Raw genomic sequence first — 49,557 nt, forward strand, 5'->3', positions numbered from 1 at the left:
AGCTTGCCTCGCGATCTTTTGATCGTTTAAAGATCGCGAGGCAAGCTCGCTCCTACAGATCAGTCAGTTACCTAACCAAGGATCCTGCATGCAAGCCGCCAACCCGCGTCGCGGGTACATTCTGGGCCTCAGCGCCTATGTCATCTGGGGCCTGTTCCCACTCTATTTCAAACTGCTGGAAAGCGTGCCCGCCGCCGAGATTATCGTCAGCCGCGTGCTCTGGTCAGCGCTGTTTGGCTCGCTGTTGTTGCTGGTATGGAAGCACCCCGGCTGGTGGCAAGAGCTGCGCGACAACCCCAGACGCCTCGCCGTGCTCAGCGGCAGCGGCCTGTTGATCGCCACTAACTGGCTGACCTATGTGTGGGCGGTGAACAACGACCGCATGCTCGAAGCCAGCCTGGGTTACTACATCAACCCGCTGGTCAACGTGCTGCTCGGGATGTTGCTGCTGGGTGAGCGCCTGCGCCGCCTGCAATGGATTGCCGTGGGCCTGGCCGCCATCGGTGTGGCCGAGCAAGTGTGGCAAGCCGGCAGCCTGCCGTGGGTGTCACTGGTGTTGGCGCTGACCTTTGGCTTTTACGGGCTGATCCGCAAGCAGGCGCCAGTCAAAGCCTTGCCGGGGCTGGTGGTCGAAACCTGGATTCTGGTGCCCATCGCCATCGGCTGGCTGCTGATGCACCCCGAGGCCAACAGTGCCCACGCCGATTTCTGGGCCACCTCACAAGCCTGGCTGCTGGTGGCCGCAGGCCCGGCCACATTAGTCCCCCTGGTGTGCTTCAACGCGGCCACGCGCCACCTGCCCTACACCACCATCGGCTTTATGCAGTACATCGCGCCCACCCTGGTGCTGATTCTTGCCGTGTGGGTGTTTGGCGAACACTTGTCCGAAAGCACCCTTATCGCCTTTATGTTCATTTGGGCGGGCCTTGTGGTGTACAGCATTGACGCCTGGCTGAGCCTGCGCAAAAAAGCCTGACCTGAACCCCGTGGGAGCACGCCCGCTCCCACGGGGTTTTTATGGGCCTGCTTATAAAATTGTGTACTGTTTTTAGAATTATCTGGAACAACCTGCACTTTTCTTGAGAACATCCTGTTCTTCTACGTGACCGATAGCTTAATAAAAGTCGCAGAACGACGTAGTTAGTCTGATTTTCACATCGGCAAATGATCATGTAGTATGCCTCGGCGACCACTACATAATTGGCAACAAGGTCGGTCAATGCGTCTGCTTTACCCCGTATGACCCCGCTGCGGCGGTGTTTTGAGAAGCGCTCCAGGCTTTAAATAACAATGAGTGAGGCAAGCAATGACTGAACACGTTCACGTCGGTGGCCTGCAGGTCGCCAAAGTCCTGTTCGACTTCGTCAACAACGAAGCCATCCCCGGTACCGGCCTCAACGCCGACCAGTTCTGGGCCGGTGCCGATAAGGTCATTCATGACCTGGCCCCCAAGAACAAAGCACTGCTCGCCAAACGCGATGATTTGCAGGCGCGCATCGACGCCTGGCACCAGGCGCAGACCGGTAAGGCCCATGACGCCGTGGCTTACAAAGCCTTCCTACAAGACATTGGGTATCTGCAGCCAGAAGCCGCAGATTTCCAGGCAACGACGCAAAACGTCGATGACGAAATCGCCCGCATGGCTGGCCCACAGTTGGTGGTGCCGGTGATGAATGCGCGCTTTGCCCTCAACGCCTCGAACGCCCGCTGGGGTTCGCTGTACGACGCGTTGTACGGCACCGATGCCATCAGCGAAGCCGATGGCGCCGAAAAGGGCAAAGGCTACAACAAGGTCCGTGGCGACAAGGTGATTGCCTTCGCCCGCGCCTTTCTTGACGAAGCCGCGCCGCTGGCCAACGGTTCGCACGTTGACTCCACGGCTTACGCCATCGTTGACGGCGCCTTGCAGGTCACCCTCAAAGGCGGCGCCAGCAGCGGCCTGCGCGACACCGCGCAACTGATCGGCTACCACGGCTCGGCCACGGCACCGACCGCTGTGCTGCTCAAACACAACGGCCTGCACTTCGAGATCCAGATCGACGCCACCAGCCCGGTCGGCAAAACCGATGCGGCAGGCGTCAAAGACGTGCTGATGGAAGCCGCGCTGACCACCATCATGGACTGCGAAGACTCGGTTGCTGCGGTCGACGCCGATGACAAAGTGGTGATCTACCGCAACTGGCTCGGCCTGATGAAGGGCAACCTGAGCGAGCAAGTGACCAAGGGCGGCGAAACCTTCACCCGCACCATGAACCCGGACCGCGAGTACACCGCGCCCAACGGCGGCACCGTCAGCCTGCATGGCCGTTCGCTGTTGTTCGTGCGTAACGTGGGCCACCTGATGACCATCGACGCGATCCTCGACAAGGACGGCAACGAAGTCCCTGAAGGCATCCTCGACGGCCTGCTGACTAGCCTGGCGGCCATCCATAGTCTCAACGGCAAGGCCTCGCGCAAAAACAGCCGCACCGGTTCGGTGTACATCGTCAAACCGAAAATGCACGGGCCTGACGAAGCCGCCTTCACCAACGAGCTGTTCGGGCGCATCGAAGACGTGCTCAAGCTGCCGCGCAACACGCTCAAAGTCGGGATCATGGACGAAGAGCGCCGCACCACCGTCAACCTCAAGGCGTGCATCAAGGCCGCCAGCGAACGCGTAGTGTTCATCAACACCGGCTTCCTGGACCGTACCGGCGACGAGATCCACACCTCCATGGAAGCCGGGCCGATGGTGCGCAAGGCCGACATGAAAGCCGAGAAGTGGATTTCGGCCTACGAGAACAACAACGTCGACGTGGGTTTGAACACCGGCCTGCAAGGCCGTGCGCAAATCGGCAAAGGCATGTGGGCAATGCCCGACCTGATGGCGGCGATGCTGGAACAGAAAATCGCTCACCCGCTGGCCGGTGCCAACACCGCCTGGGTGCCATCGCCGACCGCCGCGGCCTTGCACGCGCTGCATTACCACAAGGTCGACGTGTTCGCGCGTCAGGCCGAACTGGCCAAGCGCGCCCCGGCCTCGGTGGACGACATCCTGACCATCCCGCTGGCCGTGAACCCGCAGTGGACGCCTGAGCAGATCCAGAACGAACTGGACAACAACTCACAAGGCATTCTGGGTTACGTGGTGCGCTGGATCGATCAGGGCGTGGGCTGTTCGAAAGTGCCGGACATTCACGACGTCGGCTTGATGGAAGACCGTGCAACGCTGCGTATTTCCAGCCAGCACATCGCCAACTGGCTGCGTCACGGCATCGTCAGCGAGACCCAAGTGCTTGAAAGCCTCAAGCGCATGGCCCCGGTGGTTGACCGCCAGAACGCCAACGACGCGCTGTACCGTCCATTGGCACCGAACTTCGACAGCAACATCGCCTTCCAGGCGGCGGTCGAATTGGTGATCGAAGGCACTAAACAGCCAAACGGCTACACCGAGCCGGTGTTGCACCGTCGTCGTCGTGAGTTCAAGGCTAAAAACGGCCTGTAAATGAAACACTGTAGCCGCTGCCGCAGGCTGCGATAAGGGCCGCAGGACCTTCAAGATGTTGGGGTCGCTGCGCAACCCATCGCAGCCTGCGGCAGCGGCTACAGATTCAGTTCTTTTTTGATCAGGTCCAGCAGCTTGGGCGGATCAATGGGCTTGAGCAGAAAGTCCAGCACGTTCAAGTGCATCGCTTCAATCGCGTCCCGTACCTCTGCATCCCCCGACATGATGATGATCGGCAGCTCAGCGCGTTCTGATTCGCGCACCTGGCGGATCAGGTGCAAACCGTCGTGGGGCTCCATGCGCAAATCGGTGAGCATCAGGCCAATCGGCAAGGCTGAATCCAGCAACGCCAGCGCGTGGGTGCCATTGCTGGCGGTTGCGCAGTCAATCCCGTGCAGCGACAGCAGCTCTGCCAACAACTCACGGGCCAGCGGGTCATCTTCGACGATCAACACGCATTGCTCCGCCGGAGCTGGGGCTTGCATCACCTCGCTCAAGAGTTCACGTTCGGCGTCGGTCAGAATGTCGTGTTCGCTCATACCCGTCTCAAAAACTGCCCCCGGTTAAAAACCAAGCGGTTCAGTCAGTTATCCCCCACTGCGATCAATGTGCACCTAGCTAAGCCTATTTCCAAGTAGAGCCGGTCTGAAAAATGTAAAAAGCCCGCACGTTGTCGAAAAACACAGCCGCCAGACAGGTTTCCTAGACTTACGTCCAATGGGCACCCGCGTGCAGACAACCGAGCATGAAGGCCAGCAGGGGCCCGCCCCGTGATAACAACAACGGCTAATCATGCGGTATCGGTAATGAGCAAATCGGATGCGTTTCTCCAGGCAGGTCGAACGGCGGTGTTGCAAAACATCCACGGCACCATGCAGTTCTTGCAGCGGTTCCCGCCCTTTAACCAAATGGAAAACACTCACCTGGCCTTCCTGGTTGAACAGTGCCAACTGCGCTTCTATGGCCCCGGTGACAGCATCATTCGGCCCGAAGACGGCCCGGTCGAGCATTTCTATATCGTCAAACAAGGTCGCGTCATCGGCGAACGCACACACCAGGGCGCCAGCGTGGTCGAAACCACCTTTGAAATCACCGCTGGCGAGTGCTTCCCCCTCGCCGCCCTGCTGGGGGAGCGGGCCACCCGCACAGAACACTTGGCCGCTGAAGACACCTTCTGCCTGCAACTGAACAAAGCCGCGTTTATCAAAGTGTTTGCCCTGTCCGAAGAGTTCCGCGATTTCGCCTTGCGCGGGGTCAGCAGCCTGCTCGACAAGGTCAACCGGCAAGTGCAGCAAAAAGCCGTCGAAACCCTCGGCACCCAATACTCGCTCAACACCCGCTTGGGCGAATTGGCCATGCGCCACCCGGTTACCTGCAGCCCGCAGACCGCCCTGCGCGAAGCCGTGCGCCTGATGCATGAGCAACAAGTGGGCAGCATCGTGATCGTTAACGAACACAAAGCGCCGCTCGGAATCTTCACCCTGCGCGATTTGCGTCAGGTGGTGGCCAATGGCATTGAAGAGTTTGATCAGGCCATCGACGCGCACATGACCGCCGGGCCGTTTTACCTGTCACCCGACCACAGCGCCTTCGACGCTGCCATTGCCATGACCGAACGGCACATCGCCCACGTGTGTCTGGTCAAGGAACAGCGCCTGTGCGGCGTGGTCTCCGAGCGCGACTTGTTCTCGCTGCAACGGGTCGACCTGGTGCACCTGGCCCGCACCATTCGCCATGCGCCCAGGCTGGACACCCTGATCAACCTGCGCGGTGAAATCAGCCAGTTGGTAGAACGCATGCTGGCCCACGGCGCCTCTTCGACCCAGATCACCCACATCATCACCCTGCTCAACGACCACACCGTGTGCCGCGTGATCGAGTTGGTGCTGGCCGAGCGTGGCGACCCCGGCGTGCCGTTCACCTGGCTGTGTTTCGGCAGCGAAGGCCGACGCGAACAAACCCTGCACACCGACCAGGACAACGGCATCTTGTTCGAGGCCAAAGACGCCGCCGAAGCCGCCGAGATTCGCCAGCGTTTGTTGCCCATTGCACAGCAGATCAACCACCACCTGGCGGCCTGCGGCTTCACCCTGTGCAAAGGCAACATCATGGCCGGCAACCCCGAGCTGTGTTTGTCCCGCGCCGAATGGGCCCGACGCTTCAGCGCGTTTATTCGCGAGGCCACGCCGCAAAACCTGTTGGCCTCCAGCATCTACTTCGACCTGCGCGCCGTGTGGGGCGACGAACAAGGTTGCCAGCACCTGCGCCGCACCATCCTCACCCAAGTCGCCGATAACCGTTTGTTCCAACGCATGATGGCCGACAACGCCCTGCGTCATCGCCCGCCCGTGGGGCGCTTTCGCGAGTTTGTGCTGGAGCGCAAAGGCGGCGACAAAGCCACCCTCGACCTCAAGGTGCAGGGCCTCGGCCCGTTCGTTGACGGCGCCCGCCTGTTGGCGCTGGCCCATGGCGTCGAGGCCATCAACACCCTGGAACGCCTGCGCCAGCTCACCACCCTGGGCGTGATCGAGCCGCTGGACGGCGCGGCCTACGAAGAGGCGTATCACTTTATTCAGCAGACCCGCATGCAACAGCATCAACTGCAGACCCGGCAAAATCGCCCGTACTCCAACCGCGTCGACCCCGACCAGTTGAACCAGCTGGACCGCCGTATCCTGCGTGAAGCGCTGCGCCAGGCGCAGCGCCTGCAAAGCAGCCTGGCCCTGCGGTATCAGCTATGAAGCTGTTTTCCTGGCTGCTGCCGCGTAAAGCCCCGACCTTAAGCCTTGCCCAGCAGCAACGTCTGTTGCGCCTGCCCGAGTCTGCCGGGCTGGGCGACCACGCGCTGCGCGCCCAGCGCTGGGTGGTGGTTGACTTGGAAACCAGCGGCCTGAACCTCAATCGCGACCAAGTGTTATCGATTGGCGCGATGGTCATTGAAGACGGCGCCATCGACTTCAGCCAAACCTTTGAGCGGACCTTGTTGCGCACCGACAACCCGCTGAGCCCAAGCGTCTTGCTGCATGGCTTGGGGCCCAGTGCGATTGCCGCCGGCAGCGACCCGGCCGACGCCCTGCTGGACTTTATGGCGTTTGTCGGTGACAGCCCGCTGCTGGCATTCCACGCCCCGTTCGACCAGCACATGCTCACCCGCGCGCTCAAAGACAGCCTGGGTTACCGCTTGCAACATGCCTTTATGGACGTGGCAGCCCTGGCGCCCATGCTCTGCACGCAGCATCAGGGCCGGGATGCCGGGCTGGATCACTGGATCAAGCACTTCAACCTGTATGTCGAAGACCGCCACAACGCCAGCGCCGACGCCCTGGCCACCGCGGAGCTGGCGCTCATCCTGTTCAGCCGCGCCCGCGCCCAAGGCATTGACAGCCCCCAGGCCCTGCAACAGCGCCTCAACCAGTGGCAACGGCGCAAGATCATTCACAACTTTTAAAAGCGCCCTCACCCTAGCCCTCTCCCTCCGGGAGAGGAGACTGACCGCACGCGGACTCAAGATCACCACACATCGGCTCCCTCTCCCTCCGGGAGAGGGTTGGGGTGAGGGCGAGGGCTGCCCGCGATCAAAACCCATCCGATGAGCGTCAATTGCGCCGCCCGTTCCCCTCTGACACAATCGCGAATAATTATCGTTAGTTAAAACTTGCCCTCGGTGCAGCCGTTGTCCTCACTCCAAACCCCTCAGCACGAACTGGTTGGCTCGCTTTACCGCGACCATCGCGTTTGGCTGCTGGCGTGGTTGCGGCGCAATGTGGCGTGCCCGCAGCGCGCCGAGGACTTGAGCCAGGACACCTTCGTGCGCCTGCTGGGCCGCAGCGATCTCAGCGCCCCGCGTGAGCCCCGGGCGTTTCTCGCGGCCATCGCCAAGGGCCTGCTGTTTGACTACTTTCGCCGCGCCGCCCTGGAGCAGGCGTACCTCAACGAACTGACGTTGCTGCCCGAGGCCGAGCAGCCCTCGCCCGAAGAACAACACCTGATCCTCGAAGACCTGAAAGCCATCGACCGCCTGCTCGGCAAGCTGTCGAGCAAGGCCCGTGCGGCGTTCCTGCACAGCCGCCTCGATGGCCTGCCCCATGCCGACATCGCGCAACGCCTGGGCGTGTCGGTGCCGCGTGTGCGTCAGTACCTGGCGCAAGGCATGCGCCAGTGCTACATCGCGCTGTATGGCGAACCCACGTGAGCGCGATCAGTTCCAAACCGGTGTCGGCCCGCGTGCTCGACGCGGCCATTGCCTGGCAACTGTGCCTGGACTGCGGCAATGGCAGCCCGGTGCAACAGGCCGAATTCGACAAGTGGTACGCCGCCAGCGAAGAACACGCCCGCGCCTGGCAACAACTGGGCATGCTCGACCACCGCTTCAGCAGCACCAGCCTGGCGGCACGCAATGCCTTGCGTAACGCCCGCAGCGGGGTGCATCAGCGGGTGCGCAAACTCGGCAGCGGCCTGGCGAGCATTGCGCTGGTGTGCGGGCTGGCCCTGTTCGCGGGCAAAAATTACCTGCCGCTGGACTACTGGATGGCCTACCAACGCACCGCCACCGGCGAGCAGCGCCAGTTGCAACTGGCCGATGGCACGGTGATCAACCTCAACACCCACAGCGCGGTAGATGTGCGCTTTGATGGCGACACCCGGCGCATCATCCTGCAAGCCGGCGAGATCATGGTGCAGACCGGCCACGGCGACCCACGACCCTTTGTCGTGCAAACCCGCGACGGCACCCTGCGGGCCTTGGGCACGCGGTTTATGGTCAAGCGCGAAGACGACGGCACGCGCCTGAGCGTGCTGCAATCACGCGTGGCGGCGCACCCCGAAAACAGCCTTGAGGACGTCATCTTCAGCGCAGGCCAGCAAGTGCTCATGCACCGCGACTCTCTAGGCCAGATGCTCACCGTCACCGCCGGGGCCGATGCCTGGACACGCGGCATGCTGGTGCTCGACAACGTGCGCCTGGCCGACATGGTTGGCGAACTCAATCGCTACCACCGTGGGCACCTGGGCGTTGATCCGCGCGTGGCCGACCTGCGCATCACCGGCAGCTTCCCGCTGGACAACCTCGAGCTGGCGCTCAATGCCCTGCCGCCGATCCTGCCGGTCAAGGTCAAACAGCTCACCCCGTGGTGGATCACCGTCGCCCCGGCGCCAGAAAAATAAATGCAGATTATTTTCAATTAGCCCTATCACTTTTCGCTGCTCGTTCGGCTCCTAGTCATTGAGAACCATTTCCATTCAGGAATCCGCCGAATGTCCCGCACCTTCGATACGTTTTTGCGCCCCAGCCTGTTGACCCTGGCCATTGCCCTCGGCACACCGCTGGCCAGCACCGCGTTAATAGCCGCCGAACAAAACACCACCTCGCGCAGCTACAACCTGCCCGCCGGGCCGTTGGCCGCCACGCTCAACCAGATCGCCAGCCAGGCCAGCCTGACCCTGGCCATCGACCCTGCGCTGCTGGCCGGCAAAACCTCGGCACCCGTGCAGGGCACGTTCGAACCCACCACGGCGCTGCGTGAAGCGTTGCGGGGGACGGGGTTGCAGTTGGTGCCGGGCAGCGCAGGCAGCTACACCCTGATCGCAATCACACAGGGCGCCGTGGCCCTGGAAGCCACCACGATTTCCGCTCAGGGCGGGTACGAAAGTGCTTGGGGGCCAGTCACTGGCTACCTGGCGCAGCGCTCAGCGGCGGGTACTAAAACTGACACCGCGCTGGCAGAAGCCCCACGCTCAATCTCGGTCGCCACGCGTAGCCAGATGCAAGATCGCGCGGCGCAAAACCTCGACGATGCCGTGCGTTACATGCCCGGCGTGACCGCCAGCAGCTATGGCAGCGATAGCCGTTCGGAATGGCTGAAAGTGCGCGGCTTTGAACCCACTCAATTCCTCGACGGCCTGCCGCTGCCCAAAGGTTCCTACACCATGCCCAAGCTTGAAACTTGGGACCTGGAGCGTGTCGCCTTGCTGCGCGGTCCGGCTTCATCGGTGTACGGGCAAACCCCGGCAGGCGGCTTGCTGGACATGGTCAGCCGTCGCCCCGAAGACACCGCCAGCCACGAGGTACAGCTGCAAATCGGCAGCTACCAGCGCAAGCAAATCAGCTTTGACAGCACGGGGCCGATAGATGACGAAGGGCGTTTTCTGTATCGCGTGAGCGGCGTGGTGCGTGACAGCAACACCACCATCGAGCACACCGATGACAAGCGCTACAACATCGCCCCGAGCCTGACGTGGAACATCGACCCGGACACCACGCTGACCTTCCTCAGCCAGTTCAACCGCGATGACACCGGCACCACCAGCCAGTTCTTGCCGATTCAGGGCACGCTGGTGTCCACCCCGGCAGGCAAGGTCAAGCCCCACAAGAACCTGGGTGATCCGGACTGGGAGTTCTACGACAAAACTTACTACGCACTCGGCTATGCCTTTGAACATCGCCTGAACGATGTATGGCAGTTCCGCCAAAACCTGCGTTACACCAAAAGTGACTTGTCCTTTCAGAGCATCACCGCCGGCGGTTACTTTGGTTCGGTGGCCGATGACGGCACCGTCCAGCGCGGGGCCAACATCGTGGACGAAGACATCAGCCAGTTTGCCGTGGACAACAACCTGCAAGCCGACTTCACCACCGGCGCACTCAAGCACACGCTGCTGATCGGCCTTGATCATCAGCGCGTTGATACCAGCTACAAATGGCAATACGGCGTTGCACCGACCAGCAACATCATCAACCCGATCTACGGGCAAGACTTCAGCCACATCAACTACACCGCCTACAACGATTACAACCAGAAAACCCGCGACACCGGCCTGTACCTGCAAGACCAAATGGCGCTGGATAACTGGCGTCTGACCCTGGGCGGGCGTCAAGACTGGCTGCACACCGACACCACCTTCTACAACCAGAACGATGCCCGCGACAAACGCGACAACAGCGCCTTTACCGGCAATGCGGCGCTGAGCTACGTGTTCGACTCGGGGTTCACCCCTTACGTGTCCTATGCCGAGTCGTTCCAGGCCGAACCGGGGGGCTTTGGCGGCAAAGCGTTCAAGCCCGGTACAGGCAAGCAATACGAATTGGGCCTTAAATACCAGCCACCGGGCAGCGAGATGCTCTTCACTGCCGCCGTGTATGACCTGACCCGCAAAAACATCGTACTCAGCGACACCCTTGGCGTGAGCCGCCCCTTGGGTGAAGCCAACGTGCGTGGTCTGGAACTGGAGGCCGTGGGCAACGTCAACGACAACCTGAAACTGACCGCCGCCTACACCTACGCCAACACCAAAATGACCAAAGTATCAGACCCGCTGGACAAAAATCGCCCGCTGCCGCTGACACCCGAACATCAGGCTTCGATCTGGGCTGACTACACCTGGCACAAAGGCGCACTGGAAGGCTTCGGCATTGGTTTCGGGGCGCGTTACATCGGCGAAACCGACAACATCGCCATTGGCAGCAAGGGCTACGTGGCAGACGCCGCTTACGGTCACACAGACGCCTACACCGTGTATGACGCGGCCGTGCATTACGACCTCGGCAAGGTCAGCAAAGCCCTTAAAGGCACCACCGTGTCGGTCAATGCCAATAACGTTTTCGACAAGCAGTACCTGTCAACGTGCGACGGTTTCTACTGCTACTACGGTGACCGCCGCAACATCATGGCCAGTGTTGACTACAAGTGGTAACCCGCTGAACCGGCTTCTGTAGGCGCGGGCTTTCAAAAGATCAAAAGATCGCGAGGCTCGCTCCTACAGGGACAAGGGTGTTTTTACATTTGGGACCTTCATGAAAAGCAAAACCATTCGCCGCTGGTCCTTTATCCACACCTGGACCAGCCTGATTTGCACCGCCTTTTTGCTGATGCTGGCACTCACCGGTTTGCCGTTGATTTTCAGCCATGAAATCGATCACCTGCTGGGCAATGCGCCGCAAGTCCAGACGCTGCCCGAAGGCACGCCACAGCTCGATTTGCAGCAATTGGTGCAGGCCGCCGAGGCGCATCGGCCCGGGGAGGTCATGCAGTATTTCGGCTGGGAAGAAGACGAGCCCAACGCGGTCTACGCCATCATGGCCGCCACCGCAGGCACCGAGCCCAACTCGTCCCACACCTTTATGCTCGACACCCGCACCGGTCAGCCCATTGCCGTACCGTCGGCCAATGGCGGCTTCATGATGGTCATGCTGCGCCTGCACGTGGACATGTTCGCGGGCCTGCCCGGCAAGCTGCTGTTGGCCTTTATGGGCACCCTGTTTGTGCTGGCGATCATCTCTGGCACCGTGCTGTACCTGCCGTTTATGCGGCGCAATGAATTTGCCAGCGTGCGCACCGACAAATCCCGCCGCCTGCGCTGGCTCGACCTGCACAACCTGATCGGCGTGGTGACCCTGACCTGGGCCTTGGTGGTGGGCGTGACCGGGGTGATCAGCGCGTGCGCCGACCTGATCATCGACGCCTGGCGCAACGACAGCCTCAGCGCCATGGTTGAACCCTACCGCAATGCCCCGCCCCTCACCCGGCACGCCCCGGCCACTCACCTGCTGGAGATCGCCAACCAGGCCGCGCCCGGCATGCAACCGGACTTTATCGCCTTCCCCGGCACGCGCTTCTCCAGCGAACACCACTACGCCGTCTTCATGAAAGGCAGCACCCACCTCACCTCACACCTGCTGACACCGGTGTTGATCGACGCCAGTACTCTGGACGTCACCGCCGTCGGCGACCGCCCCTGGTACATGAACGCCATGGGCATGTCCCAGCCCCTGCACTTTGGTGACTACGGCGGCATGCCAATGAAAATACTCTGGGCGGCCCTCGATCTGCTGACCATTATTGTGCTCGGCAGCGGCCTGTACTTGTGGTGGGTACGGCGCAAGGCCAGCAAGGAGAGCGCCCGATGAAGCCGCGCCAATCCAACTTCTGGAAAGTCTTTAGCGTGCCACTGGCGATTGGCCTGGTCAGCGCCACAGGCTTGTTCGCGGCCCTGCTGGGCGAAGGCGCATGGGACGCCCTGAGCTGGATCGGCCTGGGCATCCCGGTGTGGATCAGCGTGCGCGGGCTGCTCAAGCGCTGACCCGTGCGCTACCCAATGGCTTGGCGACCAACGGCACACAAACCTAGCCGTTCTGTCAGTACCGCTCATGGCGTTAACACGCTATCCCTGTCCGCTTATTGAGCAAGCGATACGGTAAAAGCCATGTCAGCGCAAAAGCCCCTGCAACTGCACCAGTACGCCTACGACCCGCTGGACCGTCATGTGAAAACCGGCGCTGAAGACCAAGCCACACACCTGTTTTATTGTCGTCAACGGGTGGCGACTGAAATCACAGGCTATACCCGTGCACAAGTCTTTGAGTCTCAAGAGGCGGTACTGGCTTACCGAACCCATCAGGGCGAGGGACTCACGACGGCTTTGGTCGCCGGGGACGCTAAACGTTCAACGCTGTCGGTTCTGAACCACAGACAGCCTGCATCAGTGGCTTTTACACCTTATGGGCACCAGCCCTTCACGCCAGGCGCACACAGGGTGCCCGGCTTTAATGGCGAACGTGCAGACCCGCTGACCGGGCATTACTTGCTGGGCAATGGCTATCGGGCGTTTAACCCGATACTGATGCGCTTTAACAGCCCAGACCGCTGGAGCCCGTTTGGCAAAGGCGGGTTTAATGCGTATGCGTATTGCGCGGGGGAGCCTGTGAATCGCACGGACCCGACAGGCCATGCATGGGCATTTATCAAGCGAATCAGACGTTTTTTGGGGGTAAAGAAACCACCTCGCTTATCGGTTGAAAGCCCCGTCAATACCGCCGATAAAGCCGTGGATTTGAATAGGGCTTTAAAGCAGGAATTAAAAGACGTGGAAGAGGCGCTCGTCCACTCAAAAAACAATGAGCGCTTCATGGCAATGAAAATGCAAGGCGAACTAAGCAACGCTCAAGATCAGATAGTGGAACTGAAGGCCATTAACTCGGCTTTACTCGAGAAAAACCAGAAGCTCACCCATCAACTTGCCCAGAAAACCGCGCGCGCCAAAATACCTCCACCCCCACCCACAAGGCCCATTGCCACGCTGACGCATCAATCAAACCTCATCCCTGTGACAACCCATCAACTCGACTATCTGGACTTGGCCACCTTAAAAACTGCGGTGCGCAGACTCTGACAGCCTCACCAGGGTACTCAACACCCCGGCTGATCCGCCGTATAGCGGCGCGCCGGGTTCACCGCCGCGCCGAACTCACGCAGCGCTTTGGCCCCGATCAACAGCGGGTAGTTGAAGTTGCTGCGGTCGGTGAGGTTGACCTCTACGGTGCGTTTGACATTGCCCAGGCACATCTCCAGATCCACCACCGGGCGCTTGGCCACGTTGACTTCATCTTTGTCTTCGTCTTCATCAGCGCGGTTTTTGATTGTGCTGATGCGTGACACTTTGTGTTCATACACCTTGCTGCCCGCGTCCGGGGTGGCCAACTGGAAACGTACCCACTCTTCACCGTCCCGGGTAAAAGTCTGAATGTTTTTGGCCGACAGCGACGCCGTCAAGGCGCCAGTGTCCATCTTGGCCTTCAGCGTCTCACCGATTTCCGGCAGCTTGATGTACTCATAACGCCCGTACAGGGTCGGTTCGGCGGCCATCACCGGCAACGCCAATACAGACAACAAGGCTAAAACAGACTTCATGGCGGTCATTTCCTTTTAGGGGTGCGGGTTAGACCCTTTATTTACCATTGGTTCATGTGGGAGCGGGCTTGCTCGCGATTCAGGCAACCCGGTCCGCCTGAAGCAACGTGATGATGCTATCGCGAGCAAGCCCGCTCCCACAGAGGAAAATAGCCTATAGCGCTCGAAACATTTGTTAGCACTCTGATTTGGCGTTCTGCAACACGCTGCTTATCATGGCGGGTCCTTAAATGTTCAAGAGTTACTTATGCGCCGCCTGCTCACCGGCTGTTTGGTCACACTGCTGTTGCTGTGCAACACCCTCATTCTGTTCGGCCCGCTCATGCTGTTCGCGCTGCTCAAGCTGATATCACCGGGTCGGCTGCGCGATTACAACTCGTGGGCCGTGATGTGGATTGCCGAAACCTGGTCCGAGATCGACAAACGCATTTTCGCCCTGTGCCTGCCCACCCGCTGGGACATTCGCGGTGCAGAGAACCTCAGCCGCACCACCTCGTACCTGGTGATCAGCAACCACCAATCGTGGGTTGATATCCCGGCCTTGATGCAAGGCTTGAACCGCCGCACGCCGTTCTTCAAGTTCTTCCTTAAAAAAGAACTGATCTGGGTGCCGTTTCTGGGCCTGGCCTGGTGGGCGCTCGACTACCCCTTCATGAAGCGCTATTCCAAGGCCTTTTTGGCCAAACACCCTGAGCTAAAGGGCCAGGACCTCAAGATCACCCAAGCCGCCTGCGAGCTGTTCAAGCGCCAGCCGGTAACGGTCGTCAATTACCTGGAAGGCACCCGCTTTACCCCGGCCAAACGCGCCCAACAACAATCGCCCTACACCTACCTGCTCAAACCCAAGGCGGGTGGCGTGGCTTTTGTACTGGCGGCAATGGGCCCACAGCTGGACGCCGTGCTCGACGTCACCGTGGTGTATCCACAGGCAAAGATTCCGGGGTTTTGGGCGTTGATCAGTGGGCAAGTGCCCAAAGTGATTGTTGATATCCAGACCCGCGAACTGGATCCGGCCCTGTGCCAGGGTGATTACGAGAACGATCCGGTGTTTCGCGAGCAGATCCAGAGCTGGGTCAACCAGCTCTGGATCAAGAAAGACCAACGCATCAGCACATTGCGGGCTGAGCGCGGCTAATCCTTAGATGCCCCACAGCGTACCCAGGGTGGTCAGCAACGGGCTGGCAACCCCTTGCTGGCCCAGGTACTGAGTGATCACAGGGGCGAATTCCTGGACCATGCTGCTTTTCATGCCCAGCGCCTGGAACGCGCTGTTCAATTGCGATTGGTTGGTCACGTTGCTGACCGCCACTTTGGCATCATTGCTGACCGGGTTGATCTGGCCCACCAGGGCCTGAAGCTGCGGGTTTTTCGCGCTGAACTGGCTCAGTTGAGTCAGGGCACCGGCGCCGGTGACCTTGTTAATACCCGGCACTTGCTGGGTCAAGGCTGCGTAATCATTGGCCGTCAGCTGGTTTTTTGCCAGGCTCAACATCGCCCCCACGCCACCTGCTGCTTGCTCAGGCTTGACGCCCATCTGCTGGGCTTTGGTCAGCAGTTGCAAGGCCTGCACCGACTTGTCAGAGCTGGCGCTGTTGCCACCTTGTACCTGGCCCAAGAGCTGGGTTGCCGCGCCCAGGTCAAACCCTGCTGCAAACACCGGGGTGACCGCTACGCTCATCAATGTTGCCAGTGCTACTGCGCTCAACTTTTTCATCGCATCGACCTCTTCAACCAAAAAGCTGCCCGCCAAGGAGCAGCAAAACTAATACTCAGACTCAACACCGCTGCGGATGTTCCCTACAGCCAGCATTCAGCAAACAGGGCGCAATCTTAATTGAAAACAGGAACGGCGCGGGCATCGCTCTACAGCGAGCCCGCACTTATCAAGACAGGATGATAAAACCGCCAAAAATCAAGTCGGCACATCAGAAAAAAATGATCGGCCACTGCATGGAACAGCCACGAATTTTGGACTAATCTCTCCACGTAAATGGCACATTGCCATCCCCTGATAAATGGGAGAACGGTCATCTTAATCTCCGACGCCGAGTACCTCAAAAAGCTGTTGGCCCAATGTGCATTGGGCAACCGCCGAGCCTTTGAAACGCTGTATCGTAGCGTCGCCCCCCGTCTGCAAAACGTGGCCTTGCAGTGCATCAGCCAGCGTGATCTGGCCGAACACGTGGTGCAAGAAAGCTTCGTGCGCATCTGGCAAAACGCCGCGCAATACGACCCCCATTTGTCAGCCCCTGTGGCCTGGATGATCGCCATCACCCACGACCAGGCGATCGAGCAATTGCGCAGACACCGCGAGCTGCCCGAGGGCGCCCTGCAACAGCCGTCTTGCCTTGAGCAACTGGATGGCATGCAGCGTCAAACCATCACCACCGCTTATTTTCAGGGCCGCAACGCCAAAGAATTAGCCGAGCAATTGGCTGCGCCACTGGGTTCGGTCAAAGTCTGGCTGCGCCGGGGCATGGAACGGCTGCGTGGAGGCCTTGAAGCATGAATTATCAAACCCCCACCCTGCGCCGTGCCCTGGCAGGCGATTACGCCATCGGGCTGATGCCGCCTGCCGCCAGCAAACGCTTTGAACAACTGCTGGTCGATGACGCCGGGTTGCGCGAAGAACTTGCCGCCTGGCAAACCAGCCTCGCCCGCCTGACCGACTCCGCGGGCCAGGACCCGGTGCCCGACCGTGTGTGGCAAGCGATTGTGGCGCGCATTGAACCTCAAGTGGCGGCCAAGCGACCGTTGTTGAGCCGGCTGAACCTTGTTGCCATCGCCTGCGTGGTGGCGGCGGCAGTGGTTGTGCTGGTTGTCTTTTAACCCTCAAAAGATCGCGAGCAAGCTCGCTCCTACAAGGTTTTAGGTTTGCACGGGTTGGAGTCAGGGGCTTATAGTCCGCCGGTCGTCCCAATGGCGACCGGGTTTGGCGACCCGATCAATGAGTGCGGAACGTCTGTTTTTTGCAGGATGATCCGTACCCGCAGAGTTGCTCTATGGCAGCTGTGCGCGGGAGACCTTCGGGTCTGCCGGGTGTCTCGTTGCCGGTTCGCCAACCCGCGTGCAGCTGCCACCTATTTGTTTGGCGACAAGTAGGCGGCAGTCTCATTTACTTCAACGAGACTAAGCCATGAACCAATACATCCCGCTGACCGCAATAGACTGCCTGATCCCCAGCTTGCTGATTGACCGCCAAAGCCCGCCTGACGTACTGCATGCCAATGCGGCGGCGCGCATTCTGGCCGTGACCCAACTGTTCGAAAGCCTCAACCGTTTAGATCTGAGCGCCGCCGACGGCGTAGACCTCAAACACATCACCCAGCCTTGCGCCATTTTGCTGCGCGACGGCTGTGACCTGCTCGACGTACTGGGCCAGCGCTTGCAGGTCTAAACCCTCGCTACCTAGCAGTTCTGCTAGCTATACAGCGTGAAACTCCAGGGGGAAGCTAAACCTTCGTCCGCGCTTTTCCCGGGAGTTCAGCATGAGCAAACAGCGCAAAACCGTCGCCAGCACCTACCTGTACGATCCATTGGACCGGCTGGCAACCAGCAACAGCATTCAACGTTTTTACAACGACACCCGCATCGCCACTGAGGTTGAGGGCGAACGTAAAAGCCGTTTTTTTGAGACCGACTCACAACCCCTCGCATTGCAGCAGCATGGCAGCCTGCCCGGCACCACCTTATTGGCGACCGATCAGCAAACCTCTGTGCTCAATGGCGTTAGCCCTGAGGGCGCCCTGCACGCGCAGGCTTACTCGCCCTTTGGCCATCACCCCATTGGCACCTCACTCAATGGAGCCGGGTTTAACGGCGAACGACCAGAACCGCTGACTGGGCATTATTTGTTGGGCCAGGGGTATCGGGCGTTTAATCCGGTATTGATGCGCTTTAACAGCCCGGACAGTTGGAGCCCGTTTGGGGAGGGGGGGATTAATGCGTATGCGTATTGTGATAATGACCCGGCGAACAAAGTTGACCCAACAGGTCACATACCAGCATTTATAAAATCTCTTTTAAGACCACTAAATTTAATCAGAAGCTCTAAAAAAACAACTGCGCATATAAAAAACCTACAGAACGAAATCAACACAAAAATAGCGCGTCGCGGCATTGACACTCGCGAGGTCGTCCTCCTTCCAAAAAATACAGACGAACTGTCAAGATCACAACTTTTCACGAAAGCCCTAGCTGCCGAAAAAACTGCCGATAAGGCAGCAAAAACGGCAGACCGTCTATATTCTAAAATAGGCTACACCAAAACACACAGAAACGTATTTGATCAAAACACACTATTCAGAGCGAGAGGAACTGAAAAAAACCCAATACCAAATTACAATTCAAACAACCAAAAAAACATGAATTCAAACCTAACAAAAGCAGTAAACGATCTCGATGAAACAGCGATAAATAATTATTTAAGTGCAAAGCAGTATATCGACAAAGCAGTTAACCTAAGTCCCAAAATCACAACAATAAGAACCACTTAAATAATTTTAAAAACACTACTCACACTTAAACCAACACACTCCAAACATCAACATCTAGGGCTACGATTGCAGCCCTAGATTTTTGTATTTCACACGCCACTAAACAAGCGATGCGGATCAATCACAAACTTCTTCGGCACACCCGCATCAAACTCGCCATACCCACGCCGGGCGTCATTAAAGCTGATCACCTCAACACCCAGCTGAGCTGACTCACAACCTAGCTGTTCTGCTAGCTATACAGTGTGCTGCTACCGGGGGAAGCTAAACGTTCGTCCACATTTTTTCCGGGAGTATCGTATGAGTAAAACAAGCAAAAAAGTGGCCAACACCTATCACTACGACCCGTTGAACCGCCTGTCAGCCACCAACAGCATTCAGCGTTTTTACAACAGAAATCGTATCGACACTGAAATTGAAGGCGAACGTAAAAACCGTTTTTTTGAAGTCAACTCACAACCCTTGGCGTTACAACAATCCGGCCACGTCACCACGTTATTGGTAACCGATCAGCAAACATCTGTCGTCAATGGCATTAGCCCCGACGGAAGCTCGACACCACTGGCTTTTACACCCTTTGGTCATCACCCCGTCCACGGCATGTTCGGTCTGTGGGGGTTTAATGGTCAAAGGCCTGAGGCGGTAACCGGGCATTATTTATTGGGCCAAGGTTATCGGGCGTTCAATCCGGTATTAATGCGTTTTAATAGCCCCGACAGTTGGAGTCCGTTTGGCCGAGGTGGCATCAATGCTTATGCGTATTGTCCAGACCCCATCATGATGCAAGACCCCTCAGGGCATTGGTTCAAGTTTGTAAGGAGTCTATGGAAAGGAATAAAACGGTTAAACCCCATGAGAACACCCAAGTCCAAGTTCAAGCCGAGTGCAACGCCCTCTTCTCCATCTAAAGCCAAGGAAGCTTACACGCCCTCGGCGCCGAGCCTGAGTGAAATAAAAGCTAACGCTCCTACCCTAAACACCCCGATAGCGAGTGCTCCTGTAACGCGTGATACCCTCGTGAATGATCTCGCCATCAACACACAAGCGTTGAATAAAATGAGCCATTGGCATGATCGCGGAGTGAAAGCTTTAGCGAGTGTTACACCCTCGACGTCAAAGCAAACAGTGGCGGAAGTTGCTTTTCTTACCGATGGTTTTAAAGCGGCTAAAGACAAATTAACCCAACAACAATATGCCATTCAAGACCGTCTAGGCTTAGCGCCAGCATACGGCCGGGACGATGCACTCCCCACCTTCTCAGACTCAACAGGCTTGTCATCAAAATTTAAAGAGGGCCTGGATACACTGACAATAAACAGAGATGCTATTCGTCTCTGAAATAATTAACTGACGGCTTGCTATATAACCAAACAATCTGCCTTGACCACTTAGGTATTACAACCGTGAGCGGTAGCTGATAAAGCAGCTACCGCTAACACGTCGCTACGCACTAAACAACGTATGCGGATCAATCACAAACTTCTTCGGCACACCCGCATCAAACTCGCCATACCCGCGCGGGGCGTCATTCAAGCTGATCACCTCTACGCCCACAATGTCGGCAATTTTGATGCGATCCCACATGATCGCTTGCATCAGTTGGCGGTTGTATTTCATGACCGGGGTTTGCCCGGTGTGGAAGGTGTGGGATTTGGCCCAGCCCAAACCAAAGCGGATACTCAGGCTGCCCATTTTGGCGGCGGCATCGACAGCGCCCGGGTCTTCGGTGACGTACAGGCCCGGAATACCGATTTTGCCCGCCACCCGCACCACGCCCATCAGTGAGTTGAGCACCGTGGCCGGGGCTTCGTGCTTGACGCCGTCATGGCCGTGGCCACGGGCTTCGAAGCCCACAGCATCGACCGCGCAGTCGACTTCTGGCTCGCCCAGCAACTCGGCGATTTGCTCATGCAGCGGGGTGTCTTTGGACAGGTCAGCAATTTCAAAGCCCTGCGCCTTGGCGTGCGCCAGACGGATCGGGTTAACGTCACCGACAATCACCACCGCCGCACCCAGCAAGCGCGCCGACGCCGCCGCGGCCAGGCCCACCGGGCCAGCACCGGCGATGTACACCGTGCTGCCGGGGCCAACGCCGGCCGTGACCGCGCCGTGGTAGCCGGTGGGCAGGATGTCGGAGAGGCAGGTCAGGTCGCGGATTTTCTCCATGGCGGCGTCGCGGTTCGGCAGTTTGAGCAGGTTGAAATCGGCATACGGCACCAGCACATATTCCGCCTGGCCGCCTACCCAATCGCCCATGTCCACATAGCCATACGCACCGCCGGGACGGGCCGGGTTGACGGTCAGGCACACGCCGGTGTTTTGCTCTTTGCAACTGCGGCAACGCCCGCAGGCCACGTTGAACGGCACCGACACCAGGTCGCCGACTTTCAAATGTTCAACATCACGCCCGGCTTCGATCACCTCGCCGGTGATCTCGTGGCCCAGCACCAGCCCTACTTGCGCCGTGGTGCGACCGCGCACCATGTGCTGGTCAGACCCACAAATATTGGTCGACACCACCCGCAGGATCACCCCGTGATGGATCGGCTTGCCTTGAGGGTTTTGCATCTTGGGAAAAGGAATGTTCTGCACTTCAACCTGGCCATTGCCCAGGTACACCACACCGCGATTGTCAGCCATCGTATTCACCCTTGTTGTTGTTGGAGGTGAAGCAGTTTTAACGTGTCGCTTGCAGCTTAGAGCTTGCCGCTGCCGTCATAACACCACCGTACGACCTCCATTTAGGAAAACGCGCCGTTCAATGTGATAACCCACACCCCGCGCCAAGGTCTGGGCTTCGATGTCGCGGCCTTTGGCGATCAGGTCTTCAGGGTAGTGGCTGTGGTCGACCACCTCCACGCCCTGGGCGATGATCGGGCCTTCGTCCAGGTCGTTATTGATGTAGTGCGCGGTGGCGCCCACCAGTTTCACGCCTTTCTCGTAGGCCTGGTGATACGGCTTGGCGCCTTTAAAACCGGGGAGCAAGGAGTGGTGAATGTTGATGGCCTTGCCGTCGAGTTTGCGGCACAGCTCGGGCGACAGCACTTGCATGTAGCGGGCAAGAATCACCAGTTCGGCGCCGGTGTCTTCGATCACTTGCCACACCCGGGCCTCTTGCGCGGGCTTGTTGGCCGGGGCGAGTGCGAAATGGTGATACGGGATGCCATGCCATTGCGCCAGCGGCTCAAGGTCAGGGTGGTTGGACACCACCGCCACCACGTCCATCGACAGTTGGCCGATGCGTTGGCGATACAGCAAGTCGTTGAGGCAGTGATCCGCCTTAGAAACCATGATCAGCACTTTGGGCCGGTAGTGCGGCGGGGTCAGTTCAAAGGTCATGCCGAAGGCTTTGCCCCGTTCAGCCAGCCCTGCGCGAAAGGCGTTCTCGTCAAAACCGTCGGGCTGACGGAATTCAACGCGAATAAAAAACCGCCCCGAACGCTGATCATCAAAGGAATGGTGCTCGGTGACGTAGCAGCGGTGTTCAAACAGATAGCGGGTCACGGCGTCGACCGTGCCCAGCAGGCTGGGGCAATCGGCCGTGAGGATCCAGGTGTCAGGGGCGCGGCTCATGGTGCAATTCCTTGTTATATGAGAGTTAACACCCCCCTGTGGGAGCGGGCTTGCTCGCGATTCAAGCGACGCGGTGTATTTGATTCACCGCGCTGATGCCATCGCGAGCAAGCCCGCTCCCACAGGAGACTTGCAGTGGACATCAGGCCTCAACATTCAGCCCATATTCCGCCGCCGCATCTTGCAGCCACAGCCACCAGTAATCCGAGAAACTGCGGCGGATCAACAGCTCCCAAGTGTCTTCAGCCGTGTGCCGGATCACCAACTGCGATTTGGCAAACACGGTGCCCACCGCCTTGCCCACCGGGAAGTTGTCGGGGTGCACGTCGTAGCTCGTCGACTTCATCAGCACGTTGCGCACGTTCGGCCCGCTCAGCTCCAGCAGTTGCTGCCCGCCACTGACGTTGACCACCGAAATATGCAGCCCCGCCAACGCGGCGCGCAGGGCTTGTTCCACGGCGTATTCCTGACCGCCGGGGACGATGAGCAGCCATTCATCCGGGCCCATCCATTGCAGCGAGCTGTCGCCCTTGGCCACCAGGCTCAAGGCCACCGGCAACTCCAGGCCCAGCGCCTTGTGCACGCCTTCGGCAAAGGCCGGGTCTTTGGCATCGCCGCGCAGGGTCAGGTGGCCCAGCAGTTTTTTCTCGCGCACGGTCACGCCGGGGTTTTTACGGCCCTTGCCGATCAATTTGGCCAAGTGGGCGTGATGCAGCGATGACTCGGCTTTGGCGCCCGAGTCCGGACGTTGTTGGTATACGTTTGCGGTCGTCATGAGATCACCCACTCAAATATTCTGCCGGTCGCCTTTCGGGTCGAAGAACACCGAAGACACAATTTCAGCCTCGATCACGCTGCCATCCGCCTGGGGTGAGAACACCCGCTCGCCGAGGCGCTTAAGGCCACCCTTGACCACGCCCATGGCAAACGAATACCCCAGCGAGTTGTGCGCATAGCTGGAAGTCACATGGCCAACCATGGTCATCGGGATGGTCTGTTTAGGGTCGAACACCAGTTGCGCGCCTTCCGGCAGCCATTTATTCGGATCGACCGGCTTGAGGCCCACCAGTTGTTTGCGCTGGTCACGCACACAGTCTTCGCGATTCATGCCGCGCCAGCCGATCCAGGAGAACGGTTTGGTGCGGCCCACACACCAGCCCATGTTGAGGTCGTCCGGGGTCATGGAGCCGTCGGTGTCCTGGCCGACGATGATGAAACCCTTCTCGGCGCGCAGCACGTGCATGGTCTCGGTGCCGTACGGGGTCAGGTTGTATTGCTTGCCCGCCTCGGCGATTTTTTCCAGCACGCCCATGGCGTAGTCAGCCTGGATGTTGACCTCGTACGACAGTTCGCCGGTAAACGAAATACGGAACACCCGCGCCGGCACGCCCGCCACCAGGCCTTCTTTCCAGGTCATGAACGGGAACGCATCGCGGTCCAGATCAATGTCGGTCACTTCGCTCAGCAGCTTGCGGCTGTTGGGGCCGCTCAAGGTCAGCGTTGCGTAATGGTCGGTGACCGAGGTGAAGTACACCTTGAGTTCCGGCCATTCAGTCTGTTGATAGATTTCCAGCCATTGCAGCACGCGGGCCGCACCGCCGGTGGTGGTGGTCATGACGAAATGGTTATCGGCCAGGCACGCCGTCACACCGTCGTCGAAGACCATGCCGTCTTCTTTGCACATCAGCCCGTAACGCGCCTTGCCCACATCCAGCTTGGTCCAGGCGTTGGTGTAAATGCGGTTTAAAAACTCCCGCGCATCAGGGCCTTGAATGTCGATTTTGCCCAGGGTCGAGGCGTCCAGAATGCCGACGCTGTCACGCACCGCCTGGCACTCGCGTTTAACCGCAGCGTGCAGGTCTTCGCCATGACGTGGGAAGTACCACGGGCGTTTCCACTGGCCGACGTCTTCAAACTCGGCACCCTGTTTCACGTGCCAGGCCTGCAACGCGGTGTAACGCACCGGCTCAAAAATGTGCCCGCAATGGCGACCCGCTACCGCGCCGAACGTCACCGGCGTGTAGTTGGGGCGGAACATGGTGGTGCCCATCTGCGCGATGGTCACGTTCAACGAACGCGCAGCAATCGCCAGACCGTTAACGTTGCCCAGCTTGCCCTGGTCAGTACCAAAGCCCAGCGCGGTGTAGCGTTTGACGTGCTCGACCGACTCAAAGCCTTCGCGGGTGGCCAGCTCAATCGCGGCCGCCGTCACGTCGTTTTGCAGGTCGACAAATTGTTTAGGGGCCCGCGCCGTGGCTTTTTCGTGAGGCACCTGAAACAGCGCCACGGTGGCTTCCTGCACCTGGTTCAAGGCTTTGGGCAACACGCCCTCGACCGCTTTAAACCCGGCTTCACTGGCAGCGCGCACGCCGCCTTCAAAGCCATCGGCCAGGCTGTCACCCAGCCCGTACACGCCATTGATGCCGCCGACGCACACGCGCTTTTGCGGTGCTTCGCCCGGTACAAACCCCAGAATGTCTTCGCGCCAGATCGGCTTGCCGCCCAAGTGCGAGGCCAAGTGCACCACCGGGCTGTAACCGCCCGACGTCGCCACCAGGTCACACACCAGCCATTCGCCGGGGCTGGTGACGCTGTGGGTTTTAAGGTCAATGGCCGCCACACGGGCGCCGGTCACGCGTTTGCTGCCACGGGCTTCGATCACCGCACTGCCGGTCAAGATCCGAATGCCTTTGGCCCGCGCTTCTTCAACCAGCGCGCCCCGCGGATTGCTCCGTGCATCGGCCACCGCGACCACCTGTTGGCCGGCATCGAGCCAGTCCAGCGCGACGCGGTAGGCGTAATCGTTGTTGGTGCTCAGCAGCAATTTTTTACCCGGCGCCACGCCGTAGCGGCGCACGTAGGTCGACACCGCGCCGGCCAGCATGTTGCCCGGCACGTCGTTGTTGCCGTACACCAGCGGGCGTTCGCAGGCGCCCGTGGCCAGCACCACGCGCTTGGCCCGGACCCGGTGCAGACGTTGGCGCACCTGGCCAATCGGCGCACGGTCGCCCAGGTGGTCGGTGAGGCGCTCGTGAATGGTCAAAAAGTTGTGGTCGTGATAACCGTTGACCGTCGCCCGCGGCAGCAACAGCACGTCCGGCAGGCTCTTGAGTTCAGCGATCACCTTCGCCACCCATTCCATGGCCGGTTTGCCGTCCAGGCTTTCGCGGCTGTCCAGCAGGCTGCCGCCAAACTCTTCCTGCTCATCGGCGACAATCACCCGTGCACCGCTGCGTGCAGCCGCCAGGGCAGCCGCCAAACCGGCGGGCCCCGCGCCGACAATCAGCACGTCGCAGTGGTGGTTCAGGTTGTCGTAGGTATCGGGGTCATTCTGCGTAGGCGAACGGCCCAAGCCTGCCGCCTTGCGGATGTACTTCTCGTAGGTCATCCAGAACGACTGCGGGTACATAAAGGTTTTGTAGTAAAAACCCGGCGGCATCAGCTTGCCGCCGACCTTGCCCAAAATGCCCATCATGTCGGTGTTGACGTTGGGCCAGCCGTTGGTGCTGGTGGCCACCAACCCTTGATACAGCGCCTGTTGCGTGGCGCGCACGTTGGGGATTTGCGTGGCTTCGGTGGCGCCGATTTGCAGCACCGCGTTGGGCTCTTCGGCGCCAGCGGCATAAATGCCCCGAGGCCGGGAGTACTTGAAACTGCGACCGATGATGTCGACACCATTGGCCAGCAATGCGGCCGCCAGGCTGTCGCCTTCATAGCCTTTGTACTGTTGGCCGTTGAAGGTAAAGGTCAGCACTTTGCTGCGATCAACACGGCCGCCGTTAGGCAAGCGATGGGTCTGGCTCATACCTTTTCTCCCAGCTCGCGGGTGGCTGCAGGCGCAACCGGCGCGGCCTGTTCGGTGAACTGCGGTTTGCTACCAATCAGGTAGGTTTCCAGAATTTCGTAGGTCACGGTGTTGCGCGTGGCGTTGAAGAACTGGCGGCAACCGGCGACGTGGTTCCACAGTTCGTGGTGCAGGCCGCGCGGGTTATCGCGAAAGAACATATAGTCGCCCCACTCCTTGTCGGTGCAGGCGTTGGGGTCGAGCGGGCGCGGAATGTGCGCCTGGCCGCTGGCGTGAAATTCTTCTTCGGAGCGCAACTCGCCGCAATGAGGACAGAAGATATGCAACATGGGTGTTTCTCCTGTTAGTGGGCGACAGCGGCAGCGCCGTGTTCGTCGATCAGGGCGCCGTTATAGAAACGGTCAATGGAAAACGGCGCCGCCAGCGGGTGCATTTCGCCTTTGGCCAAACTGGCGGCAAACACGTTACCCGAGCCCGGCGTGGCTTTGAAACCACCCGTGCCCCAGCCGCAGTTGAAGAACAGATTCGGGACCGGGGTTTTCGAAATGATCGGGCAGGCGTCCGGCGTGGTGTCGACGATGCCGCCCCATTGGCGGTTCATGCGCACGCGGGACAGCACCGGGAACATCTCCACAATCGCTTGAATGGTGTGCTCGATCACCGGGTACGAGCCGCGCTGGCCGTAGCCGACCCAGCCGTCGATACCGGCGCCGATCACCAGGTCGCCCTTGTCGGACTGGCTGATGTAGCCGTGTACGGCGTTGGACATGATCACGCTGTCGATAATCGGCTTGATCGGCTCCGACACCAGCGCTTGCAGCGGGTGCGATTCGATCGGCAAACGGAACCCGGCCTGGCGCGCCATGTGCCCGGAGTTACCGGCCGTGACCACGCCCACGCGCTTGGCGCCGATAAAACCCTTGCTGGTTTCAACACCGATGCACACGCCGTTCTCTTTGCGAAAGCCGAGCACTTCGGTCTGCTGGATCAAGTCCACGCCCAGGGCGTCGGCGGCCCGGGCAAAGCCCCAGGCCACGGCGTCATGCCGGGCCACGCCGCCGCGCCGTTGCACGGTGGCGCCGATGATCGGGTAGCGGGTGTTTTTTGAGCAATCGAGGTACGGAATCTCGTCCGCCACTTGCTTGCCGTTAAGCAGTTCGCCGTCCACGCCATTGAGGCGGTTGGCGCTGACCCGGCGTTCCGAGTCGCGCATGTCTTGCAGGGTGTGGCACAGGTTGTAAACGCCGCGCTGCGAGAACATGACGTTGTAGTTGAGGTCCTGGGACAAGCCTTCCCACAACTTCATGGCGTGTTCGTACAGGTGCGCCGACTCGTCCCACAAATAGTTGGAACGCACGATGGTGGTGTTGCGCGCCGTGTTGCCGCCGCCCAACCAGCCTTTTTCGACCACGGCCACGTTGGTGATGCCATGTTCTTTGGCCAGGTAATACGCGGTGGCCAGACCATGCCCGCCGCCGCCGACGATGACCACGTCATAGACCTTTTTGGGGGTCGGCGTGCGCCACATTTTTTGCCAGTTTTCGTGGTGGCTGAACGAGTGCTTAAGAAGGCCGAAACCTGAGTACCGTTGCATAGGGCTTACTCCAAAAACGCGCTCAGCGATAAACCGGGAAGTCTTTGCACAGCGATGTCACCTGACGCGCCACATCGGCCTCGATATCGGGGTCACCGAGGTGATCGAGGATGTCGCAAATCCAGCCCGCCAACTCCGTGCACTGCGCCACCTTGAAACCACGGGATGTCACCGCCGGGGTGCCGATGCGCAGGCCCGAGGTCACGAACGGCGATTGCGGATCGTTCGGCACGGCGTTTTTATTGACGGTGATGTGCGCTCGGCCCAAGGCGGCATCGGCGTCTTTGCCGGTCAGGCCCTGACGGATCAGGCTGACCAAAAACAGGTGGTTGTCGGTGCCGCCCGAGACCACGTCGTAGCCGCGTTTGATAAACACCTCGGCCATGGCCTGGGCGTTGTCGATCACCTGTTGCTGATAGGTTTTGAAGCCCGGCTCCAGTGCTTCTTTAAAGCACACAGCCTTGGCGGCAATCACATGCATCAACGGGCCGCCCTGACCGCCAGGGAACACCGCCGAGTTGAATTTCTTTTCCAGCGCTTCGTTGCTCTTGGCCAAAATCAGCCCGCCACGTGGCCCGCGCAGGGTTTTGTGGGTGGTGGTGGTCACCACGTCGGCGTACGGCAGCGGGTTCGGGTACAGGCCCGCTGCAACCAGCCCGGCCACGTGGGCCATGTCGACAAAAAAATACGCGCCGACTTTGTCAGCGATCTCACGAAAGCGTGCGAAATCTAGCGTTTTGGAGTAGGCCGAGAACCCTGCAATGATCATCTTTGGCTGATGTTCGACCGCTAAACGTTCCACTTCGTCGTAGTCAATCAGCCCGGTGGCCGTGTCGATGCCGTACTGCACGGCGTTGTACAACTTGCCCGAAAAGCTCACGCTGGCGCCGTGGGTCAAATGGCCGCCATGGGCCAGGCTCATGCCCAGCACGGTGTCACCGGCATTGAGCAACGCCAGGTACACCGCAGCGTTGGCCTGGCTGCCCGAGTGCGGCTGCACGTTGGCGTAATCGGCGCCGAACAGTTGCTTGGCGCGGTCGATGGCCAGTTGCTCGACTTTATCCACATGTTCGCAACCGCCGTAATAGCGCTTGCCGGGGTAGCCTTCGGCGTACTTGTTGGTCAGGCCGCTGCCCTGCGCTTGCATGACCCGCTGGCTGGTGTAGTTCTCGGAGGCAATCAGCTCGATGTGATCTTCCTGACGCTGCTCCTCAGCGTTGATCGCCGCCATCAAGGCATCGTCGTAACCCTGAATCTGATCCTGTTTGCTGAACATTGCGTTCTCCCAGCGCCAGCGCGCCATTCGTCTCGGTGAGGCTTATGCCCTTTGAGCCAGATGGTAGAGCCGGTACAGGCCGATCAAATGCCTGCGCGCGCCACGCAATGGCGCGTTTACGACATCACGCAAAACCAAATCCCTATAGCCGCTGCCGCAGGCTGCGATGGGCAGCGCAGCGGCCCCGGTTTTAAAGGCGAAGCCCCTTCGGGCCTTATCGCAGCCTGCGGCAGCGGCTACAGGTAGATAGGTCGTGTCTGTGCACCTGCCGCGTTCTTGGATAAAGTGCAGCACACCCTTCGACCACGGAACCGGGAAATGACTGATAAGAGCCAACAATTCGCCAGCGACAACTACTCCGGTATCTGCCCCGAAGTCTGGTCTGCCATGGAAAAAGCCAACCACGGCCATCAACGCTCTTACGGCGATGACGAGTGGACCCTGCGTGCGGCCAACGACTTCCGTACCTTGTTTGAAACCGACTGCGAAGTGTTCTTTGCCTTCAACGGCACGGCGGCCAACTCGCTGGCGTTGTCGTCGTTGTGCCAGAGCTTTCACAGCGTGATTTGCTCCGAAACCGCCCACGTCGAAACCGACGAATGCGGCGCCCCGGAGTTCTTTTCCAACGGCTCCAAGCTGCTGCTGGCCCGCACGGAAAACGGCAAGATCACCCCCGAGTCGATCCGCGAGATCGCCCTCAAGCGTAAAGATATTCACTACCCCAAACCCCGCGTGGTGACCATCACCCAGGCCACTGAAGTGGGCACGGTGTACACCCCTGAAGAAGTCCGCGCCATCAGCGCCACCTGCAAAGAGCTGGGCCTGCTGCTGCACATGGACGGCGCGCGTTTCTCCAACGCCTGTGCGTTTTTGGGCTGCTCGCCGGCCGACCTGAGCTGGAAAGCCGGGGTAGACGTGCTGTGCTTTGGCGGGACGAAAAACGGCATGGCGGTGGGCGAAGCGATTTTGTTCTTCAACCACGACCTGGCGGTGGACTTTGACTACCGCTGCAAACAGGCCGGGCAACTGGCCTCGAAAATGCGCTTTTTGTCAGCGCCGTGGGTGGGCTTGCTGGAAAACCAGGCCTGGCTCAAACACTCATGCCACGCCAACCATTGCGCGCAACTGCTCAGCCAACTGGTCAGCGACATTCCAGGCGTGGAACTGATGTTCCCGGTACAGGCCAACGGCGTGTTCTTGCAACTGTCGGAGCCCGCGGTGGCCGCCTTGACCGCCAAGGGCTGGCGCTTCTACACCTTCATTGGCAAAGGCGGCGCTCGCTTCATGTGCTCGTGGGACACCGAGGAAGCACGGGTACGGGAATTGGCAGCGGATATTCGAGAAGTGATGATGGCTCACTAAACATCACGCGACGTCCAGTTTTAAACCACTAAGGGAGCTACTTATGCTCCCTTTTTTTTCTGTCAATTATTTCAATTAATCTAACTTGCACCCACAAAACCTACATCTTCAACGCCTGAACAATAGTAAAACAAGTCAGTATTCTTACCTCTACAAACGACTTCCACTTATGGCTAATACACTCAAATAGCGTTTGACTAAGGCCATGCACCCCCCTGCTTGAGGGTCACCACATAACTGACTGATAAAAGGTTAACACCATGAAACAAATGACACCCGGCATTGAATTTATAAACCGCGAGCGTATTAATAAAACCGCCATTAATGAACCCCCACCCTTCTTCGAAGCACTCAACAGTCCGGAGGCGCGATTATTCTTAACAGCCGAAGACATGAAGCTCATTAAAGAGTATGTTCGCACCGCTAAAAAACTGCCTAAAACCCTGCCAGACATACATGAACAACTTGGCAAACTTGAAACAGCCGAATTTAGCACTCTTGAGCTGTTAACCATTCATGAGAGCATTCACCGTCACGCGCTGCTCTGGCCCGATATAGAGACAGGGCTGTTTACCTCGGGTGAGCGCCTGAAAGTGTTCTCACATAACCTGACCACCTTCATGACCCGCCTGTCTGACACCATTTCCCAAATGCCTATTGTTGAAAAGATTGAAAAGTTTGAGAGCACCTCAATCGAACATTTGCCGCCCATTACCTTTGACCCCGTAGACGAAAAAATCCATAAGACACTCGGCAGTACATTTGACGACCTTAAAACAAGCATCGCAAAGGCATCCAGCGAGACCGACAATCTGCACAAAGAGATCACCTCTTTTAATAATAAACTTGAGCAACACTTGATTCCTCTTGTCGCACGCAGCATCAATACATTGAGTAAAGTGTCCCACGCCGAACACGTCGATCGGTTAATGTTGCGTTTGAACGACGCACGGGAAACACACAAACAAAAAAATAACGAAAAGACCAAACTCTTGGTGTTCGACATTAGCAAAATCGGACTGTCCGCTGCCAACCCAATTAGCCTCTTCATAAACTTTTTTAATGGCCCTGCTTCGTTAAGCCCTGAGCTGATAGACGTCATACACCACGTGGGGAAACTGAACCGGGAGATCACCCAACTCGAAAGCGAGATCCTCGCCACCGAAGGTATTCCAAAGCTGGTTAGGGACCACAGCCATTCTCTACGTACGTTGCAGACCGTCATGGGTGGCGCGGCAGAAGCCACCGAAAAGCTAAAAACAGTATGGGCAACCATCATTGCCCATATCGAAACCTCAGCGACTGACTTCAAGCTGATTAAAACCGGTCAGGCATTAATTTCTTTTCAGGCCAATATCGATCGCACCATCGCGCCCTGGACAGAAGTCAACCTGACCGTTAAAGCATTGCTGGATGTTTTATACACCGCCAATCAATCAACCCCTTAAGCAAGGATGTTTACTGTGACTGACTTCCCCTTAATCAATATTGCGCTTATCAAGAACAATAAAAAAACATCAATGCCTTGGCAGGCCGTCTGGAACTTTCATTTAACAGCGCCCTGTACTCAAAGGTCCAGCGCCTGGATAAAGCAATTAATGCAGCCCACGAGACACTGCTCACTCACACAGTAAAAATAGCCGTACGGTTAACCGACAAAAATTACATCCGCTTACGGCCAATGATCCTGGAGATAGAAAACAGCCCGTCATTGGGCGACGAACAAAAAAAACAATCGATCGCAGCACTGGAATACGATTACCTGACCAGCCAAAAAGAATCGCACCGTGTCATCGCCCAATTGCTCCTGGCCATGGAGACCACACAAAATGACCTCGATGATATCAAATTGTCTGAGCTGGACTTGCGCGTACCGCACTCGATGACCGAGGACATTAACACCGAGCTTGAAAATAACAAGGTACGCCAACAACAGCTGACCGTTGACTTGCAAACCCTGAGCACTGCCATTCATTTAATTGACGATAAAAATATTGCCGATTACCTGATGGACTGGATCCCCAGCGAAGAAACCATTAACGCTGTCAGTTTTTCAGCGTCAAAAGTCGAAATCCTCAAACAAGCACTCCTTCTGCTGAAAAAGTACGTGAGCTATATTTCCGAGCATTTGAACTATCTAAAAATGATCGAAGCCCGAAACGTATTAAGGCTTGAGATCCAGAAATGCCGAGACCGTGAATCCGTACTGGTCGGGTTACAAAAAAATCACACCGCCGTCACCGAGGCGCTGAATGAGGCCGAATCCTTAAACGCTTTAAAAAACGATTACCACACGCAAGCGACAAACGTTACCCGTCGGATCGAGCACTATATGGGCAAGGTTAACTTTGACGGCCCGTTATCCTCCGACAACGTCGACGCTATTAAAGATGAAATGCAGCAACTCGAAGCGTTCTTGAAACCGCTCACGTCGATCAGGCTACCCAAATAAGCAAGGCCTGCGTCAGGTTAATAGCGGACAAGGCAGCGTGTGCTGGTGCTACTTGCCTTGCCCGCCTCTGTGATGCGCGCCGACTCAGCTTTGCCCGAGGGTTCGCTCAATCACATCGACCGTGGCGCTGACTTGCTCTTGATAACGGTCGAGTTCCTGTTTGTGGCTCAGTTGCAATTCAATCTGTTGTGAGCACAGATTCAACGCGGCCAACACCAGCAATTTGTCCCCGATCAAGCTCGGGTACTTTCTTTTCGTTTCGGCCAGGGCAGCTTTCAACATGACCGTGGCGGCCAGCAGCGTTTGTTTCTCGCCTTCCGGTGCCTTGATCGTGTAGTCGTTCCCCAAAATCGAGACGACATTTACACCGTCTCTGTCCGCGCTCATGCGTTGACAGGGCTCACGCTCGCGCGCTCAACCAGGGCTTGAATGCGTGCAGCGGTAGCGCCTTGCTTCTCTTCAGCTTCCATCAGCGACAGTTGCAGGCTTTCGTTTTCATCTTTGGCCTGGGCCAGTTCAGTGTTCAGCTGAGTGTTGGCGTCCAGCAGTTCTTGCTTTTGCTGAACCAGGTCACTGACCAGTTGTTCCAGTTTGCTAAGGGATGACTCAATCATGGTGGTGTTCTCAAGCAGTTTTCAGAGGGCGCGTACGATAAAGAAAAGTCAGCCGCTAAGCTAGCGAAGACCTGCCTTTACGCGCCCTAAAGACTGCGGTTTGCAACCTTTGTTCCCGCAACCCTGCTAAACCTGTAGGAGCGAGCTTGCTCGCGAGCTTTTAAAAGATCAAAAGATCGCGAGCAAGCTCGCTCCTACAGGGTTCAGAATTCGATGCGCACATCGCCCTTGGGCACGCTGCAGCACGACAAGATGTAGCCTTCTGCCACGTCATCGTCGGTGATGCCGCCGTTGTGTTCCATCTCGACTTCGCCGCCCAATTTGAGCACTTTGCAGGTGCCGCAAATGCCCATGCCGCAGGCTTTGGGGATCATCAGGCCAAGCTTGGCTGCCGCTGCGTGCACGGTTTCGGCCGGGCCCACGCGGATGCTCTTGCCCGACGCGGTGAATTCCACCTGGTTGAGGTCAGCCACGTCCAGCTCCGGCGCATCGGCCGCTTGCTCGGCTTGTTCGATGGCGTCTGCCCGCACTTCGGGTGGCGTCGCACCAAACGACTCTTCGTGGTAACGGCTCATGTCAAAACCGTTGCTTTCCAGCAGGCGTTTCACCGCATTCATATACGGCGTAGGCCCGCAGCAAAACACTTCGCGCTCCATAAAGTCGGGCGCCATCAGGTCGAGCATTTTGTGGTTCAAGTAACCGCGATACCCCGCCCACGGTTCACCCAAACCATGTTTCTCGCAGATCAGGTGCAGGCTGAAGTTGTCGATGCGCGAGGCCATGTGTTCCAGCTCGCGGTGGTAAATGATGTCTTTGGGCGAACGGGCGCTGTGGATAAACACCATGTCGACATTGGCGTTGGTGTCGTAAAACCAGCGCGCCATCGACATCACCGGGGTGATGCCCACGCCGCCGCTCAGGTACAGGACCTTCGGGCTGGGCGCGTCGATGGCGTTAAACAGCCCGACCGGGCCATGCACCGCCAGCTCCTGGCCTTCTTGCAGGGTGTCGTGCAGCCAGTTGGACACACGCCCGCCCGGCACGCGCTTGATCGTCACCGAAAAACTGTACGGCACCGACGGTGAGCTAGAGATGGTGTACGAGCGCATCACCGGATCGCCATCGATCTCCAGTTCCAGGGTCACGAACTGCCCCGGCTTGAAAAAGAACAAAATCGGCTGATCCGCCATAAAGCAGAACGTGCGCACATCCCAGGTTTCCTGAATCACTTTGACGCAGCGCACGATATGCCGGCCATTGGCCCAGGTTTGAGTGGTAACCGGATTCAGAAAGCTGTTGGACATACGCTTCTCCACGGCCGACTGTCGGCCTCTTGCTGGCGATTTTGCGCATGCCCTTGGGCGGCCATTTACCTATTCGCGACATTCACATACTTATCGCGACCAGCCGCTGAAAACAGCCCTTGCAGCGTCGGGAACAGATTGGGCCATGTCGCCCGCAGATATGGCGATCAGGCACTTCGAACGCACACTCAGCGCCACTGACAACAGTTATTGCTTTGCCTTGTGTCGCACCCCTGATCAGCCACTTTTAGGCCACGTCGAATGGCCATGAGGACTACAACGATGGACGTCACCGCAACCCTGAGCCTGGGCGATCCACTAGAACCTGCACGCAAGGCCACCGCCGAGATGTTGCAAAATCGCGAGCGGACGTTTTCGCTGCCGCAGCCGTTTTATAACGACGAGCGCCTGTTCGAAATCGACATGCAAGAGATCTTTCAAAAGGAATGGCTGATTGCGGGCATGACCTGCGAGATCCCGGCCAAGGGCAACTTCTTGACCCTGCAAGTGGGCAAGAACCCGATCATCGTGATTCGTGGCGCTGAAGGCCAGGTACATGCCTTCCATAACGTGTGTCGCCACCGCGGCTCGCGGCTGTGTACCAGCGAGAAAGGCAAAGTCGCCAAGCTGGTGTGCCACTACCACCAATGGACCTACGAGCTGGACGGGCGCCTGCTGTTTGCCGGCACCGAGATGGGCGCCGATTTCGACATGAAGCAGTACGGCCTCAAGCCGGTCAACGTGAAAACCGCAGGCGGCTACATCTTTATCAGCATGGCCGAGAACCCACCGGCGATTGACGAGTTCCTGGCCACGCTGAACCACTACATGGAACCCTACGACATGGAAAACACCAAGGTGGCGATCCAGACCACCCTGGTCGAAAAAGCCAACTGGAAGCTGGTGATTGAAAACAACCGCGAGTGCTACCACTGCGGCGGCTCGCACCCGGAGCTGTTGAAAACCCTGCTGGAATGGGACGACGTGACCGACCCACGCGCCGACCAGGCCTTCAAGGACCACGTGGCCGCCTCCGCCGCTGCCTGGGACGCCGAAAAAATCCCCTATGCCCACGCCAGCTTCGGCTTGCGTAACCGCATCGTGCGCATGCCGCTGCTCAAAGGCACCGTGTCGATGACCCTGGACGGCAAACAAGGCTGTGCAAAACTCATGGGCCGGATCAAAAACCCGGACCTGGGCTCGATGCGCATCCTGCACCTGCCGCACTCCTGGAACCACTGCATGAGCGACCACATTCTGGTGTTCACCGTGTGGCCGATCGGTCCGCAAGAAACCGTCGTCACCACCAAATGGCTGGTGCACAAAGATGCGGTAGAAGGCGTGGACTACGACGTCGAGCGCATGCGCAAAGTCTGGGACGAAACCAACAATCAGGACCGTCGCCTGGCCGAAGAAAACCAGCGTGGCATCAACTCCACGGCGTACCAGCCGGGGCCGTACTCCAAGACCTACGAGTTTGGTGTGGTCAACTTTATCGACTGGTACAGCGACCGCCTGCTGAACAACCTGGGCGCAGCGCCAGCGGCGTACCTCAAAGGCGTCGTCACCCAGTAATCACACAAAACGTTGTAGGAGCGAGCTTGCTCGCGATCTTTTGATTTTTAAAAGCTCGCGAGCAAGCTCGCTCCTACAGGGGCTTACGCTCCAAAAACATCAAATACGCCTCGCCCGTCACCCCGATCATCGGGTGCGGGACGACGGTGCAGGTTTTAACAATCGTGAATCCATGGCGCTCATAAAACCGGCGGGCGCCGGTGTTGGCGGCGTAGTCGATCAGGCTCAAGCCCTTGAGCCCCAACTCATCACAACGCTGGTGCGCGTACTTAAGAAACTCTTGGCCCAGGCCCAGGCCGCGCCACCCTTCATGCAACGCCAGGCTGGAGATATACAGCGTGTCCGGGACCTCCATGTCGGCATACGGCGCCAGCACCGGGTCGGTCACAGGCTCAGGGTTCGGGTCTTCGCGCATCACATAACTGTGCATCATGCCAATCACGCGGCCTTCGGCCTCGGCAATCAGGCAGTTCTCATACGAGAAATTTACCCCCTCGCGGGCATAGCGACGCTCGCCCACGTCCAGCAGCGCCTCGCCCGGTTGTGCGATGAGGCTCCAGATGTAATCAGCGCCCCCCTCCGATGAAATTTGAAACAGGCGCGCGATATCGCGGGCATCCGTTTGCAACGCTGGACGAAACATAATTGGCATAGGCGTCACTCCACAGGCTTGAGGCGCTCTTTTTAACGCAGCCCACGGCGCGTGCGCCGGGGGGTTTTATGACCAGTTGTTACTGTGCACAGCTCATTTTTTGATCAACACGCCCCAGACCACGCTTTCAGAGGCATGCAGCCCTTCACCAACATCTTATCCACAGCCACACCCACAGCAATTGTGGGGAAGTGGGGAAGTTATCCTTAAAAAGGCGATTGGCTATTTTTTGATCAAAACTGTGTAAGCCACGTTTTATATGGGCTGTAGCTAACCGCGAACACGTTATCCACATAACCGCCAACAGAGAATGTGCGCAACTTATGCACCGCCCTGCCCGACTGTGGAAAACCCCTTAAAGGCGCCATTGTTCAAGGGTTTAACGGCTGCGCGGTGGATAACAACGCTTATTGGTTGTTTTTTGATCAGATGTTTGAAAGCCTTGATCTGTATGGCGCTTAGCCGATAGCAAACAACTTATCCACATAAGCGCTAACAGACTTTGTGGGCAACTCAGCGCACCACGCCTTCTTCGATGAGTAACTTCAAAATCGCCTGCGCGCCCTCTTCGGCACTCACGCCTTTGAGCACTTGCCCCGAACCTCCGGCCGCCTTGGCTGTGGCGGCTTTCATGCGGTCAGCGCCGCTTTTGGCCTTGATCACCTTCAAACGCTTGGGGCGCGGCTTGGCGGTCTGGAAAAGCCCGCGTGTGGATAACTCATCCTCCACCACCTCGACCTCCTGGGCGCCGATTTGCCCCCGTGTGGCCGGGCCATAGGCGCTCTGCCGGGCTTTAGGCGCGGCGTTATCCACAGTGGCCATAAACGGCAGGCGCACCTTGAGCCGACGTCGCTGGCCACGGGGCAGCGCTTGCAGCACCGTCGCCACACCGTTGTGGATAGATTCGATCTGCGCCACGCCCACCAGCAGCGGCCAGCCCAGTTGTTCGGCCAGCAGGTACGGGAGCATCCCCGAGCCTTCGCCTGTTTCGGCCTGGCTGCCGGTCAGCACCAACTGAACCCCGGACTCACGCAAGTAATCGCGCAGCACCGGCACCGCGTCGGCATGCTCGGGTTGTTCTAGAACATGCAGTTCGTCCAGGCCCATGCCCAGATAAGCGCGCAGCGCAGGCTCGTGGGGGTTACCGGCGTGCAGCACATGCAGGTTATCCCCAGCCAGTTGCAGGCCCAGCTCAACAGCGCGGGCATCGTGCTCGGCACGCCGGGCCCGCCCGGAAGCGGGGTGAGCGCCGATTGAAACCAGTGCGACAGTGTCGATGCTCATACACAACTCTCCAATCTGAACTCAATCCTGTGGGAGCGGGCTTGCTCGCGATGAATATGCAACGGTTGGTCAGGCAGACCGTGGCGCCTGAATCGCGAGCAAGCCCGCTCCCACAGAAGCAGTACCACGCCACTGTTCAACCGCCGCGATCAGCGCTTGCAGCACCGCCGTGCCGTCGCCGATCACCGACAAGTCAGCGCGCTTGATCATGTCGCAGCCGGGGTCGAGGTTGATCGCCACCACTTTGTCGCACGCGCCAATACCTTGCAGGTGCTGGATCGCGCCGCTGATGCCGACCGCCACATACACCCGCGCCGTGACCCACGTACCGCTGGCGCCCACTTGGCGCTCGCGGCCCATAAAGCCGTCGTCTACAGCCACCCGCGATGCGCCTTCGGTGGCGCCCAGGGCCGAAGCCGTGTTGTGGAAAAGTGTCCAGTCCTTCACGCCGTTGCCACCACTGAGGATAAATTCCGCCTCGGCCATGGGAATCGCCGCCGGGTCCACCTCCACCGCGCCCACATCTTCGATACGAGGCAAGCACGGCACCACCGCTGTGGATAACTCCACCGCGAGGGCCTCATGGCGGGTTTCACTCACCGGCTCAGCGCATTCGGCGGCCGCGAGGATCAGGCGCGGCACGGCTTGCGCCACGTCTTCAAGCCCGGCCCCGGCGCGGCCTACGCATTGGCCGTCCTTGATTTGCCACACGCGGGTCGCCGGGCGTTCGCCCAGGCTGGCCGCCAAACGCCGCCCCAGCTCACCGCCCCCCGAGCGGCTGTCGGGCAGCAACCAATGCTTGGGCGTGAATTGGTTATCCACAGCCCGCAAGCTCAATACTTGTTGCTCCGGTGCATAACCCTGGCTGTCGAGTTGTAGCAAGCGGTCGACACCGGCCGTGGCAAACGCGGTTTCCTTGGACTCGCCGAACACCACTGCCAGCACCGCGCCGTCGGCACCCGCCAGTTGATGGGCAAGCCCGAGCAAGTCGCGGTCATGGCTGCTCAAGCGGCCACCGACCATGTCCGGCACCACGGCGATGTAAAACGCCGGGGCGGGTACTTGGTGCAACGGCAATTGCACCTCAACCCGGGCCGTGCGCTTGCTCGCGCCGCCCTGCTGCACGCCGCTGCGGTCGATGCGCTTGATGCCGTTGGGGCCGATAAAACCCACCCCGTGGACGTTTTTGCGCAGGACGCCGTTAGGCCCCATCCAGCTTTGCTGCGTCGGCTGCAGGGCTGCGTGCAACGGGTGCAAGCGGTTACGGGCGATCCACTCGGCACGCGGGTCGCGGCGAATAATGTCACTCATGCGATCACCTCTTCGGGGGCACGCTGGGTGGTTTTGGCCGGCGCTGCGGGTTCAACCAGCGCATCGGCCACCAGTTCAGCAATGTCTTTGATCAACGGCCGTGGCTCAACCACGCCTTCAAGCATGGCGGTGCACTGCGGGCAGCCCACAGCCACGCGCTCGGCGCCGGTTTCGCGAATGTCGTCCATGCGCATGTCGGGGATACGCTGCTTGCCGGGGATGTCGGTAATCGGCGCGCCGCCGCCACCGCCGCAGCACCGTGAGCGAAAGCCCGAGCGCTGCATCTCTTTGACCTCAATGCCCAGCGCCCGCAGCACCGCACGCGGCGCCTCGTATTCACCGTTGTAGCGGCCCAAATAGCACGGGTCGTGATACGTCACGCTGCCGCCGGTATCGGCGCTCACGTTCAATTGCCCGGCGGCCAGTAGCTCGGCCATGTAAGTGCTGTGATGCTGCACAAGGTACTCGCCACCAAAGGCTGGGTATTCGTTTTTCAGCACATGAAAACTGTGCGGATCGCAGGTGACGATGCGCTTGAAGCGGTACTGGGCCAGGGTCTGGATGTTGCGTTTGGCCAGCGCCTGGAACGTCGCTTCATCGCCCAAACGCCGGGCCACGTCGCCGCTGTCGCGCTCCTCCAGACCGAGCACGGCAAAGCTGACCTTGGCCGCTTTCAGCACTTTGACGAAGGCACGCAAGGTACGCTGGTTGCGCATGTCGAACGCGCCGTCACCGACCCAAAACAACACGTCGACCGAAGGCGTGTCGCGCATCACGTTGAGGTTCAAATCAGCGGCCCAGTTCATCCGCCCACCGGGTGCAAAACCGCCGGGGTTGTCGGTGGCGATCAGGTTATCGAGCACCTGCGCGCCGTTGTTCGGGGTCGCGCCTTTTTCCAGGGTGAGGAAGCGGCGCATGTCGACGATGGCGTCTACGTGCTCGATCATCATCGGGCACTCTTCCACGCAGGCGCGGCAGGTAGTGCACGACCACAGGGTTTCAGCGTCGACCAAACCATTGACGATCGGCTGATGCGGGTTGCCGCCGTGCTCGCCAATCGGCTTGCCGGGGTACGGGCTGCCAGCAAAGTGCGCATCGGTGCCACCGGCCAGGCCCACGACCATGTCTTGAATAAGTTTTTTCGGGTTCAGCGGTTGCCCTGCGGCAAAAGCCGGGCATGCCGCTTCGCATTTGCCGCACTGCACGCAGGCGTCGAAACCGAGCAGTTGGTTCCAGGTGAAATCCTTGGGTTTTTCTACGCCCAACGGCGCGCTGCGATCCGTCAGGTCGAGGGCTTTGAGCCCGGTCGAACGGCCGCCCCCAAAGCGCTCGGCGCGGCGGTGCCAGGCCAGGTGCAGCGCCCCGGCGAAGGCGTGCTTCATGGGCCCGCCCCAGGTCATGCCCAAAAACAATTCACACACGCCCCACGCCACGCCCACCGCCAGCAATGCCGCGAGGAACCAACCGCCAAAGCCTTCGGGCAGCACCCCGGCGACCGGCAAGGTGAGGATAAAAAAGCTCGCTGAAAACGCCAGCAGGCTTTTCGGCAGGCGCATCCACGGGCCCTTGGACAAACGGCTCGGCGGGTTGAGGCGGCGTTTAAACACAAACAGCGCGCCGATAAACATCAGCGCCGTGGCGAACAGCAAGGCGTAGCCGAGGATCTGGTTATGCACGCCAAAGCCGTGCACCACAATCGCCAGCACCGCCGCCAGAACAAACCCGCCCGCGGTGGCAACGTGGGTGTTGGCCATGTATTTATCGCGTGCCACCACGTGGTGCAGATCGACCATGTAGCGACGCGGCATGGCCAGCAGGCCGCCGAGCAAATCGACCTTCGACGCACGGCCACGACGCCACATAGCCATGCGCCGCACCGCGCCTAGAATGGCGAGCGCGAGGGCGGCGAATAACAAAACAGGGAGAACAATAGTGAGCATGGTGAAGCTCCCAAAACAAAGGCACACAACCTGTAGCCGCTGCCGCAGGCTGCGATAAGGGCCGAAGGACCTTCGCCTTTAAAAACACGGCCGCTACGCGACCGATCGCAGCCTGCGGCAGCGGCTACAGGGTTATTGGTCGCTGCTTAGAAATCCTTGCACAACCGCAGGGCGTCATAGATGGCGGCATGCACGTTGCGCTGCGCCACGCAGTCACCGAGGCGGAACAACAAGTAGCCATCACCCGCTTCGCTCAGGCACGGTTGCGGCTGGATCGCGTACAGCGCTTCAACGTCGATCTGGCCCTTGTTGCGCGAGTCGGGCTTGAGCGCGTAATACAGCTCTTCGTCCGGGCGCACGCCGTTTTCAATCACCACCTGGTCCACCACGCGTTCTTCCTTGGCGCCGGTGTATTCGTTCTCCAGCACGGCAATCACCTTGTCGCCTTCGCGGTACACGCGCTCCAGCATCATGTCGCCGGTCATGATCACTTCTTTGGGGTACAGGCTGCGGTAGTAGGTCGGGAACGACGTGCCGCCCACCGCCACGCCGGGCTTGGTGTCGTCGGTGACGATCTCGACCTGCGAGCCTTTGTCGGCCATAAAGTCGGCCACGGACATACCGGTGAATTCACAAATGGTGTCGTACACCAGCACGTTTTTACCCGGCGCCACCTTGCCGTCGAGCACGTCCCAACTGCTCACCGACAAGCCTTCTGCGGCGCCCCAATGTTCGTTCTGCTCGACAAACGAATGCCCGCCCACCGCCAGCACCACGATGTCGGGGCGCAGGTCGAGAATGGTCGCCACATCGGCCGCCGTGCCCAGGCGCAGGTCGACGTTCAAGCGCGCCAGCTCCAGCTGGAACCAACGGGTGATACCGGCCATCTGGTCACGTTGCGGGGCTTTGGCAGCGATGCTGATTTGCCCGCCAATGGCCTCGTTTTTTTCGAACAGGGTTACGTCGTGCCCGCGCTCAGCGGCCACGCGGGCGGCTTCCATCCCGGCCGGGCCTGCGCCGACCACCACCACTTTGCGCTTGGGCCCGGTGGTTTTCTGGATGATGTGCGGCACGCCCATGTATTCACGGGAAGTCGCGGCATTCTGAATGCACAGCACGTCCAGCCCTTGGTACTGGCGGTCGATGCAATAGTTGGCGCCCACACATTGTTTGATCTGGTCGACCTGGCCCATTTTGATTTTGGCGATCAGGTGCGGGTCGGCGATGTGGGCGCGGGTCATGCCCACCATGTCGACGTAGCCACCCTCCAGAATCCGTGTGGCCTGGTTGGGGTCTTTGATGTTTTGCGCGTGCAGCACCGGCGCCTTGACCACTTCCTTGATGCCCGCCGCCAGGTGCAAAAACGGCTCCGGCGGGAAGCTCATGTTCGGGATCACGTTGGCCAGGGTGTTGTGGGTGTCACAGCCCGAGCCGACCACGCCGATAAAGTCGAGCATGCCGGTGTCGTCGTAGTACTTGGCGATTTGTTTCATGTCCTCGTGGCTCAAGCCATCGGGGTGAAACTCGTCGCCGCACAGGCGGATGCCCACGCAGAAATCCGGGCCCACTTCGGCACGCACGGCCTTGAGCACTTCCAGCCCGAAGCGCATGCGGTTTTCAAAACTGCCGCCCCATTCATCGGTGCGCTTGTTCACCCGAGGGCTCCAGAACTGGTCGATCATGTGCTGGTGCACCGCCGACAGTTCCACGCCATCGAGCCCGCCTTTTTTGGCCCGACCCGCCGCGCTGGCGTAGTTGCCGATGATGCGCCAGATCTCTTCCGGCTCGATGGTTTTGCAGGTGGCCCGGTGCACCGGCTCACGTACGCCGGAGGGCGACATCAAGGTCGGCCAGTTAAAGCCGTCCCAGCGCGAGCGACGGCCCATGTGGGTAATCTGGATCATGATTTTGGCGCCGTGCTTGTGCATGGCGTCGGCCAGGTTTTGAAAATGCGGGATGATGCGGTCGGTGCTCAGGTTGACCGAGCTCCACCACTCCTGCGGGCTGTCGATGGCCACCACGGACGAGCCGCCACAAATCGCCAGGCCGATGCCGCCCTTGGCTTTTTCTTCGTAGTACTGCACGTAGCGCGCCGTGGTCATGCCGCCGTCCGTGGCATACACCTCGGCGTGTGCGGTGCTCAGCACGCGGTTGCGAATGGTCAGTTTGCCGATTTGAATCGGCTCAAACATTGCTTCGAACGCCATATCCCGATCCTCGATTTACAGCGGCTTGACGATAAACAGACCGTGGTCGTGGCCTTCTTCGGATCCGCTGTAGACCTGTTCGGCCACGGTGCGAATCTGGCTGCCGCGCGCTTGCAGAATCTGGTCCATGGCACCGGCAAACCAGCCGGTGAACATGTAGTCGACCTTGCGCCCGACCTTGCCGTACACGTACACGAAACAGGAGTGTTCGAGCTTGATGGTGGCGGTGCCTTTGTCCAGGTCGATGTCTTCAATGGTGAACAGACCCCAGCCACGTTGCGACAGGCGCTTCATGTAATGCTCGAACACCGCCACGCCTTCCAGGCCATGGCATTCGGCTTCTTTTTCGCACCAATGCCAGGCCGATTTGTAGCCCGCCTTGTAGAGGATCTCGGCGTAGGCATCAGCGCCCAGCACCTCTTCGATGCCCATGTGGTTGTTGACGAAAAAGTGCCGTGGCACGTAGAGCATCGGCAGCGCGTCAGAGGTCCAGACGCCGGTCTCGCTGTCGACTTCGATGGGTAATTGCGGGGCGATTTTAGCCATGGAATAAAACTCCAAAATTCGAGGTAAGGTTCGTTTCGCCCCTCACCCTGCCCTCTCCCGGGGGAGAGGGTTGGGTGAGGGCGAGTGGCGGCTTATTCGCCCCAGACGTCTTTGAGGACGTTGACCCAGTTTTCACCCATGATCTTGCGCACCACGCGTTCGCTGTGGCCGCGCTTGAGCAGGGTGTCGGTGAGGTTCGGGAACTCGCCCACGGTGCGGATGCCCAGCGGGTTGATGATCTTGCCGAAGCTGGTCAGACGCCGCGCATAGCCTTTGTCGTGGGTCAGCATTTCGAAGAAATCCTGGCCGTGGCCCTGGGTGAAGTCGGTGCCGATGCCGATGGCGTCTTCGCCCACGATGTTCATGGTGTATTCGATGGCTTCGGCGTAATCGTCGACGGTCGACTCAATGCCCTTGGCCAGAAACGGCGCGAACATGGTCACGCCGACAAAGCCACCGTGGTCGGCTATGAACTTGAGTTCAGCGTCAGATTTATTACGCGGGTGTTCTTTGAGCCCGGACGGCAAACAGTGCGAGTAGCAGACCGGTTTTTTCGATTCGAGGATGACCTCTTCAGAGGTTTTGGAGCCCACGTGCGAGAGGTCGCACATGATGCCCACGCGGTTCATTTCAGCGACCACTTCGCGGCCGAAACCCGAAAGTCCGCCATCGCGTTCATAGCAGCCGGTACCCACCAGGTTTTGCGTGTTGTAGCACATCTGCACCACGCCCACGCCGAGCTGTTTGAAGATCTCGATGTAGCCCAGTTGGTCTTCAAACGCATGGGCATTCTGGAAGCCGAAAATGATCCCGGTTTTGCCCAGGGACTTGGCGCGGCGGATGTCGGCCGTGGTTTTGACCGGGATCACCAGGTCGCTGTTTTCGCGAATAAGGGTTTGGCTGGCAACAATGTTATTGATCGTGGCCTGAAAGCCCTCCCACACCGACACCGTGCAGTTGGCGGCCGTGAGCCCGCCTTTGCGCATGTCTTCAAACAACTCGCGGTTCCATTTGGCAATGATCAGCCCGTCGATAACGATGCTGTCTGCGTGCAACTCGGCTGGGCTCATCAGGCGTCCCCTTATAGGCGTTTGCTGCGCCGAATCGTCTGCCGGCGCTTTGGGGCCAGCATAGGCTTGGGGGTAAAAACAGCCGGGTGCAAAAGCGACAGCGCAATTGCCGAAAGCGTCAATGCGCGACAAAGCGCTGGCGACCACAACACCCGCCGATGCGCCGGTGACTGTCTTTTGCGCGGCGCTTAAGCCAGAATCCGCCTCAACTATGGATTAGGAAGCCGCAATGAAATCGATTCTCCTGGCCTTGGCGTTGATCACCAGTGGCGCAGCTGTAGCCGATGATGCCGACCACAACCCGTGTGATGCCGTCGAAAACGACCAGCAAACGCTGGCGTGCTCGGTGTTTAGCCGCAACACCGCCGAACAGTTGTTGGCTGAAAACTTCGAGGCCCTGCAAGCGCGCATCACCGCGCTGTACGGCAGCAACGCGACGCAGCTCAACAACATCACCAGCAAAATCAAAACCGCGCAGACCCTGTGGGTGCACCAGCGTGACGCCGATTGCGCGATTGTGGTGTTCCCGGCCAAAGCCGGCACTGAGGCGTTCAACATTGCTCAAAACGACTGCATTGCGGCAGTCAGCGATGACCGCTCGGAGTTTCTGGAATCGATTGGTCAGGAATGACCCATGAGGCACGTATGACTATTTGCGGGATTGAAATCAAAGGCAGCGAAGCCATTTTTGCCCTGGCCACCCAGGGCGCTGGCGGCCTTGAGCACGTGGCCATCAGCACCAAAAAAATTGCCCTGGACGACGATGAAAACGCCGCCAGCGTCAAAGCCTTCGCCGCCCAACTGGCCGACTGTGTGAAGGCCAACGCCATCACCCGCATCGCGATCAAAAAGCGCAGCAAAAAAGGCGAGTTTGCTGGTGGCCCCACCACCTTCAAAATCGAAGGCATCCTGCAATTGCTGGAGGGCTGCGAGGTGCAGTTACTGTCGCCGCAAACCCTCAATGCGCAATTTAAAAAGCACGCGTATGAGCTGCCCGCCTCGCTCAACAAATACCAGCACGACGCCTACAAAACCGCCTGCGCAGCGCTGCTAAAGGGCTAAACGCCCGGCACAAAAAAGCCCCGAAACTGCCGTTACAGTGTCGGGGCCAAGGGGGTGCGTGCCGTGACGGTGACCAAACCTTAGGCAGTGTTACTGAGCCCAGTCTGCCCGGCCCCGCGCCTTGGCACTTAGCCAAAAACGACCTGTTCTTAGGCATACCAGACATCGCGCCAAACCTCGCTTGCCCGTTCGTGGAAGCCCTACCAGAATCAAGCTTCGATCGCCTCTCTGTGAAAGGATAAAAAGCATGATGCACGCAGACTTGATTGATGAGCAGGACCTGCTGAGCCAACTGCGCTCGCTGGGCTTTGACGTGTCGGGTAACGCCGAGCAAGCCTGCTCTGCGGTGGTGTGCGGCCTGAACGAGACCAACGCTCGCGCACTCAAGGGCCTGGTAGAAAAGCTCTACACCGGCAGCGCCACCATCTTGCCCGCCGTGCGCCAGGCCATCGACCAGCAATTGCTGCCGGGGCTGGTGCAATACAAGCAAAGCCGGGCGTGAGCGTAACCCCCCTGTAGGAGCGAGCTTGCCTCGCGATCTTTTGAACCGTTAAAAGATCGCGAGACAAGCTCGCTCCTACAGAGGCTTTGACTACACCCTCACACTGGCAAACGTCGACTCGTGCCGCGCCTGATGCAGCGACGCCATCGGCCCGGCCAGCGGGGTCAGCAGCAGGGACTGCGGGATCGGCACCAAGGTGGTTTGCTGCGCAGTATTGGACCCCACACGCTCATCACGCGGCGGGATGCCAAAGTACTCGCGGTAACACTTGGAGAAATGTGGCGTCGAGACAAACCCGCACACCGCCGCCACTTCGATAATCGACATGGGCGTTTGTTTGAGCAACTGGCGCGCACGCACCAGGCGCAACTTGAGGTAGTACCGCGACGGCGAGCAGTGCAAGTACTTCTGGAACAGCCGCTCCAGTTGGCGACGCGACACGGTTATGTACACCGCCAGCTCATCGAGGTCGATGGGCTCCTCAAGGTTGGCCTCCATCAGCGCAACGATTTCCTGCAACTTCGGCTGGTTGGTGCCCAGCATGTGCTTGAGCGGCACGCGCTGGTGATCCTGTTCGTTACGAATGCGCTCATACACAAACATTTCCGAAATGGCGGCCGACAATTCGCGGCCATGATCACGGCTGATTAAATGCAGCATCATGTCCATCGGCGCCGTGCCACCCGAACTGGTAGAGCGGCTGCGGTCGAGGGTAAACAAACGGGTACTCATGGACACCCGCGGGAAAGCTTCCTGCATCGAGGCCAGACATTCCCAATGCACGCTGCAATCAAAACCGTCCAGCAGCCCGGCATACGCCAGCGCCCAACTGCCAGTGCACACGGCACCCAAACGGCGCGATTGGCGCGCCTGGCTTTGCAGCCAAGACACATGCTCACGCGTTACCGCGCGTTGAATGCCGATACCGCCGCACACAATCACCATGTCCAGCGCCGGCGCCTTGTGCATGCTGGCGTCGGGGGTAATTTGCAAACCATCACTGGCCCACACCTGGCTACCGTCAGCGCTTAAGGTGCTCCAGCGATACAACTCGCGGCCCGACAACTGATTGGCCATGCGCAGGGGCTCAATCGCAGACGCCAAAGAAATAAGTGTGAAATTGTCCAGCAGCAGAAAGCCGATGGATTGAGGCGTACGGTTCTGGGGTTGGGCCCCGGAGTTGAACGACGTCATGCGGAATCTCCTCACACAAAGCGGGTGATGGCCCCAGGCGCAGGCTCTTGTTATGACCCACCGTTTACGGGGGCTTTGCCATGACAATGCAAATGTCGCGCCTAAACTTGAATAGGCATTCAACAAAATCTGAAAACGACGTCGTAATGCGTCTAGGTGGGAGGTGCCGAACACGGCTCTAAACACCGTCTAAACAGACGTAGCGCAGGGCGCAGAGCCGTGTTGAGCAAATCGGTAGCACTTGTGGGAAACACGTAGGACGGGCCCGTGTCACCAAAGGTGCAGGTGGGGATGTGCGCTTAAAGAGGGCGCGGTGCGCTTAAAAAGCGCGCCCCTCAAAACGATGACTCTCAAGTCCTTGCAACAAAAGCTGAGCGGGCGGGTCGACACCCTGTAAATGGCCGGTTGATACGCCCGTCAATTGGGCAAAAATGTTCTTGGCGTATATTGAACTTGGGTTCTCACCCCATTTTCAACTATATAGTCTGAACGCCTTACAACCGTTTCATCTCGCAAGACTAATACAGCATCACTTAGGTTTGGCATCCTGCCTGACACGCTATTTATTGCCTGCACGATGTCTGTGGGGCTACTGCGAGAAAGCGCTATTCCAGCATAGGCTTTAACTTTCAACCCTGAAAGCGTTGCCAAACCTTGCCCCAATGCATTGCTTTCCCCCTGCCCTGAATAACATATAAGCAATCTAATGACTTTATGATCTTTTAACGATTTCTCCTTCAATACCGGGTAAAGATCACCGGCATAGAGTTTTTTATTTCCACTGCGTACATACCCTCCAATAGCATCGTAATTGCCATGTCCATTAACGGTCAGCCTGGCCTGACCCTTTTTGGTATAGTCTGTGGCCACAAAAATACCGGGAAGGATCTCATCAATAGATTCAAATTTCGTAAATTGATTGGCGAGCGGCTCAACGTTCCCGGTTAGCGGATTAAGACCTTTGCTAGCCAACGACGGTATCCTTGCAAGCTTATTAAGCGCGTTTCTAATGAAACTATATGCTTGGTGACCACTCGGATCCGTTCTGTTAACAGGCTCTGCGGAGCAATACGCATACCCATTAACCCCGCCCCGCCCAAACGGGCTTAAACTGTCCGGGCTGTTAAAACGCATCAACACCGGGTTAAACGCCCGATATCCATTGCCCAATAAATAATGCCCCGTCACCGGGTCAGCCCGTTCGCCATTAAAGCCCAGCACACTGGCCCCGCCGCTTTCAGCCGGGCGATGGCCATACACGTTGTAAGCAATGGGTTGGGTTTTATCGGGGTTAACCGTGTGCAACACCGAGCGTTGCAAGTCGGTGGCCAGCAGGTTGCTGCCACCCGCCCCGCCCTCGGCCAACAGGTGATCGCCCACCTGAAACACACTGCGCGGCACTGCGCCCTGGATTTCGGTGGTCATGCGCGAGCGGTTGTAAAAGCGCCGAATGCCCGCCGTCTGGATCAAGCGGTCCAGTGGGTCGTAGGCATAAAGGACTGTGGGCATGTGTATACGCTCGTCGTGTACAAGTACGCTCAGCTTGCACCGGCGCTGCACAGCTGCCTACTG

General features: G+C 58.9%; 44 protein-coding genes and 2 pseudogenes. 23 read left to right on the forward strand and 23 right to left on the reverse strand.

Annotation, left to right across the window (positions count from 1 at the left end):
* Positions 1–88 precede the first annotated feature (88 nt).
* Together rarD and AAEZ03_RS17545 are read left to right on the forward strand one after the other, a co-directional pair.
* Positions 89–976, forward strand: a complete 888-nt coding sequence (rarD, locus tag AAEZ03_RS17540) for an EamA family transporter RarD (protein WP_350580269.1) — start codon at positions 89–91, stop codon at positions 974–976.
* Positions 977–1,306: 330 nt separating this feature from the next.
* Positions 1,307–3,484, forward strand: a complete 2,178-nt coding sequence (locus tag AAEZ03_RS17545; RefSeq protein WP_350580272.1) for a malate synthase G — start codon at positions 1,307–1,309, stop codon at positions 3,482–3,484.
* Between the two features lie 98 nt (positions 3,485–3,582).
* Here the strand turns inward: AAEZ03_RS17545 and AAEZ03_RS17550 are convergent, their stop codons facing one another.
* Positions 3,583–4,023, reverse strand: a complete 441-nt coding sequence (locus tag AAEZ03_RS17550; RefSeq protein WP_350580275.1) for a response regulator — start codon at positions 4,021–4,023, stop codon at positions 3,583–3,585.
* A gap of 267 nt (positions 4,024–4,290) precedes the next feature.
* Here AAEZ03_RS17550 and AAEZ03_RS17555 point away from each other — a divergent pair, with 267 nt between their 5' ends.
* From AAEZ03_RS17555 to AAEZ03_RS17590, 8 genes are all read left to right on the forward strand, one after another.
* Positions 4,291–6,225 carry a putative nucleotidyltransferase substrate binding domain-containing protein gene (locus AAEZ03_RS17555; protein WP_350580280.1) on the forward strand — a complete coding sequence of 645 codons (1,935 nt, stop codon included), beginning with the start codon at positions 4,291–4,293 and terminating at the stop codon, positions 6,223–6,225.
* On the forward strand, positions 6,222–6,932 hold the full coding sequence (locus tag AAEZ03_RS17560; protein ID WP_278938537.1) for a 3'-5' exonuclease: 711 nt from the start codon (positions 6,222–6,224) through the stop codon (positions 6,930–6,932). The genes AAEZ03_RS17555 and AAEZ03_RS17560 overlap by 4 nt, the downstream gene beginning before the upstream one ends.
* A 225-nt stretch (positions 6,933–7,157) precedes the next feature.
* A complete protein-coding gene (locus AAEZ03_RS17565) occupies positions 7,158–7,676 on the forward strand; it encodes an RNA polymerase sigma factor (RefSeq protein ID WP_123750874.1) in 519 nt (172 codons plus the stop codon).
* Complete coding sequence (locus tag AAEZ03_RS17570) at positions 7,673–8,647, forward strand: FecR family protein (protein ID WP_350580284.1); 975 nt, start codon at positions 7,673–7,675, stop codon at positions 8,645–8,647. Before AAEZ03_RS17565 ends, AAEZ03_RS17570 begins: the two co-directional genes overlap by 4 nt.
* 90 nt (positions 8,648–8,737) lie before the next feature.
* Positions 8,738–11,173, forward strand: coding sequence for a TonB-dependent siderophore receptor (locus AAEZ03_RS17575; RefSeq protein ID WP_350580286.1), 2,436 nt, complete (start codon positions 8,738–8,740; stop codon positions 11,171–11,173).
* A 100-nt stretch (positions 11,174–11,273) separates the two neighbouring features.
* Positions 11,274–12,386 (forward strand): PepSY-associated TM helix domain-containing protein, encoded by a 1,113-nt coding sequence (locus tag AAEZ03_RS17580; RefSeq protein ID WP_350580289.1) that lies wholly within the window; start codon positions 11,274–11,276, stop codon positions 12,384–12,386.
* On the forward strand, positions 12,383–12,559 hold the full coding sequence (locus AAEZ03_RS17585; protein WP_088500226.1) for a hypothetical protein: 177 nt from the start codon (positions 12,383–12,385) through the stop codon (positions 12,557–12,559). Before AAEZ03_RS17580 ends, AAEZ03_RS17585 begins: the two co-directional genes overlap by 4 nt.
* A 123-nt stretch (positions 12,560–12,682) precedes the next feature.
* Positions 12,683–13,648 carry an RHS repeat-associated core domain-containing protein gene (locus AAEZ03_RS17590; protein ID WP_350580292.1) on the forward strand — a complete coding sequence of 322 codons (966 nt, stop codon included), beginning with the start codon at positions 12,683–12,685 and terminating at the stop codon, positions 13,646–13,648.
* 17 nt (positions 13,649–13,665) lie between these two features.
* Here the strand turns inward: AAEZ03_RS17590 and rloA2 are convergent, their stop codons facing one another.
* The gene (gene rloA2, locus AAEZ03_RS17595) at positions 13,666–14,166 is read right to left on the reverse strand and encodes a retropepsin-like aspartic peptidase RloA2 (protein ID WP_350580294.1); all 501 of its coding nucleotides are present in this window, start codon (positions 14,164–14,166) and stop codon (positions 13,666–13,668) included.
* Positions 14,167–14,413: 247 nt separating this feature from the next.
* Between rloA2 and yihG the strand changes: the two genes are divergently transcribed.
* Entirely contained in the window at positions 14,414–15,301 is an 888-nt protein-coding gene (yihG, locus tag AAEZ03_RS17600) for a 1-acylglycerol-3-phosphate O-acyltransferase, YihG family (protein ID WP_262123545.1), read from the forward strand.
* Positions 15,302–15,304: 3 nt separating this feature from the next.
* Here yihG and AAEZ03_RS17605 read toward each other — a convergent pair whose 3' ends face one another.
* Positions 15,305–15,880 carry a DUF2780 domain-containing protein gene (locus AAEZ03_RS17605; RefSeq protein ID WP_048372375.1) on the reverse strand — a complete coding sequence of 192 codons (576 nt, stop codon included), beginning with the start codon at positions 15,878–15,880 and terminating at the stop codon, positions 15,305–15,307.
* Positions 15,881–16,156: 276 nt separating this feature from the next.
* Between AAEZ03_RS17605 and AAEZ03_RS17610 the strand changes: the two genes are divergently transcribed.
* The 4 genes and pseudogenes from AAEZ03_RS17610 to AAEZ03_RS17625 all read left to right on the forward strand — a co-directional run bounded on the left by AAEZ03_RS17610 (position 16,157) and on the right by AAEZ03_RS17625 (position 18,662).
* Complete coding sequence (locus AAEZ03_RS17610) at positions 16,157–16,675, forward strand: sigma factor (protein ID WP_262123547.1); 519 nt, start codon at positions 16,157–16,159, stop codon at positions 16,673–16,675.
* Positions 16,672–16,992: pseudogene (locus AAEZ03_RS17615) on the forward strand (anti-sigma factor); the annotation flags it as partial. The gene AAEZ03_RS17610 and the pseudogene AAEZ03_RS17615, both read left to right, overlap by 4 nt.
* 310 nt (positions 16,993–17,302) lie before the next feature.
* On the forward strand, positions 17,303–17,563 hold the full coding sequence (locus AAEZ03_RS17620) for a hypothetical protein (protein WP_019409796.1): 261 nt from the start codon (positions 17,303–17,305) through the stop codon (positions 17,561–17,563).
* Between the two features lie 91 nt (positions 17,564–17,654).
* The gene (locus AAEZ03_RS17625) at positions 17,655–18,662 is read left to right on the forward strand and encodes an RHS repeat-associated core domain-containing protein (RefSeq protein WP_278938545.1); all 1,008 of its coding nucleotides are present in this window, start codon (positions 17,655–17,657) and stop codon (positions 18,660–18,662) included.
* Between the two features lie 89 nt (positions 18,663–18,751).
* On the opposite strand, the pseudogene AAEZ03_RS17630 reads toward AAEZ03_RS17625, so the two are convergent.
* Positions 18,752–18,865 (reverse strand): annotated as a pseudogene (locus AAEZ03_RS17630) (glutathione-independent formaldehyde dehydrogenase); the annotation flags it as partial.
* 97 nt (positions 18,866–18,962) lie between these two features.
* Here AAEZ03_RS17630 and AAEZ03_RS17635 point away from each other — a divergent pair.
* Positions 18,963–20,000 (forward strand): RHS repeat-associated core domain-containing protein, encoded by a 1,038-nt coding sequence (locus tag AAEZ03_RS17635; protein ID WP_350580299.1) that lies wholly within the window; start codon positions 18,963–18,965, stop codon positions 19,998–20,000.
* A 105-nt stretch (positions 20,001–20,105) separates the two neighbouring features.
* Here AAEZ03_RS17635 and fdhA read toward each other — a convergent pair whose 3' ends face one another.
* The 7 genes from fdhA to glyA all read right to left on the reverse strand — a co-directional run bounded on the left by fdhA (position 20,106) and on the right by glyA (position 28,910).
* Complete coding sequence (fdhA, locus tag AAEZ03_RS17640; RefSeq protein WP_262123550.1) at positions 20,106–21,302, reverse strand: formaldehyde dehydrogenase, glutathione-independent; 1,197 nt, start codon at positions 21,300–21,302, stop codon at positions 20,106–20,108.
* 75 nt (positions 21,303–21,377) lie between these two features.
* Positions 21,378–22,235, reverse strand: a complete 858-nt coding sequence (purU, locus tag AAEZ03_RS17645) for a formyltetrahydrofolate deformylase (protein ID WP_350580301.1) — start codon at positions 22,233–22,235, stop codon at positions 21,378–21,380.
* Between the two features lie 142 nt (positions 22,236–22,377).
* Positions 22,378–23,010, reverse strand: a complete 633-nt coding sequence (locus AAEZ03_RS17650) for a sarcosine oxidase subunit gamma (protein WP_048372325.1) — start codon at positions 23,008–23,010, stop codon at positions 22,378–22,380.
* A gap of 12 nt (positions 23,011–23,022) precedes the next feature.
* The gene (locus tag AAEZ03_RS17655) at positions 23,023–26,040 is read right to left on the reverse strand and encodes a sarcosine oxidase subunit alpha (protein ID WP_282364389.1); all 3,018 of its coding nucleotides are present in this window, start codon (positions 26,038–26,040) and stop codon (positions 23,023–23,025) included.
* Positions 26,037–26,369, reverse strand: coding sequence for a sarcosine oxidase subunit delta (locus AAEZ03_RS17660; protein ID WP_048372327.1), 333 nt, complete (start codon positions 26,367–26,369; stop codon positions 26,037–26,039). Before AAEZ03_RS17660 ends, AAEZ03_RS17655 begins: the two co-directional genes overlap by 4 nt.
* 14 nt (positions 26,370–26,383) lie before the next feature.
* The gene (locus AAEZ03_RS17665) at positions 26,384–27,634 is read right to left on the reverse strand and encodes a sarcosine oxidase subunit beta family protein (protein ID WP_048372329.1); all 1,251 of its coding nucleotides are present in this window, start codon (positions 27,632–27,634) and stop codon (positions 26,384–26,386) included.
* A gap of 22 nt (positions 27,635–27,656) precedes the next feature.
* The gene (gene glyA, locus AAEZ03_RS17670) at positions 27,657–28,910 is read right to left on the reverse strand and encodes a serine hydroxymethyltransferase (protein ID WP_048372332.1); all 1,254 of its coding nucleotides are present in this window, start codon (positions 28,908–28,910) and stop codon (positions 27,657–27,659) included.
* 318 nt (positions 28,911–29,228) lie between these two features.
* On the opposite strand from glyA, the gene AAEZ03_RS17675 reads away from it, so the two are divergent.
* From AAEZ03_RS17675 to AAEZ03_RS17685, 3 genes are all read left to right on the forward strand, one after another.
* Positions 29,229–30,272: a threonine aldolase family protein gene (locus AAEZ03_RS17675; protein ID WP_350580305.1), complete on the forward strand. Its 1,044-nt coding sequence runs from the start codon at positions 29,229–29,231 to the stop codon at positions 30,270–30,272.
* Positions 30,273–30,532: 260 nt separating this feature from the next.
* Positions 30,533–31,720, forward strand: a complete 1,188-nt coding sequence (locus tag AAEZ03_RS17680) for an alpha-xenorhabdolysin family binary toxin subunit A (protein ID WP_262123559.1) — start codon at positions 30,533–30,535, stop codon at positions 31,718–31,720.
* 77 nt (positions 31,721–31,797) lie between these two features.
* The gene (locus AAEZ03_RS17685; RefSeq protein WP_350580308.1) at positions 31,798–32,724 is read left to right on the forward strand and encodes an alpha-xenorhabdolysin family binary toxin subunit B; all 927 of its coding nucleotides are present in this window, start codon (positions 31,798–31,800) and stop codon (positions 32,722–32,724) included.
* A gap of 84 nt (positions 32,725–32,808) precedes the next feature.
* Here AAEZ03_RS17685 and AAEZ03_RS17690 read toward each other — a convergent pair whose 3' ends face one another.
* The 3 genes from AAEZ03_RS17690 to gbcB form a co-directional block, all read right to left on the reverse strand.
* Positions 32,809–33,111, reverse strand: a complete 303-nt coding sequence (locus AAEZ03_RS17690) for a cell division protein ZapA (protein WP_153333354.1) — start codon at positions 33,109–33,111, stop codon at positions 32,809–32,811.
* Positions 33,108–33,338, reverse strand: a complete 231-nt coding sequence (locus AAEZ03_RS17695) for a hypothetical protein (protein ID WP_048384982.1) — start codon at positions 33,336–33,338, stop codon at positions 33,108–33,110. Before AAEZ03_RS17695 ends, AAEZ03_RS17690 begins: the two co-directional genes overlap by 4 nt.
* Before the next feature lie 203 nt (positions 33,339–33,541).
* Positions 33,542–34,642 (reverse strand): glycine betaine monooxygenase reductase subunit, encoded by a 1,101-nt coding sequence (gene gbcB, locus AAEZ03_RS17700; RefSeq protein ID WP_048372343.1) that lies wholly within the window; start codon positions 34,640–34,642, stop codon positions 33,542–33,544.
* 282 nt (positions 34,643–34,924) lie between these two features.
* On the opposite strand from gbcB, the gene gbca reads away from it, so the two are divergent.
* The gene (gene gbca, locus AAEZ03_RS17705) at positions 34,925–36,217 is read left to right on the forward strand and encodes a glycine betaine monooxygenase oxygenase subunit (protein WP_350580313.1); all 1,293 of its coding nucleotides are present in this window, start codon (positions 34,925–34,927) and stop codon (positions 36,215–36,217) included.
* Between the two features lie 73 nt (positions 36,218–36,290).
* Here gbca and AAEZ03_RS17710 read toward each other — a convergent pair whose 3' ends face one another.
* From AAEZ03_RS17710 to AAEZ03_RS17740, 7 genes are all read right to left on the reverse strand, one after another.
* Positions 36,291–36,869 (reverse strand): GNAT family N-acetyltransferase, encoded by a 579-nt coding sequence (locus tag AAEZ03_RS17710; RefSeq protein ID WP_278938557.1) that lies wholly within the window; start codon positions 36,867–36,869, stop codon positions 36,291–36,293.
* Between the two features lie 513 nt (positions 36,870–37,382).
* Positions 37,383–38,153 (reverse strand): electron transfer flavoprotein subunit beta, encoded by a 771-nt coding sequence (etfB, locus tag AAEZ03_RS17715; protein WP_123750858.1) that lies wholly within the window; start codon positions 38,151–38,153, stop codon positions 37,383–37,385.
* 69 nt (positions 38,154–38,222) lie between these two features.
* Positions 38,223–39,464 carry an electron transfer flavoprotein subunit alpha gene (gene etfA, locus AAEZ03_RS17720; protein ID WP_350580317.1) on the reverse strand — a complete coding sequence of 414 codons (1,242 nt, stop codon included), beginning with the start codon at positions 39,462–39,464 and terminating at the stop codon, positions 38,223–38,225.
* Positions 39,461–41,404, reverse strand: coding sequence for a dimethylglycine demethylation protein DgcB (gene dgcB / locus AAEZ03_RS17725; RefSeq protein ID WP_350580320.1), 1,944 nt, complete (start codon positions 41,402–41,404; stop codon positions 39,461–39,463). The genes etfA and dgcB overlap by 4 nt, the downstream gene beginning before the upstream one ends.
* Before the next feature lie 146 nt (positions 41,405–41,550).
* Positions 41,551–43,611 carry a dimethylglycine demethylation protein DgcA gene (dgcA, locus tag AAEZ03_RS17730; RefSeq protein ID WP_123750855.1) on the reverse strand — a complete coding sequence of 687 codons (2,061 nt, stop codon included), beginning with the start codon at positions 43,609–43,611 and terminating at the stop codon, positions 41,551–41,553.
* A gap of 15 nt (positions 43,612–43,626) precedes the next feature.
* Positions 43,627–44,157, reverse strand: a complete 531-nt coding sequence (locus AAEZ03_RS17735; protein WP_048372356.1) for a 4-vinyl reductase — start codon at positions 44,155–44,157, stop codon at positions 43,627–43,629.
* Positions 44,158–44,249: 92 nt separating this feature from the next.
* Positions 44,250–45,227: a dipeptidase gene (locus AAEZ03_RS17740; protein ID WP_153368413.1), complete on the reverse strand. Its 978-nt coding sequence runs from the start codon at positions 45,225–45,227 to the stop codon at positions 44,250–44,252.
* Positions 45,228–45,456: 229 nt separating this feature from the next.
* Between AAEZ03_RS17740 and AAEZ03_RS17745 the strand changes: the two genes are divergently transcribed.
* From AAEZ03_RS17745 to AAEZ03_RS17755, 3 genes are all read left to right on the forward strand, one after another.
* Positions 45,457–45,858, forward strand: coding sequence for a lysozyme inhibitor LprI family protein (locus AAEZ03_RS17745; RefSeq protein ID WP_123750854.1), 402 nt, complete (start codon positions 45,457–45,459; stop codon positions 45,856–45,858).
* 14 nt (positions 45,859–45,872) lie between these two features.
* Positions 45,873–46,289, forward strand: coding sequence for a DUF3010 family protein (locus AAEZ03_RS17750; RefSeq protein ID WP_048372361.1), 417 nt, complete (start codon positions 45,873–45,875; stop codon positions 46,287–46,289).
* 247 nt (positions 46,290–46,536) lie between these two features.
* A complete protein-coding gene (locus AAEZ03_RS17755) occupies positions 46,537–46,791 on the forward strand; it encodes a hypothetical protein (protein ID WP_350580326.1) in 255 nt (84 codons plus the stop codon).
* 90 nt (positions 46,792–46,881) lie between these two features.
* On the opposite strand, the gene gbdR is transcribed toward AAEZ03_RS17755, so the two are convergent.
* The gene (gene gbdR, locus AAEZ03_RS17760; protein ID WP_350580329.1) at positions 46,882–47,985 is read right to left on the reverse strand and encodes a choline metabolism transcriptional regulator GbdR; all 1,104 of its coding nucleotides are present in this window, start codon (positions 47,983–47,985) and stop codon (positions 46,882–46,884) included.
* Between the two features lie 417 nt (positions 47,986–48,402).
* Positions 48,403–49,494, reverse strand: coding sequence for an RHS repeat-associated core domain-containing protein (locus tag AAEZ03_RS17765; RefSeq protein ID WP_350580332.1), 1,092 nt, complete (start codon positions 49,492–49,494; stop codon positions 48,403–48,405).
* Between the last annotated feature and the right edge of the window lie 63 nt (positions 49,495–49,557).

The sequence above is a fragment of the Pseudomonas sp. HY2-MNA-CIBAN-0224 genome, assembly GCF_040310285.1.
Taxonomy (GTDB): Bacteria; Pseudomonadota; Gammaproteobacteria; order Pseudomonadales; family Pseudomonadaceae; genus Aquipseudomonas; species Aquipseudomonas helleri.

Excerpts from the sequence above, each read along its gene's own strand:
- AAEZ03_RS17755 (WP_350580326.1), top strand. The coding sequence starts at position 46,537 with ATGATGCACGCAGACTTGATTGATGAGCAGGACCTGCTGAGCCAACTG.
- AAEZ03_RS17735 (WP_048372356.1), bottom strand. The coding sequence starts at position 44,157 with ATGGCTAAAATCGCCCCGCAATTACCCATCGAAGTCGACAGCGAGACC.
- gbcB (WP_048372343.1), bottom strand. The coding sequence starts at position 34,642 with ATGTCCAACAGCTTTCTGAATCCGGTTACCACTCAAACCTGGGCCAAT.
- AAEZ03_RS17625 (WP_278938545.1), top strand. The coding sequence starts at position 17,655 with ATGAGCAAACAGCGCAAAACCGTCGCCAGCACCTACCTGTACGATCCA.
- AAEZ03_RS17560 (WP_278938537.1), top strand. The coding sequence starts at position 6,222 with ATGAAGCTGTTTTCCTGGCTGCTGCCGCGTAAAGCCCCGACCTTAAGC.
- AAEZ03_RS17550 (WP_350580275.1), bottom strand. The coding sequence starts at position 4,023 with ATGAGCGAACACGACATTCTGACCGACGCCGAACGTGAACTCTTGAGC.
- purU (WP_350580301.1), bottom strand. The coding sequence starts at position 22,235 with ATGAGCCGCGCCCCTGACACCTGGATCCTCACGGCCGATTGCCCCAGC.
- AAEZ03_RS17580 (WP_350580289.1), top strand. The coding sequence starts at position 11,274 with ATGAAAAGCAAAACCATTCGCCGCTGGTCCTTTATCCACACCTGGACC.
- AAEZ03_RS17745 (WP_123750854.1), top strand. The coding sequence starts at position 45,457 with ATGAAATCGATTCTCCTGGCCTTGGCGTTGATCACCAGTGGCGCAGCT.
- etfA (WP_350580317.1), bottom strand. The coding sequence starts at position 39,464 with ATGAGTGACATTATTCGCCGCGACCCGCGTGCCGAGTGGATCGCCCGT.
- yihG (WP_262123545.1), top strand. The coding sequence starts at position 14,414 with ATGCGCCGCCTGCTCACCGGCTGTTTGGTCACACTGCTGTTGCTGTGC.
- AAEZ03_RS17575 (WP_350580286.1), top strand. The coding sequence starts at position 8,738 with ATGTCCCGCACCTTCGATACGTTTTTGCGCCCCAGCCTGTTGACCCTG.
- AAEZ03_RS17635 (WP_350580299.1), top strand. The coding sequence starts at position 18,963 with ATGAGTAAAACAAGCAAAAAAGTGGCCAACACCTATCACTACGACCCG.
- dgcB (WP_350580320.1), bottom strand. The coding sequence starts at position 41,404 with ATGCTCACTATTGTTCTCCCTGTTTTGTTATTCGCCGCCCTCGCGCTC.
- AAEZ03_RS17695 (WP_048384982.1), bottom strand. The coding sequence starts at position 33,338 with ATGATTGAGTCATCCCTTAGCAAACTGGAACAACTGGTCAGTGACCTG.
- rloA2 (WP_350580294.1), bottom strand. The coding sequence starts at position 14,166 with ATGAAGTCTGTTTTAGCCTTGTTGTCTGTATTGGCGTTGCCGGTGATG.
- AAEZ03_RS17650 (WP_048372325.1), bottom strand. The coding sequence starts at position 23,010 with ATGACGACCGCAAACGTATACCAACAACGTCCGGACTCGGGCGCCAAA.
- glyA (WP_048372332.1), bottom strand. The coding sequence starts at position 28,910 with ATGTTCAGCAAACAGGATCAGATTCAGGGTTACGACGATGCCTTGATG.
- AAEZ03_RS17750 (WP_048372361.1), top strand. The coding sequence starts at position 45,873 with ATGACTATTTGCGGGATTGAAATCAAAGGCAGCGAAGCCATTTTTGCC.
- AAEZ03_RS17620 (WP_019409796.1), top strand. The coding sequence starts at position 17,303 with ATGAACCAATACATCCCGCTGACCGCAATAGACTGCCTGATCCCCAGC.
- AAEZ03_RS17690 (WP_153333354.1), bottom strand. The coding sequence starts at position 33,111 with ATGAGCGCGGACAGAGACGGTGTAAATGTCGTCTCGATTTTGGGGAAC.
- AAEZ03_RS17765 (WP_350580332.1), bottom strand. The coding sequence starts at position 49,494 with ATGCCCACAGTCCTTTATGCCTACGACCCACTGGACCGCTTGATCCAG.
- AAEZ03_RS17680 (WP_262123559.1), top strand. The coding sequence starts at position 30,533 with ATGAAACAAATGACACCCGGCATTGAATTTATAAACCGCGAGCGTATT.
- fdhA (WP_262123550.1), bottom strand. The coding sequence starts at position 21,302 with ATGGCTGACAATCGCGGTGTGGTGTACCTGGGCAATGGCCAGGTTGAA.
- AAEZ03_RS17605 (WP_048372375.1), bottom strand. The coding sequence starts at position 15,880 with ATGAAAAAGTTGAGCGCAGTAGCACTGGCAACATTGATGAGCGTAGCG.
- AAEZ03_RS17710 (WP_278938557.1), bottom strand. The coding sequence starts at position 36,869 with ATGCCAATTATGTTTCGTCCAGCGTTGCAAACGGATGCCCGCGATATC.
- AAEZ03_RS17585 (WP_088500226.1), top strand. The coding sequence starts at position 12,383 with ATGAAGCCGCGCCAATCCAACTTCTGGAAAGTCTTTAGCGTGCCACTG.
- etfB (WP_123750858.1), bottom strand. The coding sequence starts at position 38,153 with ATGAGCATCGACACTGTCGCACTGGTTTCAATCGGCGCTCACCCCGCT.
- AAEZ03_RS17590 (WP_350580292.1), top strand. The coding sequence starts at position 12,683 with ATGTCAGCGCAAAAGCCCCTGCAACTGCACCAGTACGCCTACGACCCG.
- AAEZ03_RS17610 (WP_262123547.1), top strand. The coding sequence starts at position 16,157 with ATGGCACATTGCCATCCCCTGATAAATGGGAGAACGGTCATCTTAATC.
- AAEZ03_RS17555 (WP_350580280.1), top strand. The coding sequence starts at position 4,291 with ATGAGCAAATCGGATGCGTTTCTCCAGGCAGGTCGAACGGCGGTGTTG.
- rarD (WP_350580269.1), top strand. The coding sequence starts at position 89 with ATGCAAGCCGCCAACCCGCGTCGCGGGTACATTCTGGGCCTCAGCGCC.
- AAEZ03_RS17655 (WP_282364389.1), bottom strand. The coding sequence starts at position 26,040 with ATGAGCCAGACCCATCGCTTGCCTAACGGCGGCCGTGTTGATCGCAGC.
- gbca (WP_350580313.1), top strand. The coding sequence starts at position 34,925 with ATGGACGTCACCGCAACCCTGAGCCTGGGCGATCCACTAGAACCTGCA.
- AAEZ03_RS17660 (WP_048372327.1), bottom strand. The coding sequence starts at position 26,369 with ATGTTGCATATCTTCTGTCCTCATTGCGGCGAGTTGCGCTCCGAAGAA.
- dgcA (WP_123750855.1), bottom strand. The coding sequence starts at position 43,611 with ATGGCGTTCGAAGCAATGTTTGAGCCGATTCAAATCGGCAAACTGACC.
- AAEZ03_RS17740 (WP_153368413.1), bottom strand. The coding sequence starts at position 45,227 with ATGAGCCCAGCCGAGTTGCACGCAGACAGCATCGTTATCGACGGGCTG.
- AAEZ03_RS17665 (WP_048372329.1), bottom strand. The coding sequence starts at position 27,634 with ATGCAACGGTACTCAGGTTTCGGCCTTCTTAAGCACTCGTTCAGCCAC.
- AAEZ03_RS17675 (WP_350580305.1), top strand. The coding sequence starts at position 29,229 with ATGACTGATAAGAGCCAACAATTCGCCAGCGACAACTACTCCGGTATC.
- gbdR (WP_350580329.1), bottom strand. The coding sequence starts at position 47,985 with ATGACGTCGTTCAACTCCGGGGCCCAACCCCAGAACCGTACGCCTCAA.
- AAEZ03_RS17545 (WP_350580272.1), top strand. The coding sequence starts at position 1,307 with ATGACTGAACACGTTCACGTCGGTGGCCTGCAGGTCGCCAAAGTCCTG.